53 protein-coding genes and 5 pseudogenes (1 of these 58 cut by a window edge) are annotated in these 50571 nt (G+C 69.2%); 29 read left to right on the top strand and 29 right to left on the bottom strand.

Annotated elements, in window-relative coordinates:
* Positions 1-709 precede the first annotated feature (709 nt).
* Positions 710-1381 (bottom strand): GntR family transcriptional regulator, encoded by a 672-nt coding sequence (locus BIV25_RS29025; protein WP_071375399.1) that lies wholly within the window; start codon positions 1379-1381, stop codon positions 710-712.
* 124 nt (positions 1382-1505) lie between these two features.
* Here BIV25_RS29025 and BIV25_RS29020 point away from each other — a divergent pair, with 124 nt between their 5' ends.
* From BIV25_RS29020 to BIV25_RS51435, 3 genes are all read left to right on the top strand, one after another.
* Entirely contained in the window at positions 1506-1928 is a 423-nt protein-coding gene (locus tag BIV25_RS29020; RefSeq protein ID WP_071375398.1) for a VOC family protein, read from the top strand.
* Complete coding sequence (locus tag BIV25_RS29015) at positions 1925-2635, top strand: SDR family NAD(P)-dependent oxidoreductase (RefSeq protein ID WP_071375397.1); 711 nt, start codon at positions 1925-1927, stop codon at positions 2633-2635. The genes BIV25_RS29020 and BIV25_RS29015 overlap by 4 nt, the downstream gene beginning before the upstream one ends.
* Positions 2636-3053: 418 nt before the next feature.
* Positions 3054-3428 carry a hypothetical protein gene (locus BIV25_RS51435; protein ID WP_177235453.1) on the top strand — a complete coding sequence of 125 codons (375 nt, stop codon included), beginning with the start codon at positions 3054-3056 and terminating at the stop codon, positions 3426-3428.
* A gap of 290 nt (positions 3429-3718) precedes the next feature.
* Here BIV25_RS51435 and BIV25_RS51430 read toward each other — a convergent pair whose 3' ends face one another.
* On the bottom strand, positions 3719-3877 hold the full coding sequence (locus BIV25_RS51430; protein ID WP_177235452.1) for a hypothetical protein: 159 nt from the start codon (positions 3875-3877) through the stop codon (positions 3719-3721).
* Between the two features lie 72 nt (positions 3878-3949).
* Complete coding sequence (locus BIV25_RS29005) at positions 3950-4330, bottom strand: helix-turn-helix domain-containing protein (RefSeq protein WP_071375395.1); 381 nt, start codon at positions 4328-4330, stop codon at positions 3950-3952.
* Between the two features lie 92 nt (positions 4331-4422).
* Here BIV25_RS29005 and BIV25_RS29000 point away from each other — a divergent pair, with 92 nt between their 5' ends.
* Positions 4423-5262 (top strand): SDR family oxidoreductase, encoded by an 840-nt coding sequence (locus BIV25_RS29000; protein WP_071375394.1) that lies wholly within the window; start codon positions 4423-4425, stop codon positions 5260-5262.
* A 116-nt stretch (positions 5263-5378) separates the two neighbouring features.
* Here BIV25_RS29000 and BIV25_RS47825 read toward each other — a convergent pair.
* Positions 5379-5643: pseudogene (locus BIV25_RS47825) on the bottom strand (helix-turn-helix transcriptional regulator); the annotation flags it as partial.
* Positions 5644-5738: 95 nt separating this feature from the next.
* On the opposite strand from BIV25_RS47825, the gene BIV25_RS28990 reads away from it, so the two are divergent.
* The 3 genes from BIV25_RS28990 (at position 5739) to BIV25_RS28985 (ending at position 9987) form a co-directional block, all read left to right on the top strand.
* The gene (locus tag BIV25_RS28990; protein WP_071375392.1) at positions 5739-6458 is read left to right on the top strand and encodes an NADPH-dependent F420 reductase; all 720 of its coding nucleotides are present in this window, start codon (positions 5739-5741) and stop codon (positions 6456-6458) included.
* A gap of 784 nt (positions 6459-7242) precedes the next feature.
* Positions 7243-7782, top strand: a complete 540-nt coding sequence (locus tag BIV25_RS54600) for a DNA glycosylase AlkZ-like family protein (RefSeq protein ID WP_371273076.1) — start codon at positions 7243-7245, stop codon at positions 7780-7782.
* Between the two features lie 549 nt (positions 7783-8331).
* On the top strand, positions 8332-9987 hold the full coding sequence (locus BIV25_RS28985) for a gamma-glutamyltransferase family protein (RefSeq protein ID WP_071375391.1): 1656 nt from the start codon (positions 8332-8334) through the stop codon (positions 9985-9987).
* Positions 9988-10099: 112 nt separating this feature from the next.
* Here the strand turns inward: BIV25_RS28985 and BIV25_RS53305 are convergent, their stop codons facing one another.
* Together BIV25_RS53305 and BIV25_RS53300 are read right to left on the bottom strand one after the other, a co-directional pair.
* Complete coding sequence (locus BIV25_RS53305) at positions 10100-10468, bottom strand: Lrp/AsnC family transcriptional regulator (protein WP_256256172.1); 369 nt, start codon at positions 10466-10468, stop codon at positions 10100-10102.
* A gap of 12 nt (positions 10469-10480) precedes the next feature.
* Positions 10481-10834: pseudogene (locus BIV25_RS53300) on the bottom strand (hypothetical protein); the annotation flags it as partial.
* On the opposite strand from BIV25_RS53300, the gene BIV25_RS53295 reads away from it, so the two are divergent.
* The 9 genes from BIV25_RS53295 to BIV25_RS28945 all read left to right on the top strand — a co-directional run bounded on the left by BIV25_RS53295 (position 10726) and on the right by BIV25_RS28945 (position 17814).
* Positions 10726-11070 carry a hypothetical protein gene (locus BIV25_RS53295; protein ID WP_256256174.1) on the top strand — a complete coding sequence of 115 codons (345 nt, stop codon included), beginning with the start codon at positions 10726-10728 and terminating at the stop codon, positions 11068-11070. The pseudogene BIV25_RS53300 and the gene BIV25_RS53295 sit on opposite strands and share 109 nt — an antisense overlap.
* Complete coding sequence (locus tag BIV25_RS28975; protein WP_256256169.1) at positions 10968-11525, top strand: MFS transporter; 558 nt, start codon at positions 10968-10970, stop codon at positions 11523-11525. The genes BIV25_RS53295 and BIV25_RS28975 overlap by 103 nt, the downstream gene beginning before the upstream one ends.
* A 560-nt stretch (positions 11526-12085) precedes the next feature.
* Positions 12086-12361 carry a hypothetical protein gene (locus BIV25_RS50495; RefSeq protein WP_143076722.1) on the top strand — a complete coding sequence of 92 codons (276 nt, stop codon included), beginning with the start codon at positions 12086-12088 and terminating at the stop codon, positions 12359-12361.
* A gap of 233 nt (positions 12362-12594) precedes the next feature.
* The gene (locus BIV25_RS28970; RefSeq protein WP_071375390.1) at positions 12595-12795 is read left to right on the top strand and encodes a cold-shock protein; all 201 of its coding nucleotides are present in this window, start codon (positions 12595-12597) and stop codon (positions 12793-12795) included.
* Positions 12796-13365: 570 nt separating this feature from the next.
* Complete coding sequence (locus BIV25_RS28965) at positions 13366-13773, top strand: hypothetical protein (RefSeq protein WP_071375389.1); 408 nt, start codon at positions 13366-13368, stop codon at positions 13771-13773.
* An 805-nt stretch (positions 13774-14578) separates the two neighbouring features.
* Positions 14579-15049, top strand: coding sequence for a hypothetical protein (locus tag BIV25_RS28960; RefSeq protein ID WP_071375388.1), 471 nt, complete (start codon positions 14579-14581; stop codon positions 15047-15049).
* Entirely contained in the window at positions 15046-15894 is an 849-nt protein-coding gene (locus BIV25_RS28955; protein WP_107486380.1) for a DUF692 domain-containing protein, read from the top strand. Before BIV25_RS28960 ends, BIV25_RS28955 begins: the two co-directional genes overlap by 4 nt.
* Positions 15887-16543, top strand: a complete 657-nt coding sequence (locus tag BIV25_RS28950; RefSeq protein ID WP_143076721.1) for a DNA-binding domain-containing protein — start codon at positions 15887-15889, stop codon at positions 16541-16543. Before BIV25_RS28955 ends, BIV25_RS28950 begins: the two co-directional genes overlap by 8 nt.
* Entirely contained in the window at positions 16540-17814 is a 1275-nt protein-coding gene (locus BIV25_RS28945) for a ferritin-like protein (RefSeq protein WP_071375385.1), read from the top strand. Before BIV25_RS28950 ends, BIV25_RS28945 begins: the two co-directional genes overlap by 4 nt.
* Positions 17815-18136: 322 nt before the next feature.
* Here the strand turns inward: BIV25_RS28945 and BIV25_RS51420 are convergent, their stop codons facing one another.
* The 7 genes from BIV25_RS51420 to BIV25_RS54595 form a co-directional block, all read right to left on the bottom strand.
* Positions 18137-18283 (bottom strand): hypothetical protein, encoded by a 147-nt coding sequence (locus BIV25_RS51420; protein ID WP_177235451.1) that lies wholly within the window; start codon positions 18281-18283, stop codon positions 18137-18139.
* Positions 18284-18532: 249 nt separating this feature from the next.
* The gene (locus BIV25_RS28940; protein ID WP_256256167.1) at positions 18533-19135 is read right to left on the bottom strand and encodes a transposase family protein; all 603 of its coding nucleotides are present in this window, start codon (positions 19133-19135) and stop codon (positions 18533-18535) included.
* 384 nt (positions 19136-19519) lie between these two features.
* On the bottom strand, positions 19520-19660 hold the full coding sequence (locus tag BIV25_RS53290; RefSeq protein ID WP_256256166.1) for a hypothetical protein: 141 nt from the start codon (positions 19658-19660) through the stop codon (positions 19520-19522).
* A gap of 99 nt (positions 19661-19759) precedes the next feature.
* Positions 19760-20245 carry a hypothetical protein gene (locus BIV25_RS28930; RefSeq protein ID WP_071375383.1) on the bottom strand — a complete coding sequence of 162 codons (486 nt, stop codon included), beginning with the start codon at positions 20243-20245 and terminating at the stop codon, positions 19760-19762.
* 230 nt (positions 20246-20475) lie between these two features.
* Positions 20476-23580: a tetratricopeptide repeat protein gene (locus BIV25_RS28925; RefSeq protein WP_079176956.1), complete on the bottom strand. Its 3105-nt coding sequence runs from the start codon at positions 23578-23580 to the stop codon at positions 20476-20478.
* Positions 23577-23873 (bottom strand): trypco2 family protein, encoded by a 297-nt coding sequence (locus BIV25_RS28920; RefSeq protein ID WP_071375409.1) that lies wholly within the window; start codon positions 23871-23873, stop codon positions 23577-23579. Before BIV25_RS28920 ends, BIV25_RS28925 begins: the two co-directional genes overlap by 4 nt.
* 747 nt (positions 23874-24620) lie before the next feature.
* Positions 24621-24998 (bottom strand): hypothetical protein, encoded by a 378-nt coding sequence (locus BIV25_RS54595; protein WP_177235443.1) that lies wholly within the window; start codon positions 24996-24998, stop codon positions 24621-24623.
* Between the two features lie 474 nt (positions 24999-25472).
* Between BIV25_RS54595 and BIV25_RS28915 the strand changes: the two genes are divergently transcribed.
* The 3 genes from BIV25_RS28915 to BIV25_RS28905 all read left to right on the top strand — a co-directional run bounded on the left by BIV25_RS28915 (position 25473) and on the right by BIV25_RS28905 (position 27204).
* Complete coding sequence (locus BIV25_RS28915; protein ID WP_079176954.1) at positions 25473-25997, top strand: GNAT family N-acetyltransferase; 525 nt, start codon at positions 25473-25475, stop codon at positions 25995-25997.
* Positions 25998-26677: 680 nt separating this feature from the next.
* Positions 26678-26875 (top strand): DUF6247 family protein, encoded by a 198-nt coding sequence (locus BIV25_RS53280; protein ID WP_256256165.1) that lies wholly within the window; start codon positions 26678-26680, stop codon positions 26873-26875.
* Complete coding sequence (locus BIV25_RS28905; protein WP_256256164.1) at positions 26872-27204, top strand: hypothetical protein; 333 nt, start codon at positions 26872-26874, stop codon at positions 27202-27204. The genes BIV25_RS53280 and BIV25_RS28905 overlap by 4 nt, the downstream gene beginning before the upstream one ends.
* A 95-nt stretch (positions 27205-27299) precedes the next feature.
* On the opposite strand, the gene BIV25_RS51415 is transcribed toward BIV25_RS28905, so the two are convergent.
* The 3 genes and pseudogenes from BIV25_RS51415 to BIV25_RS50490 form a co-directional block, all read right to left on the bottom strand.
* Positions 27300-27467, bottom strand: coding sequence for a VOC family protein (locus BIV25_RS51415; RefSeq protein ID WP_177235450.1), 168 nt, complete (start codon positions 27465-27467; stop codon positions 27300-27302).
* A gap of 585 nt (positions 27468-28052) precedes the next feature.
* Positions 28053-28682 (bottom strand): annotated as a pseudogene (locus BIV25_RS53275) (transposase); the annotation flags it as partial.
* A gap of 64 nt (positions 28683-28746) precedes the next feature.
* Positions 28747-29829 carry a hypothetical protein gene (locus BIV25_RS50490; RefSeq protein ID WP_143076720.1) on the bottom strand — a complete coding sequence of 361 codons (1083 nt, stop codon included), beginning with the start codon at positions 29827-29829 and terminating at the stop codon, positions 28747-28749.
* Between the two features lie 663 nt (positions 29830-30492).
* On the opposite strand from BIV25_RS50490, the pseudogene BIV25_RS54590 reads away from it, so the two are divergent.
* Positions 30493-30699: pseudogene (locus tag BIV25_RS54590) on the top strand (transposase); the annotation flags it as partial.
* Positions 30700-30820: 121 nt separating this feature from the next.
* Positions 30821-31039 (top strand): DDE-type integrase/transposase/recombinase, encoded by a 219-nt coding sequence (locus BIV25_RS53270; RefSeq protein WP_071375380.1) that lies wholly within the window; start codon positions 30821-30823, stop codon positions 31037-31039.
* A gap of 381 nt (positions 31040-31420) precedes the next feature.
* On the opposite strand, the gene BIV25_RS28885 is transcribed toward BIV25_RS53270, so the two are convergent.
* From BIV25_RS28885 to BIV25_RS53265, 5 genes are all read right to left on the bottom strand, one after another.
* Positions 31421-32995, bottom strand: coding sequence for an amidase family protein (locus tag BIV25_RS28885; RefSeq protein WP_071375379.1), 1575 nt, complete (start codon positions 32993-32995; stop codon positions 31421-31423).
* Positions 32992-34212: an MAB_1171c family putative transporter gene (locus tag BIV25_RS28880; RefSeq protein ID WP_071375378.1), complete on the bottom strand. Its 1221-nt coding sequence runs from the start codon at positions 34210-34212 to the stop codon at positions 32992-32994. The genes BIV25_RS28885 and BIV25_RS28880 overlap by 4 nt, the downstream gene beginning before the upstream one ends.
* 15 nt (positions 34213-34227) lie before the next feature.
* Positions 34228-34782, bottom strand: coding sequence for a hypothetical protein (locus BIV25_RS28875; protein ID WP_256256163.1), 555 nt, complete (start codon positions 34780-34782; stop codon positions 34228-34230).
* Between the two features lie 46 nt (positions 34783-34828).
* A complete protein-coding gene (locus BIV25_RS28870) occupies positions 34829-35278 on the bottom strand; it encodes a hypothetical protein (RefSeq protein WP_071375377.1) in 450 nt (149 codons plus the stop codon).
* Between the two features lie 558 nt (positions 35279-35836).
* Complete coding sequence (locus tag BIV25_RS53265; protein ID WP_256256159.1) at positions 35837-36322, bottom strand: DUF5937 family protein; 486 nt, start codon at positions 36320-36322, stop codon at positions 35837-35839.
* A 314-nt stretch (positions 36323-36636) separates the two neighbouring features.
* Between BIV25_RS53265 and BIV25_RS54585 the strand changes: the two are divergent.
* The 5 genes and pseudogenes from BIV25_RS54585 to BIV25_RS28845 all read left to right on the top strand — a co-directional run.
* Positions 36637-37431, top strand: a pseudogene (locus tag BIV25_RS54585) (aldo/keto reductase); the annotation flags it as partial.
* A gap of 621 nt (positions 37432-38052) precedes the next feature.
* Entirely contained in the window at positions 38053-39276 is a 1224-nt protein-coding gene (locus tag BIV25_RS53255; RefSeq protein ID WP_071375376.1) for a M20 family metallopeptidase, read from the top strand.
* 32 nt (positions 39277-39308) lie between these two features.
* Positions 39309-39455 (top strand): hypothetical protein, encoded by a 147-nt coding sequence (locus BIV25_RS51395; RefSeq protein ID WP_256256157.1) that lies wholly within the window; start codon positions 39309-39311, stop codon positions 39453-39455.
* Positions 39452-40900 carry a sodium:solute symporter gene (locus BIV25_RS28850; protein ID WP_071375374.1) on the top strand — a complete coding sequence of 483 codons (1449 nt, stop codon included), beginning with the start codon at positions 39452-39454 and terminating at the stop codon, positions 40898-40900. The genes BIV25_RS51395 and BIV25_RS28850 overlap by 4 nt, the downstream gene beginning before the upstream one ends.
* 24 nt (positions 40901-40924) lie before the next feature.
* On the top strand, positions 40925-42121 hold the full coding sequence (locus tag BIV25_RS28845) for an amidohydrolase family protein (RefSeq protein WP_256256156.1): 1197 nt from the start codon (positions 40925-40927) through the stop codon (positions 42119-42121).
* A gap of 999 nt (positions 42122-43120) precedes the next feature.
* Here the strand turns inward: BIV25_RS28845 and BIV25_RS28840 are convergent.
* The 4 genes from BIV25_RS28840 to tgmA all read right to left on the bottom strand — a co-directional run bounded on the left by BIV25_RS28840 (position 43121) and on the right by tgmA (position 44603).
* Positions 43121-43366: a hypothetical protein gene (locus BIV25_RS28840; protein ID WP_218158487.1), complete on the bottom strand. Its 246-nt coding sequence runs from the start codon at positions 43364-43366 to the stop codon at positions 43121-43123.
* A 298-nt stretch (positions 43367-43664) separates the two neighbouring features.
* Complete coding sequence (locus BIV25_RS54580; RefSeq protein ID WP_371273074.1) at positions 43665-43949, bottom strand: hypothetical protein; 285 nt, start codon at positions 43947-43949, stop codon at positions 43665-43667.
* A gap of 13 nt (positions 43950-43962) precedes the next feature.
* Complete coding sequence (locus BIV25_RS54575) at positions 43963-44280, bottom strand: hypothetical protein (RefSeq protein WP_371273073.1); 318 nt, start codon at positions 44278-44280, stop codon at positions 43963-43965.
* Positions 44235-44603 (bottom strand): putative ATP-grasp-modified RiPP, encoded by a 369-nt coding sequence (tgmA, locus tag BIV25_RS54570; protein ID WP_079176953.1) that lies wholly within the window; start codon positions 44601-44603, stop codon positions 44235-44237. Before tgmA ends, BIV25_RS54575 begins: the two co-directional genes overlap by 46 nt.
* 129 nt (positions 44604-44732) lie before the next feature.
* Between tgmA and BIV25_RS28830 the strand changes: the two genes are divergently transcribed.
* Positions 44733-45011: a beta/gamma crystallin domain-containing protein gene (locus BIV25_RS28830; RefSeq protein ID WP_079176961.1), complete on the top strand. Its 279-nt coding sequence runs from the start codon at positions 44733-44735 to the stop codon at positions 45009-45011.
* Positions 45012-45907: 896 nt separating this feature from the next.
* Here BIV25_RS28830 and BIV25_RS50480 read toward each other — a convergent pair.
* Both BIV25_RS50480 and BIV25_RS28815 read right to left on the bottom strand, forming a co-directional pair.
* Complete coding sequence (locus BIV25_RS50480) at positions 45908-46141, bottom strand: hypothetical protein (protein ID WP_143076719.1); 234 nt, start codon at positions 46139-46141, stop codon at positions 45908-45910.
* A 369-nt stretch (positions 46142-46510) separates the two neighbouring features.
* Positions 46511-46966 (bottom strand): MarR family winged helix-turn-helix transcriptional regulator, encoded by a 456-nt coding sequence (locus tag BIV25_RS28815; protein WP_071375369.1) that lies wholly within the window; start codon positions 46964-46966, stop codon positions 46511-46513.
* A 117-nt stretch (positions 46967-47083) separates the two neighbouring features.
* Here BIV25_RS28815 and BIV25_RS28810 point away from each other — a divergent pair, with 117 nt between their 5' ends.
* Both BIV25_RS28810 and BIV25_RS28805 read left to right on the top strand, forming a co-directional pair.
* Entirely contained in the window at positions 47084-47476 is a 393-nt protein-coding gene (locus BIV25_RS28810) for a nuclear transport factor 2 family protein (protein ID WP_071375368.1), read from the top strand.
* Positions 47477-47577: 101 nt separating this feature from the next.
* Positions 47578-48084 carry an FAD-dependent monooxygenase gene (locus BIV25_RS28805; protein ID WP_071375367.1) on the top strand — a complete coding sequence of 169 codons (507 nt, stop codon included), beginning with the start codon at positions 47578-47580 and terminating at the stop codon, positions 48082-48084.
* Between the two features lie 383 nt (positions 48085-48467).
* Here BIV25_RS28805 and BIV25_RS28800 read toward each other — a convergent pair whose 3' ends face one another.
* Together BIV25_RS28800 and BIV25_RS28795 are read right to left on the bottom strand one after the other, a co-directional pair.
* Entirely contained in the window at positions 48468-49814 is a 1347-nt protein-coding gene (locus tag BIV25_RS28800) for a hypothetical protein (protein ID WP_071375366.1), read from the bottom strand.
* Positions 49814-50571, bottom strand: partial view of an ATP-grasp domain-containing protein gene (locus tag BIV25_RS28795; protein ID WP_071375365.1) — the 3' portion only. It continues 487 nt past the right edge of the window; the window shows 758 of its 1245 coding nt (coding positions 488-1245); its start codon lies beyond the right edge, outside the window — the gene reads right to left on this strand; it ends in the stop codon at positions 49814-49816. Before BIV25_RS28795 ends, BIV25_RS28800 begins: the two co-directional genes overlap by 1 nt.

Raw genomic sequence — 50571 nt, 5'->3', positions numbered from 1 at the left:
GTTGAGTTCTGACCAGTATGGGTGGGCGGTGGGTGCCTGTGGGGGCGGGGCTGTGTGGGGGGGGGCTTGGGGGCAGTGCATTCCGTCCGTCGTAGTCGGTGACCGGTTCGACGCGGCAGTGCGTCAGGACGTGTTCGCTCACGGTGTACACCAACGGAGGCCGCTGCGGCCTTGACTGCCTGGTCGGGATCAAGTTCGGCGTTGTGATACGCGTCCGCGTCGGGCATCGCGAGCAGAGCGAATCGGCGGCGGTTCGAGGGTGCTGGCCGGCGCGGCCGTTCGATGGTGACAGGGATGTCCCCGGTTTCGAGGAGGTACTCGTGCCGGCAGCTTGCGCCCAGCTCCTGCGGCGGGTGGGGCGCAGCCGCGCCGAGCGCCTCGTGCAGCGTGGTGAGCAGCTCGTGTCGTATGACTGTGGCTGTCTGGCCCGTCGCTTTTCCTGAAACGGCGGGCACGACTTTTGCCCGGACGCAGGTATGCCTTCCGCCGGCCAGACGAAGACGGTTCGGGCCGGGCTGGGCCGGGCGGGTGGGGACGACCCAGCGTGCGGCCAGGGCGGCCACCGGAACCGGGGCTGTTCCTCACGTGCCGCCCGGTGGCCCGGCCGTGCTGCGGCTCCTGCTGCCGGCCGGTACACCGGCGCCCTCCGCGACGAACGCCGTACTACGGCACACCGGTCCGGGGCACGCCCCCTGAGTGCGGGCTCGGTTCAGTCCGACAGTCCGGCCAGCAGGCTGCGGCGTGCGGAGTCCACGTGCTCCTCGGCCAGGCGGGCCAGGGTGCGGCGGTCGCCGGAGCGCAGCAGCGCGGCCAGTTCCCGGTGCTCGTCGACCACGCGTGCGCGGTAGTGGTCGTAGCCTGCGTCCGCGCGGCGCAGCTGGAAGAGGTGCAGCTGTGAGCGGATGGCCTGCCAGGCGGTCGTCAGCCTGCCGTTCCCCGCAGCGGCGTAGATCTGGTCGTGGAAGGCGATGTCCAGCACGACCAGGCGGCGGGCGTCGGCGGTTCCGGCGATCTCGGCTGCCATGTCGGCGACCAGCTGGTCCAGCCGGGACAGCTGCTCCGGTGTGGCGGTACGCCGCGCGGTGGTGGCGGCCAGCCGGTCCAGCGCGGCACGCAGCGTGTAGACCTCCTCCACGTCCTCTGCTGTTACGTCGATGACCGTGGTGCCCCGGTGCCAGCCGCCGCGCACCAGCCCTTCTCGTTCCAGCTGCGCCAGACCCTCGCGAACCGAGCCCCGGCTCACGTCGAGGCGTGCGGCCAGTTCCACCTCGCGCAGCGCGGCCCCGGGCGGGAAGTGCCCGGAGAAGATGGCCGCTCGCACGAGATCGGCGGCTGCGTCGGCCAGCCCGCGGCGGGGCGCTTTCGGTAGTGCGGATGACATGCCTTGATGTTGACATCGAGACATCTCTGGCGTCACGCGTTCCGGCTGATGTTTTAATGTTGACATTGAGACATTGGTCGGAGCACGCTGCTCCGGTCAGCGAGCCCACCGGAGAGGCCCCGCAATGTCCCACCGCCCCGCCATGCACCTCGCCATACCCGTCGACGACCTGGCCGCCGCCCGCCACTTCTACGGCCGGGTGCTTGGCCTGCCCGAGGGCCGCAGCAGCGATCACTGGGTGGACTGGAACCTCGAAGGGCACCAGCTGGTGACCCACCTGGTGCCGAGCGCTCCGCGGCCGGCGGGTACCAGCCTGGTCGAGAGACACACGGTGCCCGCCCCGCACTTCGGCCTGCTGCTGGACGAGCCGCGCTTCCACGAGTTCGCCGAGCGGCTGCGCGCCGCCGGGGTGCAATTCGACATCGAGCCGCACCGCCGCTTCCCCGGCGAGCCCGGTGAGCAGTGGACCATGTTCTTCCGGGACCCGGCCGGCAACGCCCTGGAGTTCAAGTCCTTCCGTGACGAGTCCATGGTGTTCGCCCGATGAGGGGCGTACTCGTGACGGGTGGCTCGCGCGGCATCGGGCGGGCAGTCGCGCTGGCCTTCGCCGAAGGCGGCGACCGCGTCGCGGTTCAGTACGCCGGCCGCCGCTCGGACGCCGAAGAGACCCTGCGGCAGCTGCCGGGCGAAGGACATACCCTGCTCCAGGCAGACCTGGGCGAGCCCGACGCGGCTGAGCGGCTGGTAGCCGACGCGGTGACTGCGCTGGGCGTTGTGGATGTGCTGGTGAACAACGCGGCCGTCGCGCCCACGGAAGACACCCGGCACCGGGTCTCAGAGACCCCTTTGGCTGACTGGCAGCGGATCTGGCGCCGCATGGTCCAGGTCAACCTGCTCGGCGCGGCCGACCTGAGCTGGGCCGTCGCCCGCCACCTCATCGACCGCGGCGCGGGCGGAGCGATAGTGAACATCGGATCACGCGGTGCGTTCCGAGGAGAACCGGACGTCCCGGCCTACGGGGCGACCAAAGCCGCACTGCACGCCCTTGGCCAGTCGTTGTCCGTGGCGCTTGCCCCGCACGGCATCGCCGTCACCTCGGTCGCGCCCGGGTTCGTGGCCACCGAGCGGCAGGCGGCACAGCTGTCCGGATCAGAAGGCGAACGGCTGCGGAGGGAAAGCCCGTTCGGCAGAGTCGGCACCCCGGCTGAGATCGCTGCCACGGTCCACTTCCTGGCCTCTCCCGCAGCAGCCTAGACCTCGGGAACCATCGTCGACCTCAACGGCGCGTCCTACCTCCGCACATAACCCGCCGGCGACCGGCGAGGAAATGCGGACATGGCGTCGCCGGTGAGCACGATGTGGTCGGCGGCGGTTGATGGGGCTGTTTTACGTTTTCCGGAATCGCCCCCACTGGTGGTCGCGAGGAACCGGGCGAAGCAAGCCCGTTCGACGAGTTCGGCGGCGTGGCGGGCACCCGGGATGTCACCCCCCGGCGCGCCTGCCCGGTCCGGAGTTCTTCTCCCGCCCCGTCGGATCTTACGAGTTCACGCGCCGTATCTTGAAAGGGAAGCCCCGGACATCAGCACTGTCTCCGACGGCCTGGACCGCAGCTCAAGGGCACCGACCGGCAGCCGAATTGCCCGGCGTCTCGAAGCGCACCGTCGAGCGCCACGTGAAGGACCAGATCCGCCGGCCCGGCGCCGACCTCACCCAGCGCCTGGCCGACGCCGTACACACCCGCTGGCAACCACGGGTGCGTGAGCAGGTCCGCCGCCAGGCCGCCACCAGCACGGGCCTCGCCACCGAGACTCGCGCCCGCTTCGGCCCCACCGCCCCGCCACCCGCCTACGCGGCCCGTCTGTTCGACGGCCAGCAGGCTGGCGACCGGGCCTACCTGCGCCGCCGGGGTGTCCGCTGCACCATTCCGAGCAAGGCCGACCAACCGCGCAACCGTAAGAAGCAGGGTTCCTCCGGTGGCCGGTCACCGGAAATCGATCCGGTTGATGACAGAGCGCGGCACGCGGTTGAATGCGGCATCAACCTTTGAGAGGCACCGTGCCGTTGCGACGACATTCGACAAGCTCACGGTCCGCCATGCGGCGACTGTACTTCTCGCGGCCATCAACGAGTCGCTGAAGTCCGTTGCGCCTACCGTTCGCGGAACACCTGAGGTGGAGCGAAGCGGCGCGTTACCTGCCGATCGAACCGTCAGCCTGCTCACGGAGGATGTCGGCGTGGCTCCGCATGGCGAGCCGTCTCTTCGATCATGTGCGCCAGCGCCCACCGCATCGATCGCATGATGCCCGCTTCACCTGCCGCCCGAGCACACGGAGAGATTCATGCCGAAGTCCGAGTGCTCGACATCGGCACATCAAAGCCCTGCACTTTCGCGGCCACTGCTTCGCGGACGTGGTTCAAGAACGCGAGCAGCGTCGATTTCTCGTCGGAGTTGCTCTCAGGACGGCCCAGGTCGCGGCGCTTCTGTGCCTCTGTCATCGAGGCGCACTAGCATGATCCACTGTCGAAACCCTCCCCAGGTCACGCTGGATTCGCGGTCGAGGCCGACCGTTACCGCACTGTCCCGGGCTGCGCGGCAGGTAGCCGTTGTGTGATCCGATTGAACAAGTCCGTCAGCGGCTCGCTGACGTCCTGGCCGAACTCAGACAGCCCGTAGGTGACTTGGGGCGGCGTCGTCGGCTCCACCTTCCGCCAGATCAGACCGTCCTGGACCAGCGCGCGCAGGGTCTGGGCGAGCATCTTCTCGCTGATGCCCTGGATGCTGTCGCGCAGTTCGTGGAACCGGAGGTCGTTGCTCCGCAAGGAGATCAGCACCCAGACACCCCACCTGCTGGTCACGTGGTCGACCACGTCTCGCGCGGGGCAGTCGGTGTGAAACACCTCATACCGATGGCCCGCCTCGGTCTGCGTCAGCTGCGCGCCTTCCCTCATGTCCGGAGCTTACCTCCGGGTATGTTCTTACGAAAAGTAAGCCCGACTCCTAGCGTCAGTTACCGCAGTGCACAACGGACCAGGAGCTGAACATGATCGTGGTGACCGGGGCTACCGGGAATGTAGGCCGACCCTTGACGCAGGCCCTGACCGAGGCGGGCGAGCAGGTGACGGCGGTGTCGCGGCACGCGGTGGCGATGCCGGACGGAGTCCGGCATGTGGCGGCCGACCTGGCCGAACTGGCAAGCCTCACACCCGCGTTGGCCGGAGCGAAGGCGCTGTTCCTCCTGCTGTCCGGCGACCTGCACGCCCCCGACGCCAGGCCGGCCGACATCATCGGCCTGGCCGCGGCCAGAGGGGTCCGCCGGGTCGTCCTGCTGTCTTCACAGGGCGTGGCGACCAGGCCGCTCGGCCCGTCGCGGGTCGCGATGCGCGCGGTGGAGGACGCGTTGCGGGAGTCCGGCCTGGACTGGGTCGTCCTGCGCCCGGGCGGCTTCGCCTCCAACGCCCTGGCCTGGGCGGAGTCCGTCCGTACGCGAGGGACGGTCGCCGCGCCCTTCGGCGATGTGGGGGTGCCGGTCATCGACCCGGCGGATATCGCCGAGGTCGCGGCGGCCTGCCTGCTGGACGACCGGCATACCGGCGGGGTGTACGAGCTGACCGGGCCAGAGGTGATCACGCCGCGTCAGCAGGCGGAGACGATCGCCTCCGCGCTCGGCTCGCCGCTGCGATTCCACGAACTCACCCGCGACGAGGCCAAGACCATGATGACCCAGCTCGTGCCGGTGGAACTCGCCGACGACACCCTGGACATCATCTCCGCCCCGACCCCGGCCGAACTGCGGATCAGCCCGGACGTGCAACGAGTCCTCGGCCGCGCCCCACGCACCTTCAACCGCTGGGTCGCCCGCAACATCGCCGTTTTTCGCTGAGACACAACTCAACTGAAGCACCCTGGCAGCCTCGTGCGGCTGCACGAGGCGCCCACCTCCGTAGCCGGCCTCGGGGAACATCGGTACAGCCATCGCGCCGCTCCGCCGGCGGTGGTGGTGCGCAGGGCGACCGTGTTGGCAACGGCTTCGTCGTCGAGGGGGGAGGGGCGACAGATCAGTGCCGGAGGCGAGGCGGTAGCCGACAGTGTGTCCGCGGGCGCTGTCGACGGGGTAGCCGATCGCGCGGAGGCGGTCGATGTCGCGGCGGACGGTGCGGACGGTCACTTCGGGGCGTTCGGCGAGGCCGGTGCCGGACCATTCCCGCCGGGTCTGGAGCAGGGACAGTAGCCGGAGCATGCGGGCGGGCATGTCACGCGTCATGAAATCCATGAAGCGCGTGTCAAACGACACCTCCTGTCCCGAATGACTCCTACCGTGAACGGCGTCCCCGCAGAGCGAACGAGGAGATTTCTCCCATGAAGATCGCTGTTCTCGGTACCGGTGGCGGTGCCCGCGCCCACATCGCCCGCCTCGCCGGACTCGGTCACGAGGTCCACGTCGGCACCCGTGACCCGCAGGCCACCCTGGCCCGCACGGAACCGGACACGATGGGCACCCCGCCGTTCAAGCCGTTCCTCGCAGATCACCCCGGCATCGAGCTGCACACCTTCGGTGACGCGGCGGCGGCCTCCGGCCGTCTGGTGATCAGCGGCATCGACGGGCACAACGCCGTCGCCGCCCTGACCCGCATCGCCGACCAACTGACCGACAAGACGCTGATCGACTACGCCGTGCCGTTCGTGTACCAGCACACCGCAGAGCATCCCTGGCCCACGCCGTGGGGGATCATGCCGAGGCTGGACCCGTGCGACACCGACAGCCTCGCCGAGCAGATCCAGCGCGCCCTGCCCGAAACGAAGGTCGTCAAGTCTTTCGTCACCCAGGAGCAGACCACCGTCGTGAACCCGAAGACCGTCGGCAATGGTGACCACACCATGTTCGTCGCCGGCGACCACATGGATGCCAAGCAGCAGACCACCGACCTGCTGACGTCCTACGGCTGGAGCGACGTGCTCGACCTGGGCCCGCTGGTGTGCGCCCGCGGCATGGAGATGTACGCCCACATGCACTCCGCCATCGGCTTCGGCCTGGGCCAGCAGTTCGGCGGCCACTTCGGCATCAGAGTCGTGCGCTGACCCGCACCCCGATGACCGAGAAGACGGACGGGACGGAACAAGGGACACCCTCATGACGAACGGGAACTCCGGCCCGATCGCCGGGAAGTCGTCTGCCACGCCAATTCACACCCCGCACGTGGCCGGGGGAGGAACTGCCCTTCCACAGGAACCTCGCGATCGACGACGTGCCAGCGGCGGAGCTGCGACTCCTGGAACTGGACGCCACCGAACCCGGCCACCCAGCCCGGCGGCAAGCACTGGACCGTCCTGCTGGATCCCTCCGGCCGGCTCCTCCCCAGCCACCCTGCCCACTGACCCGTACGCACCCATGACGACCCTGCCCCGCATCACGGCCGACCAGCGCCGGGCCCGCCTCACCCGCCGCCACCTCTTTGCAGCGTCCGCAGCCCCCGAGTGACGGCCGAGCCCCTGGCTGGCCTGCATGCCACCGGCTCGGCGACCGTCTCCGTCGCCGCGGCCGCCCGCATGCACGCCCCCCAAGCCATCGATGCCGCGCTCCACGACACTCCGGCCGGCCCCATGCGGGCGGCAGGCCAGAGCCGGAGCGCATACGGTGCATGCGCTCCACCATGCTCGTCGTACCCCGGTCGCTCGCCCGGGCGATCTTGTCAGCCACCGCCGCCACGAACACCGGGCGCCACCGCACCGACGCCCGGACCGCGTTGCGCGATGCCCTCGGCTGGGACGAACGCCGTCACACGGCCGACGAAACAGGCCGACCTCGATGCCCTGACCGACCGCGGGGAGGTGACCGCCGCCCAACTCGCCGCCGACATACCCGATCTGCGCGAGCAGATCCCTGTCTTGTCCGGCAGGCTCCACCAGTCACGGCAACGCGCCAGCTCCCACGTCCTGGTCGTGCTGGGGGCGGAGGACCCGTATCCGCGGCTCCCGACCTGCCTGCTCCAGGCCCTGGGCACAGTTCCGCTGGACTTCCGCCCGGCCCCTCACCCGCATCGCTGTCGCGGACGCGAAGACCAGCCCGGCCCGCCACTACCTCAAAGCATTCGGCCCGGTCACCGTGGATGACGCGAGGTGGTGGACCGGCTGGAGGCCCACCGACACCCGCACGGCCCTGGCCGCCACCGGCGCCCAGGCCGCCGAACTCGACGAAGGCGCCGGCAACCTCCTGCTACCACCTGCCCGAAGACCTCGACACGACCCGGGCCGCCCCGGTCGCGCCCGAGCCGTCGGCTGCGCTGCTGCCCGGTCTCGATCCCGCCGCCATGGGCCGGCGGCACCGCGACTGGTACCTCGACCCCGACCACACCGCGACTCTGTTCGACCGCAACGGCGACACCGAGCCCACCATCTTCTGTGAGGCCCGTACAGCCATCGAGATGGAGACCGCCCGCCTGGCCGCGTTCCTCGGCACAACCCGGGTCACCCCTGCTACCGCACCTCCCTCGAACGCCACTCGGCCACGGAACGCTCCGCCTGACTCCCGGCCCGGAAGGGGGCTCCATGGCACCCGAGCCAGGGTGCCCGGAGCCGTCGCGCCGCTCCTCGACAAAGGGGTTGCTGATGAGTGCGTAGGTGTGGGTGTTCCGGCGGGTCTTGTCCGTGCTGCTTGTGTTGGTGTGTTTGCCTTGCGGCTGTGCTGCTGGATGTCTTCGCCGTGCGGCGGGTAGCGGGTGGCGGGGTGTGGGTGTTGCGGGGTGTCGGTGGGCTGTGCTCCGGAGGCTGTGTGTTGTTTCGCCGTTGCGTGTCGAACGTCCTCGTACCCTTTCTCTGCTCGCTCTTGCTTCTCGCGCCGGGTGTCTGGCCCGGTGGGCGCGGGACGGGGTTTCCCGTCGGGGTCGTGCGGCACGGTGTGTGCGTGCCGACTGCCGGCCGTTCTGCTGCCGGTTCGCTACGGGGGAGGCGGTTCATGGTTGCGGCGGCCAGCCCGCTGGCGGTCTCTGCGGGCTGTGAGGTGCTGTGGCGCGGGGGTACCGCGGCGGATGCGGCGGTGGCCGTGCAGGCGGTGCTGGCGGTGGTCGAGCCGCAGTCGTCCGGCCTGGGCGGGGGCACCCAGATCCTCTACTGGGACGGCGGGCGCCGTCGTGTCCGTTTCTTCGAGGGGCTCGCTCAGGCGCCTGCCCTGACCACCAGGGGACTGCACCTGCCCACCGCGCACGAACAGCGCCTGGGCATCCGGGCTTTTGATTCCGGTGTCGAGCACACCGGGCGCGCGGTCGGGGTTCCCGGCACGGTGAGGGTTCTCGGCCTGCTCCATCACCGGTTCGGCCGCAGGCCCTGGGGTTCTCTCTTCGACGCGGGCGGGCGGCTGGCTGCCCGCGGCTTTCCGGCAGGCCGCTACCTCCACGACATGGCGGGGGAGGGCTGTGCATACGCCGACGTGCGGGCCCTGTACTGCCCCGGCGGGCGGCCCGTGCCGGCCGGAGCCAGGCTCGCCAACCCTGAGCTTGCCCGGGTCCTGCACGAGGTCGCAGCCGGTGGAGCCGACGCCTTCTACGCACCACACGGCGGGATCGCACCTGCCCTGGTGGCGGGTGCCGCGCGCGGCACCCTCAAGCCCGGTACCGACAGCCGGGGGCCTGCGGTGATCCCTTCACTCATGACGGTGCGGGACATGGCGGACTACCGGGCCCGCGAGCGGACTCCCCTGTGCCGCCAGGCCCTGGGCTACCGAGTGTGCACGGCCCCGCCGCCGGCCTTCGGCGGCATCGACGTCCTCGGCATCCTGGCACTGGCCGGCCGCGAGGGTATTGCCGCACGGGCGCCCGGCTCGCTCGGTCACGCTCATCTGCTGATCGAATCCGGACGGCTGGCAGGCGTGGACGCACGGGCGTGCGCAGGAGACCCGGACTTCGGTGACATCCCCGTGGCCGGGCTCCTGTCACCTGCCTACCTCGACCGGCGGGCCGCACTGATCTCCCCGACCACCGCCGTCCACGGCGTACGCCCCGGACGGTGCACCGCCACAGCCCCCGGCACCGTCAGCAACGACGCCACCAGCCACGTGAGCATCGTGGACGGATACGGCAACGCCCTGTCCATGACCACCACGGTGAACCAGAACTTCGGCTCCGGACTCCTCGTCCGCGGCATGGTCCTCAACAACGCCCTCACCAACTTCGCACCCCCGGGCACGGGCGGCCACAACCTCATGGAGCCGCACAAACGCCCCACCACCTCGATGGCCCCCACCCTGGCCTTCACCCCACAGGGCAGGCCACGCCTGGTGGCCGGCTCGGCAGGCGGCGGCCCCATCCCCGACTACGTGGCCCACCAGATCCTCGACACCCTCATCCACCACCTCGACCCGCGCACAGCCCTCGCACACGGCCATGTCAGCGGCCAGACCACCACGGACCACTGCAACGGCCTGCGCGACGTCCGCTCCGACGTGGAACAGGGCACCGGAGCCGAGCGCTTCCTGCCGGGACTCCGCGCCTTGGGCCACCCCTGCGCAACGGCGGTACCGCTGCGCAGCGGAGCCGCCCTGATCGAGATCACCCCTGGCGGCGCACTCCTGGCGGCCGCCGACCCCCGCAGGGACGGCGCCGCCGCAGGAGACTGACACTTACCGGTTGACGTCGGGCCCCGTGTCGTACGCGGTGGAGTCTGGCCAGATCTCGGAGGCAGCGAGGTGGGGGCACCCGGCCTGTCGGCTGCCGCAACCGCAACTGTGCTCATTTCTGCGAACGCGCATCGCGGTACCAAACGATCTCGTGGGCGAGGACGTCGACGTCAGCCGGTCCGGCGGGCAAGACTCCTCGTGAGCTGGCGTCCAGCGACGCGATCCGCGCGGTCAAGTACCGTGCCAGGTCAAGGGAGTCCCTGCAGTTGACGGCCGCGAGCAGGTTGGTGGTTCCCGTGGTGTGGGCCACGAGCGGGACTTCGGGATGGTCAGCTATCGCGGAGGCCACGGCGGTGAGCTGGGAGGGGCGCACGGCTGCCCACAGGCGGGCTTCGGCACGGAAACCGAGGGCGGCCGGCGGGATGTCGACGAGGAAGGTGAGCACCCCGGACTGGCGCAGGACGGTGAGTCGGCGTCGCACGGTCGATTCGGACCAACCGGTCGCGGCCTCGAGTTCGGTGTGGCTCGCCCGTCCGTCTTGCGACAGGAGTTCAAAGAGCGGGCGGTCCGCGGGTTCCAGGGTGACGGCGGTGGCTTCGGCGGGCGGCGGGGTGAGCAGCGCGGCCTGGCCGGGGGTGAGACGGGCGGGCCCGGCCCAGTTGTTGGGCAGGGCGTAGTTGCCGAGCAGGAGGTGGGCGGAGACGGCGGTGATGCGGCTGGTTCCGGGGAGCTTGTGGCATGAGCACCTTTGCCCTGTGCGCGGGCTCGCTGACCTACGTCGTGACGCTGGCCGGCGAAGAGGGCTGGACCTCGCCCGCGGTGCTGAGCCTGCTGGCGCTCGCCGCACTCGCCCTTGTCGTCTTCGCTCGCGTCGAACTGCGCAGCCCCGCGCCGCTGCTGGACGTACGGCTGTTCGCCCGGGCGTCCTTCTCGGCCGTGATGATGTGCGTGGTCGCCTCCAGGCCGCCTTCGCGGCGCTCGTGTACACCTCGGTGTGGCTGCAGTCGGGGCTCGGCCTGGGACCGGTACGCGCCGGGCTCGCGCTCATGCCCCTCGCGCTGGCCTCCTTTGCCACCTCACTGATCAGTGGGCGCAGGCTGCACGGGAAGTCTCCGCGCCTCATCCTCGCCACCGGCCTGCTGCTGAGCGGGATCGGTTGTGCCCTGCAGAGTGGGCTGGACGCGGGCTCGTCCGCCGGCTCCCTTGTGGTAGGGCTGGCCGTGACCGGTGTCGGCGTGGGGTTGACGGGCCCGGCGATGGGAGCCGCGGTCTTCGCCGCGCTTCCGCCGGAGCGGGGAGGCATGGCCGCCGGAGCCATGACCACCTTCCGGCAACTGGGGCAAACCCTGGGGGTCGCGGTCTTCGGCGTACTGTTTCAGCAAAGCGGCGTCGCTCTGGCCGAGGCCCTGAACCGGGTCCTGATCGCCGCCGCGGCGGCCGGGATCATCGGCTCCGCACTCGCCTGCATTTTCGTGCCGAAACCGGCAGCGGCGAACCCGTCGGTACGTGCCCGCTGCGACCTCACGGACTCCCGCTGAACCCATGGCGAGCCGCCTCGTCAGGCGGCTCGCCGGTACGTGTCGCTGCCTGGCGCGTCGTCCCCGAGCGGGTGAAGCCGACGTCCGACTTCGGGTCGTAAGCATCGGGCCGGATGCCCAGCCCGTGCGTGACGTACGCACCGAACTGCTGGATGTACGCGGTCAGGACGAGGAAACCTGGGCAAGGTCTTTCGGCTCCAACGCCCTTCCCTCCTCCAGGAGAGCCACTTCTGCTGATCGCCCGGCATGCCTGCCTTGCCTGTCGCCTCCGCCTGCCCGATATCGCTGACCGCCTCGCAAAGGCATCGACTGACGAAGATGGCGCATGGTCAGAAGACCCCCTACCAGGCCTCGATGCGCGCAGACCTTGCTGCATGCGGCCTAGGGGTTGTCCAACGCGGGTGTACCTCTGCCTGCCGTTCGCAGCCGTCCCGGCAGCCCTCCGTCGTTCACGACGCTGGCGGATGCCCAAATCGACGCACTGTCCTGCCAGTTGCCAACTGAGACCGGGGCGCCACCGCCCCGCTGGTCGGTCGTACCCGGAACTTGCCCATGAGGCCATGTCTCGCGGCATCGCCTCGCCCCTGGCCGCCTACGACGTCCACCGCGCCCGCGAGTTCGGCCGCACCGAACCACGCACCCGCCTCGGCCCGTTCACGACTTTTGGCCACCCAGGTCATGAGCCAAGAACCGTACGCCACCACATACCGGCACACCCCTCCTCGCTCAACCAGGTGGAGAGCTACTTCTGCTCGGTCGAGGCGAACAGCGTGACCCCGTGGGGGAGACGGCCGCCACTGACAGCCGTCTCCCGAGCGCGCCTCACCTGCGGCTGAGTGGGGGTGAGGCTCTGGCTGAGCGTCGTGTGATCGACGGTTCGCCGCATGTCCAGGTCGACGGCGAGGCGCTGGGCACCGCGTACAGCCTGTCTGGTCTGGATACTGATGGGTGCCCGTCACCCGTTCGGACCACAGCAGTCGCTGCCGCGCGTGAGTGCGGGTTCGCTGGCCGTGGGCACCGACTCGTAACCCGGGGCCTCTCAGCACCGCCAAGCGAAGGGAACGTAGCCATGTCCACAGGCAAGATCGAGGAGTTCAACCAGGCGCAGGGCACGGGCCGCATCAAGGACGACGACGGCCCGAAGCGGCACTTCTCTCGGGATGACGTTCCCAGTCCCGCAGAGAGGACGAACCTGCGCCAGGGGGACAAGGTGGAATTCCAGGTCGACGCCGAAGACGGGCACGCGGCCAAGGTCCGGAAGGCTCGTTGAGTCCTCGGAACGGCGTGCGGCAGGCACCACCCCGGAGGTGAGCGGGTGGTGCCTCGGTGGGCTTCCGGATCACGTAGAACGGCCGCGGTCGTTCCGGACGGGCAGGCGCCTCGTGCGAAGTGTTCAACGGCCGTCCGTCCAGGTCCAGCCGCGAGTGAGCAGGACGAGCGTCTCCGCCGTCACCACCCACGACGGTCCTGACTGAGACGACCGGGCACACAGACCGCAGCCCCCACAGCCTGCAAGAACCCACCGGACTTCCCTCCGTATCCGTATGGCCGGATCATGTCCTGAGGCGCTGTTCGCGTCACGATCCGCCACCGGGTCGGGGATGCTGGGCCGCGCCACATGAACGGGGTCGTTACGACCAGTTGTGACGGGTCCGGATTTCGGCTCGTCGGGAACCGCCGAAAAATTGATGAATGGCGGGGCAACGGCGTTCCCGTGTTCTCCCTCTGACAGGTTGCGATTGGTGCACTGATCCGGTGGCTACAGGCCGAGGAACGGCCTCGTTTCCTCCGTCTCTTCGATGCTGCCAAGCACAAGACCATCCGTAGGGGGAGACAAACGATGGGTGCTCTCAACCGGCGTGCTGCGCGTGCGGCCGCCGTTGCGGCAGTCGGCATAACGGCGCTCGGGCTGAGTGCGGTCACGGCTTCCGCGAAGGTCAGTTACGACTTCAAGGCGAGCCCGCACACCGTCAGGGTCGGCGCGGGCGTCCATGTGAAGGGGGATGCCGCGAACGACAGCGATGTCCTTCAGAAGTTCTGTGTGCAGCAGCGGCAGGGCAAAGGGCCCTGGCGCACGGTGAGGTGCGCTCACGGAGGCATCGGCCGTGGTGGCGCAGTCGATACCTGGGTACAGGCGAAGCACCGAGGCACGCTGCAGTTCCGGGGCGCGCTCTACGAGGCGGACTTCGGCTCGAACAAGCTCCGCCTGCAAATGGCCGGGCCGGCCGAGACCGTCAGGGTGCGCTGACCGCCGAGCCACACCCGAGGGCACCGGGCCTCATCCGGAGGCCCGGCGGTCCCGAGCACTGTCATGGGAAGGACCCGGCGGCGCTGTCATCGGCCGGGCGACCGCCGGACGGGGGCCGGTCGCGCCTGCGCCTGCGTGGGTGGTGTCGATGATCCCGGGCCGGCCGGACTCGATCGCGGTCGCGCTGGAGACCGGCCGGACCATACGGACGGTGGTGCTGGACCGCGGTACGACCGGAGCCTGAGAAGACCTTGTTGCGGCGACCATGGTCCAGCTGCGGCGAGGTCGTCGAGGAACTCGTCGCCACCGGCAAGCGGCGTCCGGGCCACCAGGAGGTCCTGGTCGTGCTGGACACCGGAAAAGACGCGCCATGTCGTGTCCTCCAGCGCCTGCCGGGAGCCGCGTTCCTGACCGCAGGCCGCGTCAGCGGTCACCCGGGCGATCGGCAGCGCGGCGTTGCGGTGCCTCCCCGGCCGAGCGATGAGGTCGCGCCACGTGCACGCACCGCAGCGTCCAGCCCTCACGCCCCCCCCGACTACGACAAGACCCCGAGTGCGAGTAGCTCGGGGGCTTTACGCGTACGAGCATGGGAGATGCTACGACCTGGCCGCGCCTTTCCCAGCGTCATGACCTGGGAGTTGTGGGGCGAGGCGACTGTTCGAGAACCGCGCCGGAAGATCAGGACGGTGGCCGGAACTGTTCCCTCAGGTCCCCGTGGCCGGATCTCTTTCTGCCCTCTGGTGTCCGCTCGATCCCCTTTGCCAGGGTGTGGCGTTCGACGACCGAGCCGAGAGGACCGACCACCATGGCCGACCGCTCCACCTCCTCCGCCCGCGGACCGGAGACGGACCCCCCACTGCCCCAGGAAGTGCCCCGGGAGCTGCACGTCTGCATGGGACTCAACTCGTGCGCGGGACTCGACGCCCCGGGTACGGCCTCGATGGCGGGCATGGGCTCCTGCGCGACCGTCTCCCACGTCTGTCACGGCGAGGGTGCCTGCCGCGGTCAGGGCGGCTGTGGCTACGCGGGGACGGACTACGAGCAGTTCCACCCGGGCGAGCAGGACTGCCGTTACAACGGCAGCTGCGCCAGCCCGATCAACGAGAGCCGGGTGTTCTCGGCGGGCCCGCTGAAGGGCAAGAGCGTGTGGAAGCAGGCTCGCCGGCTCTTCGAGACGCGGATGTACGCGGCGGGTAAGGCGTTCGGCCCGTCCCCGGGCGAGGGCATCAAGGACGACAGCATGCCGCACTACGACTACATGTCACAGCCGCAGTGAGCGAGCGACGGCTGGGGATGCCGCATCTCGGTTTCGGGGTCGGGCTGCGGACGCCGCATTTTCCGTACATCCGCCGGCACCTGCCGCCCGTCGGCTTCTTCGAGATCATCTCGGAGAACTTCCTTGACGCGCACGGCGGCAGGCGGCAGGCCCTCGCGGAGATCGCCGAACGCTATCCGGTCGTCCTGCACGGGGTGTCCATGTCCATCGGCAGCACGGATCCGCTGGACCTCGGCTACCTACGTCGCCTGAAGCGGCTCGCCGACGAGATGCGGGCGCCCTGGGTCTCGGACCATGTGTGCTGGACGGGCGTGCTGGGCGTGAACACGCACGACCTGCTCCCGCTGCCGTTCACCGAGGAGACTCTGCGCCACGTCGTCGGGCGTGTGCGTGTCGTCCAGGACGTGCTGGAGCGGCGGCTGGTGCTGGAGAACCCGAGCAGCTACGTGGAGTTCTGCGGCTCCACGCTCTCTGAATGGGAGTTCGTGGGACGGTTGGCGGAGGAGGCGGACTGCGGGCTCCTCCTCGACGTGAACAACGTTCACGTCTCAGCCTTCAACCATGACTTCGACCCGGTGCGTTACCTGCGGGAGCTGCCGCACGAACGCGTGGTCCAGATGCACCTCGCAGGCCACACGCACTACGGCACGCACATCGTCGACACGCACGACGCGCCCGTGGCCGAGCCGGTGTGGGAGCTCTACCGGCTGGCGACCGAGCTTACGGGTGGCGTGTCCACTCTGCTGGAACGGGACGACAAGCTGCCGCCCTTCCCGGAGCTGCTGGCCGAACTCGACCGGGCCCGGGAATCGGCCGCAGCCCTGACGGGCGGTGCCCGTGCCTGACGCCTCCTCGCTGGCGGCCGTGCAACGCTGGATGCAGTCGGTGATCCTGCACCCGACGGGCGAGGACCCCGGGCACACGATCACCGCGTCCAGCCGGCTGTCCGCGCGTGAACGCCTGCTCGTCCACCAACGCGGCTACCGGCTACGGCTGCTGGAGTGCATGCGCAGCCTTCACCCCGGGTCCGTGCACCTGCTGGGCCAGGAGATCTTCGACGGGTTCGCGCTGGAGTATCTGGAGGCGCATCCGTCCCGCTCCCCGGCCCTTGCCGGTCTCAGTGCCGGTTTCGCCGGCCATCTGGCCCGCACACGGCCGGATGCCGAGCCCGGCGCGGAGCGCGAGGGGTGGATCGACCTGCTGATCGATCTGATCCGCTTCGAGCGGGCCTTCACCGAGGTGCTGGACGGGCCCGGCCCGGAGGACGGCACGGGCCCGGCACCGCCGCTTCGGCTGCTCCTGGTGTACGCGCCGGTCCACACGTACCTGGCAGCGGTGCGCCGGGGCGAGGACCCCGAGCCACCCGCGCCGAGGCAGGTCCGACTGGCCCTGGTCCGGCGGAACTTCACGGTCGTCACCCGGGAGCTGAGCCCGGCGGCGTACGAACGTCTGCGCACCTCTTCTTCTCTACAGGCACAGGAGGGTTCCCGATGAGTACGAAGGCGCCGGTTCAGGAGATCACCACCCTGCCGGACCTGATCGCGCACTTGAAGGCCGCCGCACAGGTGGAACTGTCCACGGTTCCGCCGTACTTGTACGCGACCTACACGATCAAGACGCGCGGCTATTCGCAGTGGGCAGCCGGAGCGTCGGCGCAGCGCACGCTGATCGGTATCTCGATCGAGGAGATGCTGCACCTCTCGCTGGTGCGCAATCTGCTGATCGCGGTCGGCGACACCGATTTCCGGCTGTACGACAAGAGCGTCATCCCCACGTACCCGGGCCCGATGCTGAAGCGCGAGCCCGAGCTGACCCTCCGGCTGCGGAAACTCTCCACCGACCAGGTCAGGAACACGTTCATGCCGATCGAACAGCCGGCCACCCCACCGCAGGCCTTTGTGGGCGGGGTCGAGCCGTACCACTCCCTCGGCGAGTTCTACGCGCGCATCGAACGGGGCATCCAGACCCTCCGCCCGGTGATCGACTGGGCCAAGGCCAAGAAGGACCTGTGGAAGTTCCAGTACCACCGGGCCTATTGGAACCAGAACGGCGGTTCCGACCATCCGCAGCTCATCGTCGACGAGGCGACCGCGCTCCAGGCCATGAAGGTCATCGTCGACCAGGGCGAGGGCGCACCGGAGGACAAGGGCCTGCTGCCCGACCCGATCGTGCGCACGGACGACCTCCCGCCGCAGGAGATCGGCAAGTGGCAGGCGTCCCATTACATGAAGTTCGCCGACATCGCGAAGGGCCTCGACGGCATCGGCGTCGTCCTCGACGACAACGGCAAGCAGAAGTACACGATCGACGACGCCGAGGTCATCTGGCCCGCGCTCGACGACCCGGACCTGAGGACGGTAGAGGCGGACCAGCCGGTCAAGGCCCTGATGGAACTCTCCAACGCGGCCTACTGCTACGTCCTTGCGCTGCTCGACGCCATCTACCGCACCCCCATGGACGCGCTCGCCCCCAAGGACCGGGATGCGTTCACGGACAGCGTCCGGTACGGCTACGAGCGGGGATTCATCGCGGCGATGCAAGGGCTGCTGTACCCGGTCTGCGACCTCCTGGTACAGACACCGCTCGTCGCGGGGCAGCCCGTACACGCCGGACCGCCCTTCCAGTACTACGCGTTCACGACGAAGAAGCCGAAAGCGGAACTCGCGGCACTGTGCGGAAAACTGCTCGAAAGTTTCCCCGCACTGGGCGGTGACGACGGGGTCCAGAGGCAGATCTCGCTGCTGCCGGACATCGAGCTGCCGTGACGTCGACCTCCGTGACGTGAGGACGGGCGTGACGCCCTCCGGCTCCGCACGGGGGGAGGAGGGCGCCGCTCCCGCCAACAGGTCGGGGAACGGCACTGCCGTGACTTCCGGATGCTGACACGAAGAGTTGAGTGAGCGCGGTCGTCAGGCAGTTGCTGGGATGGACTCGCAGCGGACGTTGAGGCCGAGTCGGCTGGCTACCTCGGTCATGCGACGCATGGCGTGTTATGGGTCGCCGCGCGTCACCGCGACCAGGGCCCGCTACCGTCCGCGACGGGTGGCGCCGATGGGCCGGTAGTAGGCACTGAGGTAGCAGTCCGTGTTACGGGTCGCCGACATCGCGGCGATGCCCAGCAACCGTTCGCCGCAGCGCCGGCAGTTCGGCGTCCATGGCGGTGACCCGGCACAGCAGGTCAGCAGGCACGGACAGCAACGCCCGGCCGGCCCGGTACAGCAGTGAGACGATCACTAGCCTCCGCCATCTTGATTTCGGCTGGTCACGGGCCGCCGGCGTGATGGCGTGTGGAACTGCCCGGGCTGGTGGTGGGGCAGTGCCCAGCATGTCGATCATCTGGCCGGCGGGCGACTTCGAGGTTCGTGAGGACGAGCAGGGCGCGGAGGAGTCCGGTCGCGCCGGCGGGACGGGTGCGGAGCTTGGTGAGGATCCGCCAGTTCTTCAGCTGGGCGAAGCCGTGCTCGACCGGGGCCGGTCCGGCAGTCAGCTTGCGGTAGCGGGTGGCCTTGAAGCCGGTGACGATGACCAGGTCACCGGGGACTTCACGCTTGTCCGCGCCGAGGAGGCCAGGTCGGCAAGCGCGCCGAGGCAGGCCGCCTTCAGGTGCTCGACGGGCTCGTCGTGACGGGCGGCGGTGGCGTCGTGGGTGCGGCCGGACCGAGCGGCAGGCATCCAGATCAGCCGTCCCTCGTCGTCGGTCAGGGTGAGAAAGTGCAGGCCGTGGCGGTGGTGCTTGCCGAAGAAGTTCTCCCGGTCGTCCCGTCCGGTACGGCGCTGTGTGGGGATGAGGGCACCGTCGGCCGGGACGACTTCCCCGCCCCGTTTCGTGATGTCTTTCAGGGCACGGTCCAGGCGCGGAGCGCGGACGGCGAGCAGGCGGATCACCTCCTCGCGCCGGCGGCGGACAGTGGACTCGGACACGCCGTTGCCGCCGGCCATGTCGGTCAGACGCTGGTCGTGGCGCAGCACGGCCAGGACGATCACCGCGATACGCCCGGGCAGCAGGACTCGCTGCCGGGACCGTATCGTCCTCAGGCGGCGGCGAAACCGATCGGCGAGGTGGTTGTGCTCTTGGGTATTCGTCACACAATTCCAACGGCCGCCGGGGTCGCTCCGGTTACGCTGGCACCACGCGGGTCTGGGCGGGAGCGTCTCTGGTCAGAGGCGGGTGGTGAAGCGGCCGTCAGGTAGTTTGCGTAGCAGGCCGCGGTCGGCCAGTATGACCAGCTTCCCACGCAGCGGCTCCAGCTTGCTCCTCACGCTGGCGTCCACCGCGAGCACTTGACGAACCTGCCGAGCCATGACCGGTCCGGCGGCCCGCCTCACGGCGGCGCGGATACGCTGATAGTCCGGCGGGAGCATGGCCTCCTCCACACCTGACGTACGGCGCGGGACCTGGCATCACGGCTCGTCCGCCCACCTGCCCAGGCGTCGGCATCACCGGGGCACGCTCACCGGCCAGCTGCTCGCTCATCCGCTCAAGGACCTTTCGGCGACGGCGAGTTCATCGCGCTCGGCCCGTGTCTCCGCCGGCTGCTGGGCCAGCCATTCTTCGAGTTCGTCCAGTTCCGCACGCCGCACGGTGATCCGGTCCGGCAACTGGGGATCCATACACCGGATCGTAGAAGGCCGCCCGGCCACGGCGATCGCTCAAGGCCATATCCGCATTCGGAGGTGGCATGCCGCTGTGGAGCTACGGGCCGGACCGGGTCACAGCGCGGCGGCGCGCCTACGCACCAGGAGGTTCTGCGTCCCCAGACCGATTGCCAGGTACGCGTACAGCGACGCGGTCCCCAGCAGTCCGGCCCCGGCCGCGTGGTCGATCCACAGCGCCAACCCGATGTGCACCCCAACCGAGGCCAGCCACAGCCCGGTCGTCGCCGCCGTCCCCTTGCGCAGCACCACGCTCTGAGGCCCACGCCAGAGCTGTACGGTCCGGGCCCTGGCCACACCGAATGACGCCGCGACGGCCAGGCTTGCCACCAAGAGGACGACGGGCAGCGTGGTCAGCGGGTGGTACTTGACGACCGAGGCGATACCAAAGGCGATCCCGGCAGCCCCAAGGACACCGAGGATCACAGGAGTGATCAACGAGCCGGTACGCCGCACAGGACGAGTACGCAGTTGCTGCCGCACCACCAGACCCACTACCACCGCTGCTAAGACGAGGGCAGCCCCGCCGTTTGTGTTCTGCATGCCAACTCCCCGTTGTAGCACTGCCCTTATGAGGCAGTATCCGTACTGATCATTATGGAGGAGGCCCACGCAGCCATGACTGCCGGACGATCTACTCCGCAGGCTGCTGCCCGCGACCAGCACCAGCACCCCAAGTCGGCGGAGGCTCACTGATGCAGCATCCCAGTCACCGCCAGGGGATCTTGCACGCACCCCCCTACCCGCAGCGATGACTCACGCGCCCCACAGGTTCACGGTGTGGTGAGTGCGTCCAGGCGGGCCTGCACGCGCTCGATGTCGGGGCGCATACCGAGGCGTCGGTAGGCATCCAGAGCCTGGTTCAGATATGCGGCTCCGTGTCGGGTGCTGTCGGCGGTGCACACAAGGCACTCGCCGATGCCCTCCAGCGCGATGGCCTCGTCGTCACGGTGCTGCACTTCACGGGTCAGACGCAGCGCGTCGCGGTACACGGCCAAGGCCTGTGCCATGTCACCGGCGGCGACGAAAATACGGGCGTAGAGATTCATCGCCCACGCCTCATTGTCGTAGGAGCCCACGGCACGGTAGATCTCCAGGGCACGCGCATGCGCTTCGAGAGCACCCCGGTAGTCCTCGTCCAGCATCCGCATGCGCCCCAGACCGATGAGTGCGCTGGCCTGGTCGAGCCGCTCGCCGGGGCTGGAGGGCGCGTTCGAGTGCTGCGTCATGCCGTCCTGCCTCGTCACACTCTGTGCGTGCTGGGCGTCGGCGACAGCGTTGGCCGGGGCGGGGTGGTCGGCAAGCTCCTGGTAGAGCGTCAGTGCTCGGGCATGCGCGTCGGCGGCGCCGACGCCGTCCCCGGTCGCCTGCCGTGTCTGTGACAGAAGTGCGAGGGTCCTGGCCTGGCCGAGCCGGTTGTCCAACAGCTCGTAAAGGGCAAGGGCTTGCGACAGGTCTTCGCAGGCGCCTGAGGGATCCTCGGTCCTGCGCCGTATCTTGCCGCGATTGATCAGTGCGTCCGCTTGTCCGGCCCAGTCGTCCAACTCGTCGTACAAGGCCAGCGCACGGGTGTGGGCCTCGGTGGCGTCGGGATAGTCTCCGGTCGTCTCGAGTACGCGCCCGAGTTCATTGAGAGCGTCGGCTTGGCCGGGCCGTTCGGACAACTGGTGAAACAGTCCGGCGGCCCGGGTGTGCGCATCGACGGCGCTCGGGTAGTTCCCCGTCATGTGCAGTACGCGCCCCAGGTTGTTCAGAGCGTCAGCTTGGCCGCGCCGGTCACCGAGGTGTTCTGCGGCAGTCGCGGCAGCGGTGTGCAGGACCTGCGCCCGGGACCAGGTGCCGTCGGCGTAGAGCAGTTCGGCCAAGCCCTCGGTGAGGGCGACGACGCGCTCGCGCCGGCCCTGACGGGCGGCGAGCCCGAGGCAGGCCTCCAGGTTGGTGCGCTCCGAGCGAAGCCATGCGCGCGCTTCGTTCGGGCTGCACAGCACCGGCGAGTGCGCGGGAGCCGAGCCACGCGGCTCGTGGCGGGCGTACTGGAAGGTTCTCGTGTCGGCCGATATGGAGGTGTACTGGTAATAGTCCAGCAGCCGCTCCACCGCGGCCTCGCACAGGTCGGCGGGATCCCCAGCGGCCAGAGCGTGGGCGTGGGCGCGGATCAGGTCGTGCATCCGATAGCGGCCCAAGACCGGCTCGACCAGCAGATTCTGCTCGACCAGATCCTGGAGCAGGTCCTCGGTGTCCGTGAGGCCGCAGTTCAGTAACGCCGCGGCGGCGTAGGCGTCCGCGTCCGGCCCGGGGGTGAGGCCGAGGCGCCGAAAGAGCTCCCGCTGATCTCCGCTGAGGGTCTGATAGGACAGGTCGAACACGGAGGTGAGGTCCCGGTCACCGTCGGAGAATCTCACCAGGCCGGTCCGGGCCCCACGCAGTTTGTCCGCGAGGCGGGTCAGGGTCCAGGCGGGACGGCGGCGGATGAGAGCGGCGGCGATCCGCAACGCCAGGGGCAGGTGCCCGCACAGGGCGGCGATCTCTTCGAGCAGCGGGTCGCCGTCCTGGGTGCGGCCGGGCCCGGCGACCTCGCGAAGGAGGGCGACGGCGTCCGCCACGGGGAGCACGTCCAGGGGCAGGGCCCACGCGTCGTCCAGGGCGTTGAGCCGTCTGCGACTGGTGACCATCACCAGGCACCCGCCGTCCCCGGGCAACAGGGGCCGCACCTGCGCTTCGCTGTGGGCATTGTCCAGGATGACCAGGGTCCTGGTGCCAGCCAGACGGTCGCGGTAGAGCGCCGCGCGTGCGTCGAGGTCCGTCGGGATCTGACTCGGTGGCACTCCGTAGGCCTGCAGGACGCCGGCCAGCGCGTCAGCGGGTTCGCGTGGGGCCATGCCGCGGGTGTAGCCGTGCAGGTCGATGAACAACTGTCCGTCCGGGAACCGTTCCGCGAGTCTTCGTCCGGCATGGATGGCCAGGGCGGTCTTGCCGATCCCGGCCATTCCGTCGATCGCCGAGATCACCACCATGCCCGGCGACCCCCCGGTCCCGTCGGCGAGGTCGAGCAGTTCGGCGAGCTCTCTCTCGCGGCCGGTGAACGCCGATGTCGTGGCGGGCAGTTGCCGGGGAATCCGGCCTGTACGCACCTGGGCGGGGGCGGGGACCTGCATCAAGTCCTCAGGTCTGGTGGGCAGGCCGATCAGGGCGGCCAGCGCATCGACCTGATCGGCGTCCAAACATCCGTACCAGTGGTCGACCCGGTAGGCGGCCAGGGTGCCGGCCCCGTCGCTGCGGTGGTGTTTGCCGACCACGCCGACCAGGGCCTCGCCGCTGAACACAGGGGCTCCGGACATCCCCTCCCAGGGCGAGCGACCGCGATCCGGATCGAGTCCGGGTGCTCCGACCCGGATCTGCAGCGTTCCCTCGCGCCGGTTCGCCCAGGTGGTGGCAGGGCCGGTGGCGTGCTCGCAGTCGCGGTACTGCATCGGTGCGCCGTCAGCGCCGAGATGCGCTGGGTCCTCGCGAACTTTGAATCGGGGAAAGCCCATGGTCTCGCACTCGACCGGTGGCCGGACGATGCTGCCGAAGCCGACCCGAGTCACCACGGGCGCCCTGCCAGGTGGATCGACGGACGCTTCGAGGACGTGCAGGACAGCGATGTCCAGGCTCGGATGAGACCAGGCGTGCTGCGCCCGCGCGGTCCACTGACCGTCCTGGTCCGCGTTGAAACGCACCCGGATCGAGACCGCACCGTCCACGACATGCGCGGCGGTCAGAACCAGCCCCAGAGCCAGCAAATACCCGGAACCACAGCGACGTCCTTCGCCCTCGGCACCGGCGCTGATCACTTCGGCCACACGCTGCGGGTCCAGACCAGCAGCGCGGGCACTCACCGCTCCCGCTCCCCGGCAGTGCCGGCGACCATCGGGGTTCTGCCCGTCCGACCTTCGCGCGGGGTGAGCGTGAGTTTGATCCGCTGCGTGGTGGTGCGCTCCACGTTGCCGCTCGCACCGAGGGAAACGACCACAAACCGCGGCTTGACCTCCGCCGATGCCCCAGCCACGATCGCCACGGACACCTCGACTTCCACCGGCCCGAGCTCGAAACGCAGCGCCTCACCCGCCCCTGCCTCGACAGCGCTCTCCAGCTCGTCACGCAGCGCTCGAATGACCTCCGCCAACTCCACGCCCACGCCCTCCCGTTGATGCGTCAGCCCTCCCCAACGATAGGCCGCCCCGGTCGTCCTCGGACCCCCGTTGCCCGACAGGGCTCGCGCGGGATTGCCGACGCGACAGCCGGTCTCTGCCTCCAGCACGAACTCGCGCCGCAGTCCTGACGGTTCCAGCTGGCCCTCGGCGCGTGATCCCCTTGCCACGACACTTGGCCTTGGCCTTGGCCTTGGCCGCCGGAACCCGGCCACGGTCCACTGCCGGTATGAGCTGACGCCCCCGCAAAAGCGCCTGGAGGACAGCAGTGTCGGCGGAACGGTGACCATCAAGATCAGCTCCCCCTACCGGCCGCTCCTGGCGGCCTCTGGGAGCCTCACCATGAGCAGCACCCCGTGGTACTGCGAGGCGACCCAGCGGACCCACGGCATGCCGACCTCGACGCCTGGTGCGCAGGTGCGCAGGTGCGGACGTCAACTCGAGCGGCTGCACCGAGTGGGCCACGATGCACCGGTACGGCGGTCAGGACTGGGACGGCGACCGCGGCGGCTGGAACCGACCCGTACGCACCGGTCCGAGCAGGGCATGCATGTAGACCCGCATCCGTCGCCGCAGATCCGCCCGGCCGAACCGGTGCCCGTCCGCACCGGCAGCTCTTCGAGTTCCTCCGACGAGATGTCGGGACGCACATCATCGAGCATGGCAAGGACAACAACTCGCCGCACCCGAGATCACGAACTCCCGCTATCCGACGATGCATCAGCCAACTAGACGCCCCGCGAAGCTGGTGGCAGAGGCCACAGCCGGACGAGCTTGAAATGGGTGAGGGCCTTCTGGCCAGGTGTGGATTGCGCCATCTGCAACCGGCGGCCGGAAAGGCCCTCAGGCCAGGTCAGCCGGTTGGGCGAAGGCTCGACGACAGCCGGATCACGGCTGGGTGCCGTCCGGGTACGGTGGGCCGGAAGAACAGCTGCAGGCTGGCTGAACATGCCGGTCACCACACGCCCGCAGGGTTGCAGCACCTGCTGAGCCGGGCCTGCTGGAACTCCGACGACGTCCGCGATGACCTGCAGGGACACGTGGTCGAGAAGCCCGGGGACCGGGCGGGTGTGCCGATCATTGACGACGCCGGCGGTGAGGGCCACGGAGAGCAGGCCGGCCCCCAGGACGCTGCGGCGTGATGGGTCCGTGTCCTGCTTCCCGAGGTCGACCAGCCCCTCCGCGGCCTCCGCGGCCGTGGGGGGGCGCGATCGCGAGGAGCGGGCACGCCTGCCTCGGCATGAGCGACAGGGCGCCCGAGGCGGCGCGAGAGGGCTTGGAGGATGCACGCCCGCACGGCTGCGCGGGGAACAGTGCCGCTCAGCCAGTGACTCACCGCCGACTCGTCGTAGCGTGGGGGTCCGGTCACGGCGCCCACGCGGTTCACCGCCAGCGCGAACTGGCAGTGAGTCCAGCAGCTTTCGGCGAGCAGGCGTCCGTGAGTAATTGTCAATACCAATTGCCAATACCTGTGGATCAGTTGAGCTCGCTCATGCGGCGGTGAGTGCCTGTGCTTCTTCCAGGGCAGCCCCTTTGGGGCCGGTCGATGCCGGGGCACACGCCTGTGCGAAGATCGCGGCGTGGACGATCTATGTTTCCGTCTCGCTGCCGACGCCGATCTTCCCGCCCTCGTGCGCCTGCGCGACGACGCGGCCCGCTGGATGCTTTCCCAAGGCGTCACCGGCCAGTGGCAGCCTGGTGAGCTGGATGGGGACCACTTCCGCCGGGTCATGGAGAGCGGGCAGGTATGGGTCGCGGAGGCTGCCGATCGTGTGGTCGGAGCCTGGGAGCTCTGGTGGGACGACGAGGACGCCTGGGGGCCGCAGCCGCCGACTGCCGGCTATGTGCACCGGCTGATGGTGGACCGCAGGAGAGTCCCGCCCGGGACAGGGCGGCAGCTTCTGCGGGCCGCGGAGCGCCGTGTGGCCGAGGCGGGACGTCCGTTGGTCCGTCTGGACTGCGTGGCCACCAACGGCCGCCTGAGTGCGTACTACCTCAACGCCGGCTATCGGGTTGTGGGACGCAAGGAGGGTAAGCCACAGCCGGGCGGTACGCCGAAGGCGTTCACACTCCTTGAAAAGTCCGTAGGGGATGACTTGAGGTAGCTCAAGCGGGCGAGGAGCAGTTCGGGCTGCGTTGCTCTTGGGACTGTTGACGAAGTGCCCGCGTTCGAGGCGGGCCCCGGCGCGGTCCAGGGCGATGAGGCGGGATGCGTTCACACCCCGTCACCACGGCTGGCCGGACTCGGCGAGCTTGACGACCATGACCAGGACGGCGTCCGCTCTACCGGCGGCCCCGGGTGACCTTGGTCCGCAGCCGGACGGAGAGATCGAGTCCCAGGAGTGCGACGTGTGGGTGGCCGCCCTGAGTGACGACTACTCCACAGGCGCCGACCACGTCGGCCAGACATCCCCCACAGCTGACCACCCACAGGATCCCTTCGCGAACCTGCCGGTGCGGATGCGGGCTTGGGGCGTGCCGGTGAGGTGGGGGTGGCTGGCCTGCTCAACTACCTCGCTGGCGCCTCGGACGGCCTGGACGTGCTCGCGCAGCGGGACGTCCAGGCCATCGCTGGCTCCATGACCCAGCAGGAGGGATCTGTCCCATGCCCGCTTCCACGGCGACCCGCCGCGCGTACCGTGGCGGTACGACCCGCCCGGGAGGACCAGATGAGCGCACAGCCTGACCACGCCCCTCACGCTCTCCATGCTGCCTCCGCCCCGCTCCCGGGACACCGGCCGAACTCCTCGCGCAGCTGCGCGCCGACCGGCGTGCCGGCACCTGGGTGTCGGCCATCGAGCAGGAGTGGGCGGCCGCGCTGGAAGAGTCCCGCCGCACCTTTTCCCTCGCCGCCCTGTACGGGGTCGTCCAGGAGTGGCAGGGCCGCATCGCCTCCGCCCCGGCGGTCGACGCGTTCGTCGCCTCCGGCTACGACGACAGCCAGTTCGCCGACGTGGCGGAGCTGAGGGGAAGGCGACGGTGACCGAACAGCAGCCGTACGCGGTCCGCTTCTCCGCACAGGCCGCCAAGGTCCTCTACACCCTGCCCGAGCACGTCGAAGACGCTGCGTGGGACGTCCTGGACGCCGCCGCGGCCGACCCCTGGGGTCTTGGACAGTGGAACGCCGACGACCCCGAGGGCGAGAACGTGCGCCACGCGTCCGTCGGCCGGCTGTCCCTCACCTACTGGGTGAATCGGCCGCTTCGCCGCCTGTCCGTCCTGACCAATGTCCGGCTCGGGCAGCCACCTGTGACAACGCCCCGCCCTGGCATCGCAGCGGCGACGATGTTGGTTGATTCGGGGTCCTCGTGACACCGGTCCCCCAGATCCGGTCGTGGTCCGGGAGACCGACGTTGTCGTAGGAGAAGGGTGTGAACGCCGCCGGACCGCATCCGCGCTGGAGAACGTCATGCTTCGTGATGGGGGTCGAGTACCACCCTGAACCTGTTGCCTTCCGGATCCGTCATCAGGGCTTCCACGGGGTCGTGGAGTTCCACCAGAGAGGCGCCCTTGGCGATCAGAGTCTGAACCTGCTCGGCGACCGTTCCGGCAAGGACGGTGACGACCGGCAGCACAGCCGGAGATTCCGCTTCGCCGATACTACGCTCCAAATCCCGGAATACTGCCCCAGAACCTGATCATTTTCTCCGGGTCTACGGCTTCAAAATGAAGATGCACGCCGCTGTCTCGCTTTCATCTCTGTGACCGGCGGTGCCGCACTTCTTGCCACGCTCTTCTTCGTGCCCGGGGTGCGGCGCATGACGCCGGCCGGACGTCGGCTGTTGCTGACTGCGGTGGCGTGTCCTGTCCCGCTTGTTCTGGCTGTCGTGACCTGGTTGGGCGCCGGCTGACCCCTTCTCCTGCTTCGCATGGGACCGTTCACAGGGCGGATCACTGCAACGCTCGTGGTGACGAGGCGCGCGGCCCATCCACCCGCCGAACTGAGCACCGTACTCGGCGAGAGACGCCAACTCGAGCGCCCAGTCACATCTCCTCCCCGTCGACGAAGCCGTGGTCGAACCTGTGGAGCGCAGGGGCAACACGCGACGGATGATGCCGCTACGCGACGTGCAGCCGGCGCGCGCCTTCTCGACGCAGGAATCACGGCCCTTGCACACCTGGACGGACCGGGCTTCGTCCCGGCCCGCGCCGGACTGGGGGGCGCGGGTTGAGCCCCGGACTGCGTTCTCCGCTTCTTGGTGTGGGCTGAGGTGCGTCTGACCTCGTCGTTCGCAGTGTGGGATGAACAGGCCGGTGCCCTGGTATCCGCCGTCGGCGATGGTCGGTGCGCCGCGCCAGGCCCGGTCGACTCCGGACTCCGTGAACGCCCGGCAGTCATTACGTCTGCCGGGCAGCGGCAGGGGCGATCGCCACCACCATACGGCGGTTGGCGTCGACCACGACCTGCAGGTTCGTCGAGTACCGATAGCTCTTACCGGAGGCGGCCACGCTGCGATCACGGGTGGGTACGAAGGTGCCGTCGACGATGTAGGTGGTGTCTTTGCACGGTCGCCGGGCCGGCGAGATGGCCAGCAAGGGCGCCAGGTGATCGAGGATGCGGTCGGCCGCAGACTTCGAATCCCCGAACTACGGTGCCACCTGCCGCAACGTCAGGTTCGCGCGCCAGTACGCCGCTACCAGCAACACACGGTCCTCCAGCGGCAGCAGCCAGGGACGGCCGCGCTGAACGTCCCCACTGCCGCCCGCACCAACGCCACCAGCCTGGCGAACTGACGAACTTGATCTGTGCGAACTCCACGTGACGTACGGCTGAGGCATCTGCGTGTCAGTTGTGGGTGGGCTGCTCGGCCTTGGCCAGGCCGGGCAACCCATCGGTGCTGCGGCGATGCGGGGTCAGCGCGCGAACCAGGCGAACGCGTCGTCGGAGACTGGAGAGGCAGATCCGACGTCCCAAACCGGAGTTGACGCCCCGTCCGACGCGTGAATGGTCACGTTGCCAGAGGCCAGTGCGGCCGCATCCTTAGACTCCGGGCTGACCACATCGTCCGAACCCAGGGCCGCTCCGTCATCCGACCGTTGAGAGGCCCCGTCGTCCGCGCCTGGAGGGACAGCTCCATCGCTCGAACCCGGAGAGGATCCGGATGGGTCGGTCGACTGAGTCGGATCGGAGGACTGTCCCGGGGACGCATCGGATGCGTCAGCCGACTGAGACGGATCGGACGTCTGTCCTGGGGCAGGCTCAGCCCCTTCACCCGGCAGATCCCGCTTCTGACGGGACTTGGCATCCGATCCTTGAGAGGAGCCGTCGTTGAGAGGCTGGCCATTGGCATCGACCGGCGGCAGCCCATTCATGGCCCGGGCCGCGTTCCAGTCCGCGACGGACCCGCGGAGGGGCCCGGGATCCGATGCCTGGGAGGATGCATCGCTCGACGTCTGAGGGGAACTGGAGTCGGGCTTCTGTCCGCCTTGGGCCTCCTCCGACCCGTCGTGGAGCATCGAATCGAGCTTCGTCGCGCCCGCAGCGGTACCCGCACCGATGCCGCGCAGGGTGTTGAGCGTTTGTATCTCGGCCGGAGCGAACTTGGCCGGTGACGGCAGCACCATGCCGACGGTCAGGTCCCGCAGGCCCTTCTCCAGCCCTGTCAGCTCCCGTTGCGGGCACAGAGGCTTACGGCTGAGGTGAGCCGCATTGTTTCCGGTACATCCCGGATCGCCACTGTGCTCGTTGGTGGTATGGGCCGCCCCCAGCAGCTCGGAAACGCCGAAGGTCGTGAAGTCGTTCACGCCTCGCGTGACTGCCTCCTCCGTCTTGCTGGGCGGCTCGGCCGGGCAGATCGGCTTGAAGCTGAAGCGGGCTGCCGGACCTGCCTTGACGCAGTCCTTCTTGACGACGGACGCCGCATTGTTGTCGGCAGCGGACGCTGCCGACGCGGCGGTGAGGCTGTAACCAGCCAGGCCGGCGGCCAGAGCCGTCACCGCGGTCCCTCGCGCCGCTAGACGGCGGGTCTGGCTCTGACTGGGGGCGCGGTGTTTGCCACGTGCGCGCTTGGACATGCAGGCTTCTCCTGTTCGCTATGTGAATGACCGGCAGACTGCGGGCAGTGCAGCCGCTCATGGCTCGTTGGGCTCTCAAGCCATGAGGTGAACGCAAGTGCTCCGGCCGGACATTCATGAGTCAAGGTGATGGCGCAGCCGAACCGGAAGAGTGCCAGCCTCTTCCTTCGGGAAGAACCCGGCACGATCCGGTGGATGACCTCGGTCCCAGCCCTGAATACCTACGGAGTCGGCGCTTGGGCGCAATGGACCGTGGGCGCGCGGGGCGTCATCGGCGATGTCGTATAGCCCGCCGGGCAGCAGGTCACGGTGGCGGTGCGACGGGTCCGCTTCCTCTGACCGGCCCACGCCTGCCGCCTCGGGCGGCCGGCTGGCCATGCCGGGCGGGCCGAGCTGGAGCGGCTGCGGCGGGAGGTGACGGAGAAGAACAAGCGGATACGCGAGCTGGAGACGGAACGTGATGTCTTCAAACGCTGCATGGCCTTGTGGGTGAAGTAGCTGGATCGGACCCGGCCCGCCTGGCCGAAGCGATCAGCGACTGCAAGGCAGAGCAGAACATTCCGCACACCGTGCCGCGCGCTGGGCGTGAGCGAGTCGCGGTTCTGCAAGTGGCGAGGCAAGCCCGTCATCGCCCGCGAGGTGCGGCGCGGGCAGCCGGCCGTCGCGATCCGGCATTTCTTCGGCGCGGCGGGCGGCACCTACGGCTGGCCGCCGAAGGTCTGGATCACGCTCGTGCGCCAGGGCTGGCGCGTCTCGGTGAACACCGTCGCGAAACTCATGGCCGAACTCGGCCTGGCCGGGCGCAAGGTCTGCCGGCGCTGCGGACTGACCAGGCCGGCAGGCGGCCCGCGTTCCAGGACTTCGTGCGCCGGGATTTCACCGCCGAGGAACCGGACCCGTCCGGGCGGGCGACATGACCGGGATCGACATGGGTGGGGGCAAGCTCTGCCTGGCCACCGTGATCGATCTGTTCTCCCACCTCCTGCTCGGCTCTGCGATGGGGCACGACGCCGAGCTGGTGGTGGCCTCGCTCAACATGGCCGTGGCCACTCGGAGCGGTGATGTCCGGGGCGTGATCATGCGTACTGGCAGGGGCAGCGAATACTGCTCCCGAAAGTTCCAGCGTGCCTGACGCACGCTGGGGATCGTGCAGTTCATGGGGAGAGTCGGATCTTGCTTCGGTACCGCCGTGAGCGAGGCGTTCAACAGCGTGCTCCAGGTCGAGTGCGTCCACCGGCACACCTTCCGCACCCGATCACCGACTTCTACAACACCAGGCGCCTACACCGCGTGTGTGGGTTCAAGAGCCGATCGACTACGAACGCGACTACCGAGCCACCCTCGCCGAGGGACTGGCCGCCTGGATCATCTCCACGCTGCGAGGGGATTGGCTATCCGCAGATCCTTCGCGACGTGGGCGACCGGCTTCCCGGTCTCACGGACGTTCCGGACCGCCCCGGCCCGGAACTCCGCGTCGTACTTCTCGCGTGTCTTTGGCGAGCCGCAGACTCGGCTACGCCGAGAACACGGACGGCTGAGCCGGCTCGGGGAGCCGCTGTGCGAGGTGCTTGGCCGCATGGAGAACTGTGCGGTCGGCGAGATAGGGGCCGATGATCTGGACGGCGAGCGGGAGCCCGTCGTTGGTCTTGCCGGCAGGCAGGACGATGGCCGGCAGTCCGACCGGGCCGGCCAGGTTGAGCCAGCTGGTCTGGTCGAAGAACGGGCGCTTTTCGCCGTCAACCGTGATGTACCGCTGCGGGAGGGGAGTGCTGCTCTGGTCAGGGACGGCGGCAGTCGGCGTAGCGGGAGTGATCAGGATGTCGTGGTCCGTGAAGTAGGCGTCCCAGGCGTCGCGCAGCCTCTGCCGTGCCTCGTCGGCCACGCACCAGTCGCGGTGACGCATGGTGCGGGAATGGAGGAAGAACCCGCTGGGGTCGTCGGCGGGGATCTTCTCGGCAGCCGCGACGTCGGCTGCGAACGCGGCGTCGGTGGCGGTGGCCGAGGCAGTGGCGTACATGAGGCGCTGGAACAGCTTGTCGCTCTCGGCGAAGTCGACGGGCTTGGTGGAGTCGTCGACAGCGGCACCCAGTCCCCTGACGAGCTCGGCGACCTGGGCGAGGAGTGCGCGGCTGTCGCCGTCGATGCGGCAGTACGCGTCGTCCGCCCAGATGCCGACCCGGTAGTCGCCCAGCTTCTCCTTGGCCGGGGTCGGCAGATCGACTTTCCATCCGCCGCGGTCGGCGGGGGCGGGCGCGGCGATGACGTCCAGGAGGAGACCGAGGTCCTCGACGGTCCGGGCGATCGGGCCGAGCGTGATCATGTCGCTGCTGGTGGCCCAGCCGGGCAGGCGGGGGATGTGACCGCGGGTGGGCACGATCGGGCTGGCTCCGCGCGAGGTCCGCAGCGCGTAGACACCGCAGTACGCGGCCGGCAGGCGCAGTGAGCCGGCGAGGTCGGAGCCGACCTCCAGGCTGGTGAAGCCCGCGGCGACCGCGGCGGCCGGGCCGCCGGAGGAGCCGCCGGCGGTCTTCTCGGAGTCGAAGGGGTTGAGGGTCTTGCCGAAGATCGGGTTCGACGTTTGGATGTCCTGGCACATGGTCGGGACGTTGGTGTGGCCGATGATGACGGCGCCGGCGGCGCGCAGGAGGGCGACCGCGTCGGCGTCGCTGTCGGGGACATGGCCCGAGAGGCTGGGCGTACCGCATGTGGTGCGCATCCCCTCGACCTCGAGGGCGTCCTTCACCGTCATCGGCAGGCCGTGGAGCGGGCCGAGTACTTCGCCGGTCTCGGCGAGGTGCCGATCGGCCTTGTCGGCGGCCGCTCGGGCACCTTCCACGTCGAGCGTGATGACGGCGTTCAGCTCGGGGTTCGCCCGCTCGATGTGTTCCAGGTGCTGTTCCAGCAGGTCACGACTTGTGATCCTGCCCTCGCGCAGGGCGGTGAGCTGGTCGCCGGCGGACGCACGGCGCAGCGGGGCAGTACGGCGCGGGCTCGTGCCGGCGTGCGGCCGCGCACTGGCGGAGGTGCTCAGGGCGGTTTCGGCGGCGAGGGCAGTCGTGGTGGCGAGCACGGTGCGGCGGAGGATCACGGATGGGCTCCTGATGCGGTGCTGGGGAGATCGGTGGAGGGTGTCGCTGGGTTGGGCGGAGTGAAGAAGCCGGCGACGCGTTCGAGGTGAAGCTGTTCGTCCTCGGCTGTCGGCAGGGGCAGGTGGGCGTCCACGTACTCGACCGGCGTCTCGACGGGGGAGCCCGTGTGGAAACGGGTGAGGGCGGCGTGGATCTGGTCGGCGGTCACGGCCGCGACCAGGCCAGCGCCAGTCAGCCCTTCGGCCGCGCGCCGTGCTTCGGACTCGGTGCGTACAGCAGGGTCGAGGTAGCGGCGCAGCAGCTTCTGGCCGTGGCGGATCTCCGTGCGGCGTCGCAGAAGGGGAAAGTGTGCGCTGCGGGCGTGAAGGATGGAACCGCGCTGCGGGTCCGGTCGGAGCAGGGTGATTCCGGGGTGTGCCTCGGCCAGGGCGGCCCACAGATGCTGCAGGCGCCGGTAGGCGACGTGCGCGGATGCCCAGTTCCTGCCGTCTGCTATGCGGCGGGCGAGTGTGGGGAGGAAGTAGCCGATCTGGGTGAGGGTGGCGCCCACGTCGCCGCAGATCCAGGCGTAGGGGTCGAGACCCTTCACGCTGAATCCGAAGACCGCGCCGAGGACGGCCCCGATGCGGATGGCGCTGTAGCCGAGGGTGATCGTCGCGCCGACGGCCACGAGGCGCAGCCCGACGGCGATCGAGCGGTTGGTGGTCGCGTGGGCGTACTTCCAGCACGAGCAGGCGAGGTAGATCTGGGCCGGCGTGTAGGCGCTGATGTAGAGCCACAGGTACGCCTGGAAGTACGGATTGCCTGCGTAGTAGAGCGAGAAATCGAAGGGCCGCTCGGTGGTGGGTGCCAGGAGCGCGAAGAGCAGGGCCATGCCCGCGATGACGCAGGCCGCTGCGATGAGCATCCGCCGGCCGCGGCGCCGGGCGGCGTCGAGGGGCCTGGACCAGTAGGCCAGGACGGTCGCCTGCAGGGCGAAGACGAGGACGACGCAGCTCTGGGCGAGCGGCACAGCGATGTTCGGCACGCCGAGGATGCCGTCGATGCGCACCCACACCCAGGTGAGTGCGATGAAGTAGCTGAGCGCGGAGAACCCGAACGTGAAGGCGAGGACCACCAGGGCGGGGTCGCGTCTCCGCTTGCCCAGGTCGCGGAGCAGGAGGAGGAACCCTGTGCCGGCGATCGCAAGGCACAGGGGGTGGAGTATGTCTTTCACGGTGCTCTGTTCTGGTCAGCGCAGCAGCGTGCGGGCTATGGGGTCGTCGGCCTGGGAGCCTCGGGCGGCGGCCGCGCGAGCCTTGGACACGTGCTCCTGCAGGAGGGAGCCGATCATCTCCGCTTCGAACTCGTCGGGTTCGTCGTACTGGGTCCGGCCGAGGACCAGCTGAGCGGTGGCAGGGTCGATGTCCGTGATGAGGCCGCCGAGGCCGGCGATGTTCAAGGACTCCTTCTTGTGGCGGTGCTTGAGCATGTGGGCGAACTCGTGGCCGGCGACGATCTCGGTGTACGCCGCGCTGACCCCTTCGTCGTAGAAGAGGTAGTCCGTGTCGTCGGTGGCAAGCCACAGTCCGCACGGCGTCGAGGGGTCCAAAGAGTCCGGGTCCGAGAGGTCCGGCGTGAACGGCATCAACCGGATCTCTCGGTTGACCTTCCGCTCGATGAACGGACGCAATTCCAGGACGTTGTTGACGGCGGGAAGCTCAAGTTCCTCGACGAACGCTCTGCTGCGCCGCTCGACTTCTTCGGTTCGGTCGACGGGCCGGCGCGCACGGCGGCTGTGCCACATGCGTGTTCCTCTCAAGAGCCCCGTGGGAGTTGAGCGTAGTGGCTGGTCAGGAAAGGTCGTCTTCGGGGGAGGGGGGCAGGCCCTCCTTCTCCCGCACTGAATCAATCTTCTGCATCACCTCGTTGAGGCTGTGCGGGGACAGCCCGATGGCACGGAGTGCGATCTGTTTCACACCCGCCTGGCTGAGCTTGCGCAGCAGCTCGAACTGTTCGGCGACCTTGCGGGTCACCTCGTCCTCGACGAAGAAGCCGGCCTCTACGCCGAAGAACCGACCGAACAGCGGGACGAGCTTGACGGTGGGCGTCTTGCTGCCCTTGCGGAGCTGGCCGATGTACGCGCCGGTGATGCTCTCCTGGCCGTACGAGGAGATCGTCCGCGCCACGTGGGCGTTGCTGAACTCGTCCGCGCCTGGCGCCCGGACCCTGTCGAACAGGTAGTTCAGACGGTCGGCGAAGGACGCGCCAGGACCGGGTACGGGTACCGGGGGCGCCGGCAATGGCGTTTCACGGTCCGCTGTCTCGCCTGCATGGGGCACGATGCGCTGCTCTCTCTTGACGTAGCTAAACTATAGTTGACGCTGCGGCGGGCTGGAAGCTACCTTCACCTCCGCAAGCGGCGGGATTCTTCCTGGGCCACAGGGGAGCCCAGGAAGATGACCGTCAAAGGCGCACCTGTGACGAGTGAGTCGCAGGACGAGCGGGATCACCCGCCCCGGCTGCGTGCGGGCGAGATCAGTACCGGGGTGCAAGCCCCGGCTGGTCCTGCCGAATTCGTACCGCAGAGCGCTCGAATCCGGTGCGGCGCAACCGGTGCGAGAAGCGACGGGATGCACCGCTGGGAAGCTTGCTCCTCGGGCTCGGCGCAACATGCCGAATATTTGGCGGACACGCCCGGGAATACCGGGTTTCGGCGGGGTGAGGCACCTCGGGGCTGCGGAGCCGCGCCAGGGTGACGGTGTGCACAGACGCCCCGTTCGTGCGTGGGTGGCTGTTCATGACCCGACCAGGTCAAGTAGTCGGCTCCTGAAGTCCTTCGGGGGTTGAGATCTGAAGCTTCAGGGGGAGGCGGCTTCGAGGAGGGTTTCGGCGACGGTGGTGCGGGCGTAGAGGACGGAACGGCCGGCGCGGTGGGCCAGTTCGGTGGTGAAGGCCGGGGTCGCCAGTTCGGTCAGCAGCAGAGTGCGTGACCGGCCAAGGACAGAGGCGAGGGTGGAAACACCAGTGGCCGGCCGTGTCACCCATAGCGCACCGACACCTCGGGCCGGATAGGCGAGTTGCGGTGGATCCGGCGGTCTCACCCGGGTGCGCAGGCCGGGGCCGGTGAACGCAGAGGGCATCAGCAGCAGGCCCGTGCCCGCGGACTCGCGGGGCACGTTTCGTTTCCGTCGGGCCAGTCTGAGTGCGTTGTTGTCCCAGCTCACCGCGGCGTGCAGGTCGTTGAAGAGACGACCCGTGCCGTGCTCGGCGACGGTCCGGGCCCGGTGGAAGATGTCGGCCTCCAGTACGGCCCTGATCCGCGCCCAGTTGGGGGCGAGTGCCATTTCCCAGTGCGTTGCGATCTCCTGGTGACCCTGGCCAGACGGCCGGGCATGTCGGCGTGCGGGCTTGAGAGCCGTGGGCCGAGGTGTCCCTGGTGACGAGCGAGGTGGTCGAGGTCCTGGCGCACCCGGTCGGCGGGCGTGGCCGAGATCGCCTCCCACTCGTCCGCCGGTGTGGGGGCCGGCCCTGCGGGGGCCGGGGTCAGGAAGTCGGGGACGTAGCCGGAGGGACCGATCAGCTCGGCAAGCCATCCTCGGTCCAGGCCTGCGGCCATCACACGTGGCCGCACCTGCTCGATCCAGGGCCGGTGGACCGGATGCGTCGTGTTCGAAGCCAGCAGCCGGAAGCTGGGCGCGACCTCCCACATCGGCGAGATGGCGAACCGCACCTGCGCGAGATCGTTCGCCGAGAACGCCAGCTCCGCCACGACACCCCCCAACAGATTCAGGTATGCGTGAAACAATGGCCCGCCAGGCTACCGTGCACCGATCATCCCGCCATGACCTCACAGACGATCACTGCGGCAGCATCGGGGACCTGGAAGCTCGGCGACCAGACGGTCCACCGGGTCGGCTTCGGCACGATGCGCCTGCCCCAGCGCGGCGAGGCGTTCGCGTCCGCCGCCGTCCCGCGCGACCGCGATCAGGAGATCAACGTACTGCGCCGGGCAGTTGAGCTCGGTGTGAACCACATCGACACCACCGCCTTCTACTTCTCGCCGCTCCGCAGCGCCAACGAACTGATCAACCGCGCCCTCGCGCCCTACCCGGACGATCTGGCCGGCCTGCGGCTGCGCAGGATGCGCCGCGCCACCGTTTCGGATCCGGTCGCTTCGGAGGCCGCCGACCTCATCGGCCGCGATTTCACCGCCGCCGTGGTGAACACGAAGCACGTCGGCGACATCACTCATCTCCCGTTGACCGGCGGGAAGTTCCTCTATCTGGCCACGGTCATCGACCTCGCCTCCCGGCGCCTGGCCGGCTGGGCGATCGCCGATCACATGCGTGCCGAACTGGTCACCGAGGCCCTGGCCGCGGCCGAGCGGCGCCGCGCCAGCCTCGCCGGCGCTGTTGTGCACACCGATCACGGCGCCCAGTACACGAGCAGAGCGTTCACCGACGCCTGCCCCAGGGCGGGCGTGATCCGGAGCATGAGCGCTGTCGGCAGCTCGGTGGACAACACGCCTGCCGAGCCCTTCAATGCCACATGCGAGAGGGAGATCCCCAGGAGCGCGGTGCCTGGGCCGACGAGCGTGAAGTCCGCTTCTACCTATTCCGGTGGCTGCACCGCTACAACACCCGACGCCGTCACCCCAGCCTCGGAGAACGCGGTCGCGTCGCCTACGAGACAGCACTCGGCACAACATCAACTACCCTGGCCCAGGCCGCATAGCCCGTGTTCAAGATCCCGGGTCAAGCCCCACCTGCAGCCCGCGGCCAAGACCCGCATTCCTGCCTCTCCCGCGCCGCCGAACTGCGCGAGACCATCATCCCGGCGCACTGGCCCGGTCACGGAGCCGCCGAAGTCCGGCAGGAGTGCGACGGCTTCGCCATCACCAAACGGGCCGCCTGCCCGTGCGGTTGATCCCGGTGGGCAACAAGTCCGTCCGAACCTTGTGCCGATCTCACATCGTGGCCGCCCACTGAAAGTCGTTACGGCGCCGGGTGCATGTTTCGTACGCGCGTGTGGGCAGCGTCTCGGTGCTGCGGAAGCCTCGTGTGAGAGGAGAGCCATGCATCTGCGAGACGACGCGCGGGAACTTCAGGGCGATCTGGCCGTCCTGCGCCGGACACTGCATCAGGAGCCGGAGACCGGCCTGCTCTTGCCGCGTACACAGGAGAAAGTGCTGGCCGCGCTGGACGGGCTGCCACTGGAGATCAGCACCGGCACATCGCTGTCTTCCGTCACGGCCGTCCTGCGTGGCGGCGAGCCCGGTGGCCCCGTCGTGCTGCTGCGCGGCGACATGGACGGTCTGCCGGTCACCGAGCGCACCGGTGCCGACTACGCGTCCCGCGTCGAGGGCGCCATGCACGCCTGCGGCCATGATCTGCACACCGCCGGTCTGGTCGGCGCGGCCCGGCTGCTCGCCGCCCGGCGAGAGAGCCTGGCCGGGGACGTGGTGTTCATGTTCCAGCCGGGCGAGGAGGGCTGGGACGGTGCCGGTCACATGATCGAGGAGGGGGTGCTGGAGGCGGCGGGCCGTCCGGCCGACGCCGCCTACGGACTGCACGTCATGTCCTCGACGTACCCGACCGGCGTCTTCACCTCCCGCCCCGGCCCGCTGCTGGCTGCCTCGGCGGGTCTGCACGTGCGCATCGTCGGCGCCGGCGGCCACGGATCCAGGCCGCACGCCGCACTGGACCCGGTGCCGGCGGCCTGTGAGATGGTCACCGCGCTGCAGACGATGGTGACCCGGCGCTTCGACGTCTTCGACCCGGTCGTGGTCACGGTCGGCACCTTCCACGCCGGAACCCGACGCAACGTCATCCCGGACGACGCCGTCTTCGAAGCGACCGTGCGCACCTTTTCCCCGGCCGCCGCCGAACGCGTCGCTGAGGTCGCCGTACGCCTGTGCCAGGACATCGCCGCGGCGCACGGCCTCGTCGCCGAGGTCGACTTCGTCCCCGAGTACCCGGTCACGGTCAACCACGCCGCCGAATACGACTTCCTCGCCGACACCGTCCGTGAGGCCTTCGGCGAGGAACGGTTCTTGCCGCTGGCCGACCCGGTCACCGGCTCGGAGGACTTCTCCCGGGTGCTGGACCGGGTACCGGGCGCCTTCGTCCTCCTCGGTGCCGATGCCACCGGCGACCCGGAGAACGCCCCCACCAACCACTCGCCCATCGCGGCCTTCGACGACGGCGTGGTCTGCGACGGCGCCGCCCTGCTCGCCGAACTCGCTGTCCGCCGACTGGACCGTCTCTTTGAGGAGGCGAAGTGCGCCCGTACCACCTGATCCCTGCCGTGCCCGCACTCGGGTTGGTCCTCATGCCCTTCCTACCGTTCGTCAACACCGACGGGCTGTGGTTCGGCCTGCCCCGGATGCTCGTGTGGGGCGCGGTGTGCTGCGTGATGTGTACGCCCGCGCTGCTCCTCACGGAGCGCTTGATGAGCCGTGAGGAGGCCGGCAAATGACCACGATCCTGGTCATGAGCTTCACCGGCATCGTGCTGATCGGCGTCCTCGGCTTCGTCGGCCGCCGCAAGCCCGCCGCTGACCTGTCCGAATGGGCCGTGGGCGGACGCCGGTTCGGAGCGGTGAGCATGTGGTTCCTGCAGGCCGGCGAGGTGTTCACCACCTTCACCTTCCTCGGCATGGCAGGTCTCGCCTTCAGTGGCGGAGTCGCCGCCCTCTACGCCCTGCCGTACGTCCCCATCGGCTACATGATCCTGTTCTTCCTCGCCAGGCGTCTGTGGTCGCTGGGCAAGGAGCGCGGCTACCTCACCCAGGGCGACTTCCTGGAGGACCGCTACGACAGCAAGCTGCTCGGCACAGTTGCCGCGGTGCTCGGCGTCCTCTTCGTGCTGCCGTACCTCCAACTCCAGGTCACCGGCCTGGGGTTGATCGTGCAGCTGGTCACGGGCAACTCCGCCTCCGGCACCCTCAGCATGGTCATAGGCTGCGCGCTGGTCGTGGCCTTCGTGCTGTGGGCGGGCCTGCACGGCGTCGCGATGACGTCGTACTTCAAGGACATCGTCATGCTGGTGGTCCTCGCCGTCCTGCTCGTCGCGGTCCCCGCCCACTTCACGGGCGGCGTCACCGCGATGTTCCACCGCATCGACAAGCTGCACCCGGAGCTGCTGACCGTCCACGCCGGACCCTCCGACCAGATCTGGTTCACCACCAGCATGCTGGTCAGCATGATCGGCGTCGGTCTGATGTGCCTGCCGCACACATGGCCCGCCGTGATGTCCGCTCGGGACCCGAAGGTGCTGCGCCGCAACTACACCTGGATGCCCCTGTACGAACTCTGCCTCCTGATGCCGATCATCGTCGGCTTCGCTGCCGTCCTTGTGGTCAAGCCGGGCACTTCGGCCAACGGCATCCTGCTGACCCTGAGTAAGCAGGTGCTGCCCTCCTGGGCGACGGGCCTGGTCGTAGTCGCCGCCATCGCGACGGCGATGGTGCCCGCCGCGGGCATCCTGATCGGCATCTCCTCCCTGGTGGCCCGCAACATCGCGCGGGTGCAGGACGAGCGGCGGCAGTTCTGGATCAACCATGGCACGGTGGTGGCCGCCTGCGGCCTGTCGCTGCTGCTGGCCATCTATCGCCCAGACCTGCTGGCCAACCTGCTCCTGCTCACTTACAGCGGCACCGTCCAACTCGCCCCTGCGATCGCCCTCGGGTTCCTGGCCCGCCGCCCCGTGGGCAAGGTGGCCGTCCTGGCCGGCCTGTTCGCGGGCGAACTGGTCGTCATCTGGCTGACGTTCTGGCAGAAGGGCCTGACCGGGAACGTCAACGCGGGCCTGGTGGGCCTCGTCGCGAACCTCGCCGTCCTCGTCCTCGCGGCGACGGCCGAACGCCTGACGGCCCGCACCCCCGAACAACAGCGGTCAGAGTCCCTGAAGGCACGAGCGTGAGCGCCATACGGACCGTCTTCACCGGTGGCCTCGTCTTCGACGGCACAGGCGCGGACCCTGCCCCCCGCAGACGTGGTGGTGTCCGATGGCCGCATCGTCGACGTCGGCCCGGGCCTGGACGGCGACATCCACGTCGACTGCACCGGCCGCACCCTGCTTCCCGGACTGTTCGACTGCCACGTCCACCTCACACTGGACGGGATCGGCCTCCTCGGGGTGCTCCAGAAGCCGTTCTCGTACCAGTTCTTCGAGGCGGCCGTGAACCCGCGGCGCACTCTGGAGACCGGTATCACGACGGTCCGGGACGCGGCTGGTGCGGACCTTGGCGTCAAGCAGGCGGTCGAGGACCGCCTCGTACTCGGCCCCCGGGTCCAGATCTCCGTCGGCCTGATCAGCCAGACCGGCGGACACGGCGATGGCTGGATGCCCTCCGGCCAGTGCGCCGGCCTGTTGGTCCCGCATCCCGGGCGGCCGGCCGCGCTGGTCGACGGTCCGGACGAGATGCGCCGTGCGGCCAGGCAATTGCTGCGGGCCGGCGCCGAGGTACTCAAGGTCTGCACGACGGGCGGGGTGCTCTCGCCGCGTGACGACCCCCGGCACAGCCAGTTCACCTCTGCGGAGCTTGACGTCCTCATCGCTGAGGCTGCCGCCCAGGGCCGGCACGTCATGGCGCACGCACAGGGTGCCGAAGGCATCAAGAACGCCGTCCGCGCCGGGGTGCGATCCATCGAGCACGGCATCTACCTCGACGACGAGGCGATCGACCTGATGCTGGCGCGCGGCACGTGGCTGGTGCCCACACTGATTGCCCCGGTCGCCGTGATCCGCACGGCGGAGGCCGGGCCCCGGATCCCCGACGTCATGGTCCGCAAGGCGGCGGAGGCGGCCGAGGCGCACGCCGACTCCGTACGCCGAGCGGCCGCGGCGGGCGTCCGCATCGCCATGGGCACGGACAGCGGCATCGGTCCGCACGGCACCAACCTGGACGAACTCCCGCTGATGGAGAAGACCGGCATGACACCAGGCCGGGTCCTGGCCGCCGCCACATCGTCCGCTGCCCACCTGCTCGGTTACGACGGCCTGGGCGTGATCGAGCCCGAGCCGCCGGGCCGACCTGGTGCTCGTCGAAAGCGACGCCTACGACCTCAACGCACTGGCCGAGAACATCGCAGAGGTGTGGAAGGACGGGGAGCGGGTCGTCGTACGGCAGGGGCGACATGAGAACACCTCCTCCCATGTGGTGGGCCAGCGGTAGTTGTGTCCCCCACACGCACGTTCGCGGCGTCCACCGCGCTGTGGTCGAAGGCCGAGCGCGCAGCGGCCCGTCGTGCTGCGAGTTCCCGGCAGGACTCGCAGCCGTCCACGGGGCCAATGAGCGGCTCTCGTCGAACAGCGGCGGTTCGGCCACGGCGCGTCCCCCCCCGTACGACGCTTCAGCGCTCCCGCAACTCCCGCTCACAGGCGGTGGCTTCAGCGGTCGGCACCGTATCTCTCGATGAGCCCCGCTGGGCCAGTCACGCCCCGCACACGGCACAGCTGGCGGCGGGGCATTGGTGCCAGCTGTGCCCGCGGTCACGCGGACACCAGAGCACAGCGCCGAGAATTATCGGCCGCTCCTCGCCGCCAATCCCAGGTGCGGCCCCTTCCGCAGGGACTCGGCAATGCCTGCCGAGACGGACCACGGGTCGGGGACAGCTTCGTTGGGGCTTTTCTTCCAGCCTCGCCATAAATGCTATGAGCGCGTGGCCGATGGGCCAGTAAGTGACATCGCACCATTGTCAACGAGGCTCTCACCATGCCCCAGAAGGTTGTTGGCAGCCCCCTCACCCCCCGCCACGATGCCGTTGAGCTCCACTTGAGACTTGAAGAAGGCGCCACCCAAATCGGCAGCATCGGCTACAGGAGCAGCGAACCCGGTGAGTGCAACGGCTCCGACGGTGACGGCAACGATGCGACGCATACGAACTCCCGTGTAGGGATGTGACTGTCGATGCGTGAAGGTTACCCGTGTGCTGTGCCCGCTCGTCTGGCGTGCCGCTCGTGTGGAGAGCCGCAGGTGTGCCAAGCCGCTCGTATGGGTGACGCTGCAACGATTCAGCGTCTCCGCGTTCGGATAAAAGACCATCCCAATTGGCGACTGGCGGGATGGACAGTGGCTGGCAGACGCGCTGCGGTGATATGGCCCCACCGGCCCCTTGATGCGGCGATCGCCGCTGCCTGTCACGGGCGGGTACCGAACCGGCCGTCGGGGAGTTTGCGCAGCCAACCCCGGCTGGCGAGCTTGGACAGCTTCCCTCGCATTGGCTCCAGCTTGCCCCGCACACCGGTGCCCAGCCCGAGCGCCTCGCCGATCTGCCTGACCATCACGGGCCTGGCGGTCTGCCGGACCACTGCGAGGATCACCTGGGACACCGGCGGGAGCGCGATCTCCTCCACGGCGGGCTCGCGGTGCGGGACCAGCAGCACTGCCCGACCATCGACCCAACTGAATATACTGACGATACGTCACATCAGTACCTATGCTGGCGATGTGACGTCGGGTGGTTTCCCTCAGCGTCCCTTCCGGAGGCGAGCAGATCGGCGAATGCTGTGGCCATCGGCAGTCCGGTTTGCGTCGCCAGCCAGCCCCATTGCCCGTTCGGGTTCAATTCCAGCCAATGTGATTCGCCGTTCTTGTCGAGAGCAAGTCGCAGGAACCGAACTACTCAGCGCTCTCCTATCGCGTGGTGGACCTTCCGGACCATCTCGACCAGACTTTGCAGGACTATCTCGGTCTCTTCGGCCTAGTTTTAGGGGCTGCGCCGACGGTCTCGTCCAGGTCGTCAACTGTCAGCGGCTCGGCCCACGTCGTCATCCTGACTCCATCCCGCTCGTAGGGGGTCCAGCGGAGCGTCTTGAAGATCACTTCTTGGTGGGCGGTGATGAACTGCCTCGCCTCGTCCAGGTCGTTGGTCACCAACGTAGGAGGCACGCGGAGTCCGAGACGTGCCGCCGCGGCGAGTTGGGCCACCTTGTAGTCGGCGGCGGCGACGCGCAAGGGATGGTTCACCCACAGCGGGCCGTCAACGGGATACAGCGTGCCGCCCAAGCCGTGGCGCAGCTGCGCCGCCGAACCGCGCATCGGCGTCGTCCAGGTGCGTGAACTCGGGCCAGCGAGGACGGCGCCAGTACACCGATCGCACCGCGCCGAGTCCGGAAGTTCTGGACGGGGTGCGCAGGTGCCCGGTGACATGGCGCGAGAGGTCGTCGAACCGGGCCGTAACCGTCAGGATTTTGCCGATGTCGGCGGGGTCGAACCCGGTCACCGGGCAGCCGATCCGGTTGAGTTCGGAGATCACCATGTCTGCGGTGACGTCAGCTGCCTCGGTGGCCACCAGCACCGGTCGTTCCTCGACCTGGGCATAAGTTGTCTCGGTACTCGTCCGAATCCATATCGCTGTTGGAGTCGCTGTCGCTGTCCGAATCGCTGTCGCTGGAATCGACCATTGGCGGTAGACGCGGAGTTGTACGTGGACGTCATCACGGACGTGGGGTTGCTTGTGCCCTGCCGGGTACGATCCTCGCCCATCTTCACTATCCGCCCCGACGCGTCTCGGAACAGGCCAAGTTGTGTGGCCGGATCTGTGCCCACGGCAGTGAACGGCATCTTCACCGTGGTCGGGTAGGGCCCCTGCCTGGTGGCTCCCCACGGACGGTCGGCCATTCCGGGAATTCCGTTGTCCGTCTCGTCCGCACTCCTGTCGGTGAGCGTGAGAGGCCCAGCCTCGAAAACGTGCCCCAGAAGTTCTCGGTGGTGGTGGCGTTAGCGGCCACCGTGGCAGTCACGGTGGCCATGCCTACGGGCAACGCGTTCGCCATCGACCACGTCGAGTGCCGCGGCGGGGAGAACTTTTTGGAGATCTGGTCGCACGGCCCGCGTGACAGTGTGGACTGCTATGCGAACTGTGGACGCACCGACTGGGCCCCCGGGCGGTGGGTCGACAAGATCTCCACGGGTAACAACGATCTCATCTACTACGACGCCAATGGCATCTCGGTGCGCATCAATCGGTGGACCGACATCACTTTCCCGAACCGCCCGCCGCAGGTCATCGGCATTGAAATCATTTAGTGGGCGAGCGGGCGGTGTACCGGGAAGGCCGTACCGGCTGACGATCCTTCACGGATTCAATCCCTTTCCTGTGTGGAATTGAATTCCCCGTGGGGGTGGATTCACTCCTGCCCGGCTCCTCGATGCAGGCCACGCGATTTCCGCGTGGCCTGCATCGGCACGTTCCGTAGGACCCCGGGCCCCATGGTCGTGGGCGTGCGAGGCCGGACGCCGCCGCCGTCGGATCACGCTCCGGCACCGCGGCTCATGCTGCGCACCTCGTGCCGAGAAGCACGCTCGCGCCAGCGGCGCACCTGTACCCCGAGGCAGGTCTGACCAGACGTGTGCCGCCTCTGGTCGGGCCCGCCGTCTTCGGCAGATTCCAGTCGGGCACGAAGGGGGCCGCGGCGGAGCCGGAGCAGAGGATGGGCGCCGCGTTGAATCGCTGCGGGCGCCGGAGGTTCCCGCTGATCTTGCCGGAGTCACGCCGGACCGAAGTGACGCCGCCGAAGCCGGCGAGGCGGTCCGGAGTGCGGAAGACGGACATGCCGCCGCCTCCTCCAAGGCCATCCGGGCTTCGTCCCCCTGGACCAGGGTGCCCGCGTCGACGTGGTCGGCGCCGACATGCTGCAGAGCATCACCGTCCAGACCGCCGCCCTGTTCGGCCCCTGGTACCGGCACCAGCACCCCGACGAGCTGCGCCAGTACATCGACGCGTGCGTCCTGGAGACCCTGTGGCTGCACCCCTTGAGCGACTCCTGCTTCCGTTCCCGCGCCCAGGGCGCCACCTGGCCGTCCTCGCTCAACCGCGCCGGGCAACTCCTCCACGGCCCGTGGCTTCGCCTAGGTCGGGTGTGGGCGGAGCTTGGTACCTGTCCGGTGGTCAGTGCCGGATCCACTCTGCCACCGGACAGGAGTCATGCGGCGCGAACGGCAGCCGCGTCCAGCGCGTCGAGTAGCTCGTCGAGGGTGATGAGCTGGAAGGTCTTCAACTGCCGAACCCATTGCGATGCCAGGAACGACTGCAGTTGAGGGTGGCCGTACGGCAGTGATGCCTTGCGCGTGTTCACGACGTGCACGCCGTACTCGTCGCTGTATCCGTACAAGGCGCCGTGGACCCCATGCAACGGGGCGGCCTGAGTCAGGTACACCAACGGGCGGCCCTTGAGATGTGGACACGGAGCGGCCGCAGCTCGTACGTGCGCAATACACACGGGAATTACCGCGTGCCCGACCGCTCCGTGCCCGCCCGCGGCCAGTACCACCCTGCCGCCGAGTGCCCCGGGCCGCAGCCGGGGCGGTCCGTCCTCGGCGGCGGTGAGTGCGCGGTGCGCGGTGGGCGTGGGGATACCGAGTGAGGTGCTGACGTCGATGCCGGGTCTCGTCGGGTAGTGGCACGGTCTGTTTGGTGGTGGGGGGCGGCGGTGAGCTCGGTGGCGGTGCCGGTGGGTTGCCCGGTGGCGGCTGTGAACAGCCAGAGCCTTTGGCCGATACGGTCGGCCTCGGTGAGCCGGTGGCCCTCAGTCGCGTTCGGTGGCGAACGGGCCCTCGTCGACGAAGCGGCGCAACTGGCGTGCGAAGGCTTGGACATCCTCCTGGGGCCAGGTGGCGAGCGAGGACTCGATGCCGGCCGCCAGCCGCTGTCGGGTGACGGACACGATGTGGTGACCTTGCTCGGTGAGCGCGAGGAGGGTCGCGCGGCCGTCTGCCGGGTCGGGCTGGCGCTGGAGCAGGCCGGCCTGCTCCAGTCGGTCGGCGCGGCGGGTCACGGTGGTGCGGTCCAGTCCGATCTCACGGCCCAGGTCGGCGGCGCTGCATGCCCCGGTCCGGGCCAGGCCGCTGAGGACCGGGTAGGTGAGGTCGTCGATGGCTTTCCCCAGCCCTTCGGTCAGCTGGGTGTAGAGCTGGGCGCGAGTGCTCCGCCGCAGGAGCAGGCCCAGTGCATCGGCGATGTCGTGTCCCGTCGAGTTCTTCACTCCTCCAGATTAGCGTGCGCCGAGCACGCTTTTCCTGTACGTTAATAAGCGTGCTTGAAGCACGCATCTCCGGCCGATGCGCGGCGGTCACTCCCGCCCCCAACCGAAGGAATCCCCATGAACCGCACCGATGTCCGCACCGCCCTCACCGACCTGCTCCTCACTCCGGGCCTCGACCTCGACGAGGCCGCCGACCGGCACTTCGCCCCCGACTACCGTCAGCGCACCGACGGAAGCTGGGACAACCGCACCGAGTTCCTCACTCACATCGCCCACCTGCGCACGGTGGTCGCCGGCGGCTCGGTCCAGGTCCACGACGAACTCTTCTCCGGCGACCGCTACGCAGACCGCCACACGATGGAGGTCATCAAGACCGACGGTTCCACCGTCCGCATGGAGGTCTACCTCTTCGCCGAGTTCGCCCCCGACGGCCGCTTCCGCCGCATCGAGGAGACCACCCTCATGCTCGAAGGCGCCGACGCCGACCGGAACCTCGGCAGCGCCCGCTGAGTCGCAGGGCCCACCTGACGCCACGAGGCCGCCCTTGTCCCAGCACATCGGCGCGTCGCCGTCGTGGCACATCCTCCCAAGAGCGAGAGGAGGTGATTGTCATGCCCGACGTGCTCATCGCCGGGGCCGGCCCGGTGGGGCTCTGGCTCGCCGCGGAGTTACGCCTGCACGGGGTGGTGGTGACCGTCATGGAACGCCGGGCGGCACCGGACGGACGGTCGCGCGCGGTCGGCATGCAGGCCGGCACGCTGGACACCTTCGCCACCCGCGGCCTCGCGCAGCGGTTCATCGAACGCGGCACCCCGGTACCCACCGGCCACTTCGGCGCGGCGACCACCCGGCTGGACTTCTCCACAGTCGGGGCGGTGCACCCCTTCATGCTGGCGCTCGGCCAGTCCGTCACCGAACAGCTCCTGGAGGAGCACGCCGTCGCCGTAGGCGCCCGAGTGCTGCGCGGGGAGGAGATCGTCTCGCTCACTCAGGGGCCGGACGCCGGCGCGGTGGCGATCCGGGCCGGCGGCACTCATCGGACCGTGCAGGCCCGCTGGCTGGTGGGCTGCGACGGCACCCGCAGCGAGGTGCGCCGGGCGGCCGGCATCGACTGCTGATCACGGTGGGGGAGGCTGTTGCGGAGCTGGCCCGTGCGCACGTCCGTCCGGACGCGGCGGACAGGCTCGTGGACGAGATCCTTTCCGTCGGCGCGCCCGGCTGACCGGCGTCAGCCGATATGGAGCGCCGCCCCAGCCTCGATGAGGACGGCACACGCGTTGAATGCCATGTGTCGCTGACGGCAACCTGCCCTACGTGTCCGCCGGCTGGAAGAGGAGCCCGGCGGCGCGGTCGGCGTCGGCCGTGTCGTATGCCAGGCCGGCGCGGCGGACAGTATCCGTCATCGCCCAGAGGCCCGGCCGCCATGGCGGGGAGAGTCCTCGCTCCGCCAAGCCCGTACGCCCCCCACCATCCCGACACACGTGTCCTGGGCGTCGTCCCCCTACTCGTCCTCGGCCAGGAACACGGTGCCCAGACGGCCGCCTGCCCCTGAGCTGATCACTCCGCTGTCCAGCGTGGTGGTGCCGCGCAGATACGCGCCGCCGTAGTCGTGGCCCGCGAGGAAGACGCCCCAGGTGAGGATCGCGGGTTCGGGCGGGCCGCCGCCCGGGGCAGGGAAGTCCTCCGGTACCGGGCGGACGCGGCGCTGAAGGATGACCGGGCCGTCCACCGCCGCGCGGACGGCGGCGGCCCAAGCGTCGGCACACGTCTGCCAGCCCGCCAGTACGTCGAGGCCGCTGTGCGAGCTGCTTGCCTTGAGTACCAGGTCGTCCCGGTGCGCCAGCGCGTAACGCAGCAGATCCACGCGTTCCCCGGCAGCCTCGACCTTCTCGTCGCGGACCAGCCGGGTCCAGGGGAGCAGTCCGTCGATCACGTCCAGCTCGGCCCGGTCGAACAAGGGACGGTGGCGCTCGTCGCTCAGCAGAGCCAAGGCGGCCTTGCTGCCGTAGACCTCGTTCTCCAGCGGGGTGAAGAGGCTGACCAGATCCCGGTCGGCGGCCTCGGAGAGCGGGGCGAGCAAGGCGGCGTCCTCGGCGGTGGCCACGTCATTGATGACGAACCAGCGGTGGACCAGGTCGATCCGGCGCCGGCCGACATGGATTCCATCCGCGCGGTACTCCAACTGCCCGAGGTGGCAGGGCACCGCCTCGACGCCGTGTGCGGCGAGCAGCGTGGCCATCCGGTGCAGGTGTTTCTCCATCACGGGGTAGCTGCTCGGCCACTCGAGCAGGGCGACGACCGGTCGGGAGGCGGAGTCGAAAGAGGGGAAGGACTCCCGCCACAGCGATATCAGCACCTCGATTCCGTCGGTGGATTCCAGGCGGTGTTCGTCCACGAACGAGGCGATGTACGGCTCCTGGAGCAGTGCACGATTGAGCAGTGCGATGTCCCAACCTCCCAGCGGGCTGCCGCCGTTCAGCTCCAGAAGCCGGAACCCGTCCTGACCCCGGTAGAGGTCGGCGCGGGCGCTGCGCGGGAGTCGGCGGGGTCTTCCGTCGGCCCGTAGGGCGGCGGTGATCTGTTCCGGAGCCCAGCCGAGGGCGGTGGCGAAGGCGCGCAGATGGCCGTCGTGCAGCCGGTCGGGCAGGGTCAGCAGCAGGTCGTACAGCGCACTGAGCCGGGCTCCGAGGGCGCTGCTCTCGCCACGGCCGAGGAAGACCGGGCGGGTCAGGAAAGCGCTGCCGTAGATGTCCCCGGCCAGGGGGGAGTTCTCGCAGGAACGCTCCGGTGCGCACCCGGCGGGCAGGCCCGCGAGATACCGCCGTGTGATCCTGGCGGCGGCGGACATCAGGCGACCTCGATGGTGACGTCTGCAAGGACCCTGGCCGCGGCCGCGTTGACCTCGGCGGCGGTGGCGGCGTGAAATATCACGTATCCGACCCGGGAGTCGTTGTCCCCGGGCTCGCGCACCTCGCCGCCCGGCTCGACGGTGAAGCGGCTCACGGCCACCGCGTCGGAGTGCCCGATGCCGCTGACCGACCGGAGCACCCCGCCGCGAGGCGGGGTCAGGAAGCGGATGCCGGCCGCGGCGTCGGCGGTGGGCGTGAGGGACGGCTCCAGGCCGAGTGCCAGCTGTACGTAGATCCTTGCTTCGTCGATCCCGCGCGCCTGCCGCATCAGCGCGACCACATGGTCACCGGGCAGCCGGGCGCCGAGTTCGATCAGCCGGGTGGTGCCGTCCGGCTGCAGCTTGAGTTCGGTGTGGGCGACGCCGTTGGTGATGCCGAGCGCCTGCGCGGCGGCCACTGCGGCCTGCTGCACGACACGTACCGATGCCTCGTCCAGTTCCGCCGGGACGGTGTGTCCGAACTCGGCCCGCTTGGCGCCGTCGGTGGTGAACTTGTCGTACGGGCACAGCGGGGTCGCCACCCCTCGTGCCACCACTGTCTCGATGCTGAACTCGACGCCGTCCACGTACTCCTGGATCACCACATGCGGGTCCAGCGGTATGCCGTGCGGCATCTGGAACAGGTGGGACTGGGCTGTGGTGAAGGCCGCCCTCAACTCCTCGTCGCTGCGGACCACCGACACACCCCAGGAGCCGG

This window comes from Streptomyces sp. MUSC 14 (assembly GCF_001866675.1).
In the GTDB taxonomy this organism is placed as follows: domain Bacteria; phylum Actinomycetota; class Actinomycetes; order Streptomycetales; family Streptomycetaceae; genus Streptomyces.
This window is presented reverse-complemented; position numbering and strand designations above follow the sequence as displayed.

Coding starts and splice junctions, on each gene's coding strand:
- BIV25_RS29020 (WP_071375398.1), top strand. CDS start 1,506: ATGTCCCACCGCCCCGCCATGCACCTCGCCATACCCGTCGACGACCTG.
- BIV25_RS28990 (WP_071375392.1), top strand. CDS start 5,739: ATGAAGATCGCTGTTCTCGGTACCGGTGGCGGTGCCCGCGCCCACATC.
- BIV25_RS28875 (WP_256256163.1), bottom strand. CDS start 34,782: ATGTGGCACAGCCGCCGTGCGCGCCGGCCCGTCGACCGAACCGAAGAA.
- BIV25_RS29025 (WP_071375399.1), bottom strand. CDS start 1,381: ATGTCATCCGCACTACCGAAAGCGCCCCGCCGCGGGCTGGCCGACGCA.
- BIV25_RS29015 (WP_071375397.1), top strand. CDS start 1,925: ATGAGGGGCGTACTCGTGACGGGTGGCTCGCGCGGCATCGGGCGGGCA.
- BIV25_RS53290 (WP_256256166.1), bottom strand. CDS start 19,660: ATGGATCCCCAGTTGCCGGACCGGATCACCGTGCGGCGTGCGGAACTG.
- BIV25_RS28800 (WP_071375366.1), bottom strand. CDS start 49,814: ATGTCCGCCGCCGCCAGGATCACACGGCGGTATCTCGCGGGCCTGCCC.
- BIV25_RS28970 (WP_071375390.1), top strand. CDS start 12,595: ATGTCCACAGGCAAGATCGAGGAGTTCAACCAGGCGCAGGGCACGGGC.
- BIV25_RS53270 (WP_071375380.1), top strand. CDS start 30,821: ATGACCGGGATCGACATGGGTGGGGGCAAGCTCTGCCTGGCCACCGTG.
- BIV25_RS28930 (WP_071375383.1), bottom strand. CDS start 20,245: ATGCAGAACACAAACGGCGGGGCTGCCCTCGTCTTAGCAGCGGTGGTA.
- BIV25_RS50495 (WP_143076722.1), top strand. CDS start 12,086: ATGTCTCGCGGCATCGCCTCGCCCCTGGCCGCCTACGACGTCCACCGC.
- tgmA (WP_079176953.1), bottom strand. CDS start 44,603: ATGGCCGACCGTCCGTGGGGAGCCACCAGGCAGGGGCCCTACCCGACC.
- BIV25_RS53265 (WP_256256159.1), bottom strand. CDS start 36,322: ATGGCACTCGCCCCCAACTGGGCGCGGATCAGGGCCGTACTGGAGGCC.
- BIV25_RS51430 (WP_177235452.1), bottom strand. CDS start 3,877: ATGACAGAGGCACAGAAGCGCCGCGACCTGGGCCGTCCTGAGAGCAAC.
- BIV25_RS28810 (WP_071375368.1), top strand. CDS start 47,084: ATGAACCGCACCGATGTCCGCACCGCCCTCACCGACCTGCTCCTCACT.
- BIV25_RS29005 (WP_071375395.1), bottom strand. CDS start 4,330: ATGAGGGAAGGCGCGCAGCTGACGCAGACCGAGGCGGGCCATCGGTAT.
- BIV25_RS28965 (WP_071375389.1), top strand. CDS start 13,366: ATGGGTGCTCTCAACCGGCGTGCTGCGCGTGCGGCCGCCGTTGCGGCA.
- BIV25_RS51395 (WP_256256157.1), top strand. CDS start 39,309: ATGCCCTTCCTACCGTTCGTCAACACCGACGGGCTGTGGTTCGGCCTG.
- BIV25_RS53255 (WP_071375376.1), top strand. CDS start 38,053: ATGCATCTGCGAGACGACGCGCGGGAACTTCAGGGCGATCTGGCCGTC.
- BIV25_RS28850 (WP_071375374.1), top strand. CDS start 39,452: ATGACCACGATCCTGGTCATGAGCTTCACCGGCATCGTGCTGATCGGC.
- BIV25_RS53295 (WP_256256174.1), top strand. CDS start 10,726: ATGAGCACCTTTGCCCTGTGCGCGGGCTCGCTGACCTACGTCGTGACG.
- BIV25_RS29000 (WP_071375394.1), top strand. CDS start 4,423: ATGATCGTGGTGACCGGGGCTACCGGGAATGTAGGCCGACCCTTGACG.
- BIV25_RS28805 (WP_071375367.1), top strand. CDS start 47,578: ATGCCCGACGTGCTCATCGCCGGGGCCGGCCCGGTGGGGCTCTGGCTC.
- BIV25_RS28960 (WP_071375388.1), top strand. CDS start 14,579: ATGGCCGACCGCTCCACCTCCTCCGCCCGCGGACCGGAGACGGACCCC.
- BIV25_RS28985 (WP_071375391.1), top strand. CDS start 8,332: ATGGTTGCGGCGGCCAGCCCGCTGGCGGTCTCTGCGGGCTGTGAGGTG.
- BIV25_RS28945 (WP_071375385.1), top strand. CDS start 16,540: ATGAGTACGAAGGCGCCGGTTCAGGAGATCACCACCCTGCCGGACCTG.
- BIV25_RS28830 (WP_079176961.1), top strand. CDS start 44,733: ATGCCTACGGGCAACGCGTTCGCCATCGACCACGTCGAGTGCCGCGGC.